The sequence below is a fragment of the Dokdonia sp. Hel_I_63 genome, from assembly GCF_007827285.1.
Taxonomy (GTDB): domain Bacteria; phylum Bacteroidota; class Bacteroidia; order Flavobacteriales; family Flavobacteriaceae; genus Dokdonia.
The window spans coordinates 2,897,501-2,955,171 of record NZ_VISD01000001.1; the positions used below are offsets into that span (position 1 = coordinate 2,897,501).

Sequence of the window (57,671 nt, forward strand, 5' to 3'; positions counted from 1 at the left end):
AAATGTAATACAATGAACATCGCGATTTATTAAGCTTTCGCGAAAGCACAACTAACAATCAAACACATCTTTTAAAATATGCCTAGTTATTAACCAGTAGTCTCAGGCAGACTCGAACTGCCGACCTCTACATTATCAGTGTAGCGCTCTAACCAGCTGAGCTATGAGACTGTAATTAAACAATCTATAGTTGTTAAGTAATAGTCTTAAGTAAAAAACTCAATACTAAAGTCTAACTACTATTTACTTGTTTATTAAAATTAAATCGACAGCTATTGAAAACTAAAACCTATTTTAACCTTTCGGTCGTAAGTCGTTTGCTGTGTATTATTGGTATTGTTACATATAAATACATAACGCACAATAACAGGGACAAGCTCTAGAAAGGAGGTGTTCCAGCCGCACCTTCCGGTACGGCTACCTTGTTACGACTTAGCCCTAGTTACCAGTTTTACCCTAGGCCGCTCCTTACGGTGACGGACTTCAGGTACCCCCAGCTTCCATGGCTTGACGGGCGGTGTGTACAAGGCCCGGGAACGTATTCACCGGATCATGGCTGATATCCGATTACTAGCGATTCCAGCTTCATGGAGTCGAGTTGCAGACTCCAATCCGAACTGAGATAGGGTTTATAGATTCGCTCCTGGTCGCCCAGTGGCTGCTCTCTGTCCCTACCATTGTAGCACGTGTGTGGCCCAGGACGTAAGGGCCGTGATGATTTGACGTCATCCCCACCTTCCTCACGGTTTGCACCGGCAGTCTGGCTAGAGTTCCCGACATTACTCGCTGGCAACTAACCACAGGGGTTGCGCTCGTTATAGGACTTAACCTGACACCTCACGGCACGAGCTGACGACAACCATGCAGCACCTTGTAAATTGTCCGAAGAAAAAACTATCTCTAGTCCTGTCAATCTACATTTAAGCCCTGGTAAGGTTCCTCGCGTATCATCGAATTAAACCACATGCTCCACCGCTTGTGCGGGCCCCCGTCAATTCCTTTGAGTTTCATTCTTGCGAACGTACTCCCCAGGTGGGATACTTATCACTTTCGCTTAGTCACTCAGCCCGAAGGCCAAACAACTAGTATCCATCGTTTACGGCGTAGACTACCAGGGTATCTAATCCTGTTCGCTACCTACGCTTTCGTCCATCAGCGTCAATATATTGTTAGTGATCTGCCTTCGCAATCGGTATTCTATGTAATCTCTAAGCATTTCACCGCTACACTACATATTCTAACCACTTCACAATAATTCAAGACATACAGTATCAATGGCAATTCTATGGTTGAGCCACAGACTTTCACCACTGACTTATATGCCCGCCTACGGACCCTTTAAACCCAATGATTCCGGATAACGCTTGCACCCTCCGTATTACCGCGGCTGCTGGCACGGAGTTAGCCGGTGCTTATTCTTATGGTACCGTCATCAGTCTACACGTAGACCTTATTCTTCCCATATAAAAGTAGTTTACAACCCATAGGGCAGTCTTCCTACACGCGGCATGGCTGGATCAGAGTTGCCTCCATTGTCCAATATTCCTCACTGCTGCCTCCCGTAGGAGTCTGGTCCGTGTCTCAGTACCAGTGTGGGGGATCTCCCTCTCAGGACCCCTATCTATCGTAGTCTTGGTAAGCCGTTACCTTACCAACAAACTAATAGAACGCATAGTCATCTTATACCGCCGAAACTTTAATGTCCAAATGATGCCATTCAAACATACTATGGGGTATTAATCTTCGTTTCCAAAGGCTATCCCCCAGTATAAGGTAGATTCTATACGCGTTACGCACCCGTGCGCCGGTCGTCAGCAAGTAGCAAGCTACCTCTGTTACCCCTCGACTTGCATGTGTTAAGCCTGCCGCTAGCGTTCATCCTGAGCCAGGATCAAACTCTTCATCGTGTATTGTAAATAAATTTAACTCCTCACGACTCGAAATATCTGGTCAATAATAAACTTCTAGTTTTCAAATTCTTTGTAATAATACCCGAAGGTATTAATACGCGCTGTCAATTCAATAAATCAATGAACTTTCTCTACCACTATTAATAATAGAAAACTCTTGTAAATGCTAAGGATTCGAACCTCAAATTAGAATAACTAATCTTCCAAAACATCTCAATAAAAAATTTTGAACTTCGCTAGATATGTTACTGTTTCTCTAAGCGGGTGCAAATATACAACTGTTTTTTAAACTCACAACTTAATCTTAAAAATAATTGAAAATTTAATTTTCAACCTCTAAAACTAAGTAACAATTGCAATGAACATAACTCCCAAATAACCTTCATTTGTTAGCGGCTGCAAAACTACAACCTTTTTCCTAATCACAAACTATCTTTTTAAAAATAATTTGAAGAAATAAAAATAAACTTTTTGAGACATTTAAAAGAACAACCGCTTGCTGTTAAGCGGGTGGCAAAGATACACCGAAGTTCTAATCTGACAAGAATAAATATCAAAATATTTAAAATTATCTCAAAATAGACCTCCTAAAACCACCCAAAAACCCCTAATCAAATGAAAACAAAGCAGTTATTGTATTTCAAATTTTCGCGAAAGCGAAACAATCTTTCTCCTTATTATATAGTCAAACAGAATGTAATATATATTGTAAACCTTCATTGAAGATACTATCTTTGCGCCTTTAAACAATCGAACTATGATCAATATCACTTTGCCAGATGGCAATGTAAAACAGATGGACAAGGGAGCTACTCCTATGGACGTCGCAAAGAGCATCAGTGAAGGACTGGCGCGTAATGTAATTTCGGCAAAATTTAACGGGCAAACGGTTGAGACCTCTACCCCACTTACCGAAGATGGTTCGATCACACTTTTTACCTGGAATGATGATGAAGGAAAGACAGCTTTTCGTCACTCTTCTTCACACGTACTGGCTCAAGCAATTTTAAAATTATATCCTGGAGCAAAACTTACTATAGGACCAGCCATCGAAAATGGCTTCTATTATGATGTTGATCTAGGTGACCAAACTATATCTGACAAGGATTTTAAGTCTATAGAAGACAAAATGCTTGAAATCGCTAGAGGTAAACACGATTTTAGCTTGCGCTCTGTCACTAAGCAAGAGGCTCTAGATAAATACAAAGCAGAAGGCAACGAGTTTAAGGTAGAACTTATCGAGAACCTAGAAGATGGAACAATCACCTTCTGTGATCATGATGATTTTACAGACTTATGCCGTGGTGGTCACATTCCGAATACAGGAATCATCAAGGCTGTAAAGATAATGAGTGTTGCCGGAGCTTACTGGAGAGGTGATGAGAACAAACCACAACTTACTCGTGTTTATGGAACATCGTTCCCAAAACAAAAAGATCTCAAGGAGTACTTAGAATTAATAGAAGAAGCAAAAAAACGCGATCACAGAAAACTAGGTAAAGAGCTTGAACTTTTTACTTTTTCTCAACGCGTGGGTCAAGGTCTACCATTATGGTTACCTAAAGGAGCTGCGCTACGTGAGCGTCTTGAAAACTTTCTTAAGGCTGCACAGAAAAAGCAAGGCTATGAGATGGTAGTATCTCCACATATAGGACAAAAGGAACTTTATGAAACATCTGGTCACTATGAAAAATACGGTGCAGATAGCTTCCAACCTATACTTACACCTAACGAAGGGGAAGAGTTTTTACTTAAACCTATGAACTGCCCTCATCACTGTGAGATATATAATAGCCGCCCTTGGAGTTACAAGGAACTACCTAAACGTTTTGCAGAATTTGGGACTGTATACCGCTATGAGCAATCTGGCGAACTTCACGGACTAACTCGTGTACGTGGTTTTACTCAAGATGATGCACATATATTCTGTACACCAGATCAACTGGATGAAGAGTTTATGAAAGTTATAGACTTAGTGCTTTATGTATTTGGATCTCTAGGTTTTGAAAACTTTACAGCGCAAGTTTCTTTACGTGACCCAGAAAAACCAGAAAAATATATAGGAGCAGATGAGAACTGGGTGAAAGCAGAAAACGCTATCCTTAATGCTGCCAAAGCTAAAGGACTTAACTATGTTGTTGAAACTGGTGAAGCAGCTTTTTACGGACCAAAGCTTGACTTTATGGTTAAGGATGCTCTTGGTCGTAGCTGGCAACTAGGCACCATACAAGTAGATTACAACTTGCCAGAACGTTTTGAATTGCAATACAAAGGTAGTGATAATGAAATGCATCGCCCTGTGATGATTCACCGTGCACCCTTTGGAAGTATGGAGCGTTTTATCGCAATTTTACTAGAGCACACGGGAGGAAACTTCCCACTTTGGTTAATGCCACAGCAGGCCACTATTTTGACATTGAGTGAGAAATACGAGAAATATGCTCAGAATGTTTTAACTTTGCTTGAAAATCACGAAATTCGCGCTATTATAGATAACCGCGGTGAGACTATGGGTAAGAAAATACGGGAAGCAGAAATGCAAAAACTTCCGTTTATGATTATCATAGGAGAGCAAGAAGAAAATGATGGCACAATATCTGTAAGAAGACATGGTGGTGAGGATTTAGGTAGTATGACTATAGACGCTTTCGCGAAAATGGTAAACGCCGAGATAGCATCCACAATAAAAACATTTGAAGTTTAATTTAAAATAGAAACGCCATAGCAATACGTAGAAAAAGATCGAGAGGTCCTGCTAGGATCATTAAGGAAGACCAACACAAAATCAACCAAAAGATTCGTGCCAAAGAAGTACGACTCGTGGGAGAGAACGTGGAAGTAGGGATTTACCCTATCCAAAAAGCACAAGCATTAGCTGCAGAATTAGAGCTAGATCTTGTAGAGATATCACCTAATGCCGCACCGCCGGTTTGTAAAATTATAGACTATAAAAAGTTTGTATATGAGCAAAAGAAGCGCGAGAAGGTAATTAAGGCAAAAGCCTCAAAAGTGATTATCAAAGAAATACGTTTTGGTCCGCAGACAGACGATCACGATTACGAATTTAAAAAGAAGCATGCTGAAAAGTTCCTTAAAGAAGGAGCAAAACTTAAAGCTTATGTATTCTTTAAAGGTCGTTCTATCATCTATAAGGATCAAGGAGAAATACTACTTCTAAGGCTAGCACAAGAGCTAGAAGAATTAGGAAAAGTAGAACAACTCCCGAGACTAGAAGGAAAGCGTATGACAATGTTCATCGCTCCTAAGAAAAAATAAGCTTGCCTACAAGCATAAGTTGTTAGTATATAGCAGCTAGACATAAAACCCTCCTACTCTTTTGAGTCAGGAGGGTTTAGTAAGAAAATAAGTGAGATAATTTAAAAAATAGGAACAGATGCCTAAAATGAAAACAAAATCCAGTGCTAAGAAGCGTTTCAAGCTTACCGGAACTGGTAAAATCAAAAGAAAGCACGCTTTTAAGAGTCACATTTTGACTAAAAAATCTAAAAAGCGTAAGCTTGCGTTAACGCATGATGGCCTTGTGCACGATGCAGATACGAGTAATGTTAAATTGATGCTTAATCTTAAGTAATCCGTTTAACCGGTTAAAACAAATATTTTTAAACCCTGGAGTATGGCCTTCTCTCCGCTTAAGAGAGAGAACAAAAGAGTATACAGCGTGTACCGCCTGCTACAAAAACACATTAAATTATGCCTAGATCAGTAAATTCAGTTGCTAAAAGAGCCCGTAGAAAAAAGGTGATGAAGCAAGCCAAAGGTTACTTTGGAAGACGTAAAAACGTTTGGACAGTAGCAAAAAATGCAGTAGACAAAGCAATGTCTTATGCATATAGAGACCGTCGTCAGAATAAAAGAAATTTCCGTTCATTATGGATTACTCGTATTAATGCGGGTGCTCGTATGCACGGTATGTCTTATTCTCAGTTTATGGGGAAAGTAAAAGCAAATGGAATCGAGCTTAACCGTAAGGTGCTTGCAGATCTTGCTATGAACCACCCAGAAGCGTTTGAAGCAGTAATCAATAAAGTAAAGTAAGGCGCGAGCCTCATTTAATAATACATCTCACTTATTAAAAAGTCCTGCTCAAAGAGCAGGACTTTTTGTTTTAAAAAACATCTATAACATTCACTAATAATACTGAGTAATCACATTTTCGCTAAAGCTTACAGTAAAGCTATGTATCAATAATCATAATTTTAAGTCTTGCAAAGAGTCAGTTAGCCAATTATATTGTTATTTTTAAAGGCTTCACAGCATCCAACTGAAGGCTATGCAGATTAAAAATTACTCTTTACTTGTATTATTTCTATTTTCCTTTATATCACTTAGTGCTCAACTAGGCAACACTCATTACATACCACCTCTACATTCTCGAGTGGGTGTTTCTAATGCAACCATCTATTTGTCTACCCCAAATGGTGATGCAACTACTCCAATTAACGTAACTATATCTAGTGGTAATGGAACCCTTCTATCAACCCATCAGATATGGAGTGGCGCTACAGATTTTTACGAAATAGATGTGTTTAACAATTCTCCAATACTTGTTGATAATACCGAGCTCAACTCCGCTCTACAAGGAAAGGGGATCATTATAGAAGCAGATGATTTGATATATGTAAGTCTTAGAACTTTTGTAACAAATCACGCTGGGTATTTAACTGCCAAAGGAGAAGATGCGCTGGGGCAACGTTTTAGATTAGGAAGTGCACGCCTACTAGAAACAAATGGTTCTCATAGTTTTTTTGCTAGTGTAATGGCTACTGAAGATAATACTACCATCTCCTTCTCAGATTATGATACTGCCAATATGATTTTTGAAAACGGTTTAAACCCCTCTACTATTCTTAATGCAGGAGAAACTTTTGTAGTATCTGGATATAGTGGAACTATAGCAAATAGTGAAGGTTTTATAGGTGCGCTGTTAGAATCTGATAAGCCTATTGTAGTAAACTCTGGAAACTTAAACGGAAACTTCTATCAAGGTCAATATGCAAATCTGTTTTCTGATATGTTGATTGATCAAATTGTGGATGAAAGTTCTACAGGTTTTGAATATATGCTTATACGAGGAGGTGGTAATGATAGTTCTGAAGTTCCATTAATAATAGCAAATCACGACAATACTGATATTTACGTGAATGGGAATCTTGTGGGGACTATAGCTAATGCAGGAGACTTTATTTATTTAGAAAGCCCTAGTTATTACCTCCCTGATGCAAATGTGCAACATAGAAATATGTATGTTACAACCAACGATCCCTCTAAGACAATTTATGTTTACCAGATGCTAGCGGGCAGATCAGGTACTAATGACGATCCCTTTGCTGGAAATGGCAATAATTTTCCTAGTGCGACGCCAGGAATGAATTTTATACCACCTTTGAGTTGTTTTTTTCAAAACACTGTTGATTTAATTCCAGCTGTGCGAGAAATATACCCTGGTAATTTTGAAAATTTTACAGGAGACATTTTAATTACTTCTAGAGTAGGAAATACAGTCACTGTAAATGGTAATACACTAGACATCTCTACCGCGCTAGCTAATCCCGGAACGCCAGACTGGGAAACATATTACGTAAGTGGTCTCAATGGAGATGCACAGATTATTGCAGATGGTCCTATTGCAGCAGGTTTGTTTGGCGGATTTCAATCTGCAGGATTTGCTGGATATTATTCAGGATTCTCAGTAACCCCAGAAGATACTACTACTGATATTTGTTCTCAAGCAGGACCTATTGATTTACTTGAGCGTTTCAATGGAAACCCACCATCTGGAGGAGTATGGACACCTCCATTAGATAGTGGTACAAATATTTTTGATCCAATAACAGATCCTGTTTCAAATCCTTCACTTATTTATAATTACAGTGCTATTGGAGATTGCGACCCAATAGATATCGATATTGCAATTACTCTTATTAATAATCCATCATTAGACCCTATAAATGATATTGATGCTTGCGAGTCATACATTCTTACTGCCCCTTCTACCCTTTCGGGAAATTTTCTCAACGCCCCTCAATACTTTAGCGGACTACAATCAGATATGACAACAACAGTTATAGACTGGACTGTACCTATAACAGCTACTACGACAATATTTGTTTATGATGAGAATTTTGGAGGTCCAGATTTATGCCCAGAAGAATTAAGCTTTACAGTCACCATAAGTGACGAAGCTGTTGCAAATCTTGTACCTACAATAAGAATTTGTGATGATATTACAAATGATGGAATTGCAATATTTGATTTAGAGACTCTTACTGAAACAACTATTCTAGGGACACAAAGCGAAACAAGCTTTAGCATAACTTGGCACACAACTGAACAGCAAGCTATAGATAACGTATTATCCTTTTCTAATCCTTCGGCTTTTGAGACTTCTAGTACAACAGTGTATGCAAGAATTGAAAATAATTTTAATAACTCGTGTTTTGACACAATCGCAATACCTCTATTTGTAGATGCACAACCTACGGCTAATGCTGTTACCACTCAAAATATTTGTGATGATCTATCAGGTGATGGAGTTGAAATAATTGATTTAACAGATTTATCTTCTATAGTACTTGGTAGTCAAGATGCTTCAACATTCAATATTGACTACTACCCTACTAATGGTGATGCGATCAGTGGCACTAATATTATTGCTGACCCAACTACTTTTAATGTCAATGGAACTGATACTATAACGGCTAGAATCTATAATTCAGATAATAACTTATGCGCTCAGTTTACAGATATTACTGTGAATATCATCCCTCAAGCTACTGCTGTACATCCAGGAGATTATATTGTCTGTGATAATTCGATTGATGGAAGTGACACCAACGGCTTTGCAAATTTTGATTTTCTTACTTTAAATTCAGTAATTCTGGATGGCCAAAACCCCTCCGTATTTAATGTAAGCTACCACGCTAACCTAAATGACGCAACATCAAATTCAAATCCCTTGCCGTCTACATTTTACAATACAGATGCTGGTGGACAAAGTATAACTGCACGGGTTTCAAATAATCAGAATGATTCTTGTTTTGCTATGACCACTTTTGATATTGTAGTAGCGCCACTTCCGGTAATCGCGACACCAGTCTTACTTAGTCAATGTGATACTGACACAGACGGATTTGCTCTATTTAACTTGACCGAAGCTGAATCACTTTTAAGCCTTAATCGGCAAAATGAAACCTTTACTTACTTTGACTCTGGTAATAATCCAATATCATTCCCTACCAGCTATACAAATCAAACCGTAAATAATGAGTCTATATTTGTAACCGTTACTACTTCAAATGGCTGTATTCTTCAGGGACAAATTAATCTTGAGGTTGACACCTCTGAGATACCTGATACGTTTCTATTAGAATATTTTGAATGCGACACGGACAATGATGGTGAAGCAATTTTTAATTTTTCGGACGCGACGGCACAAATCCTAGCGCTTTTTCCTGTAGGGCAAATGCTTACAGTCAGTTATTATGAAACACAGCAAGAAGCAGAGACTGAAATTAGTTCACTTAATAGTATCATAGATTCTTATACTAATAACCTAAATCTCACTGATAATAGTGGTAACCAAAATATTTGGGTACGCGTAGATGGTGACACTGCAAATGACTGTCGTGGTTTAGGTATGCATATACAACTCACCGTCACCCCCAACCCAACATTCTTACCTACCATCAGTAGTATTGAAACCTGTTCTGCTGTAGCCAATGCTGCTACTTTTGATTTAACGCAGCATGTAGCAGAAATTACTGGTGGAGATGCAGATCTAGAAGTTACTTTTTATGAGAGCATTGCAGCTTATACGGCTACGCCTCCTGTGGCGATTGCAAGTCCTGCCTCTTTTTCAAATAGTAGTAACCCGCAGACTATTTTCTATAGTCTAAGAAGTACAAGCAGCACGTGTACGACGTTTGATACAGCAATGAACTTTGAGATTATTGTGAATCAAAATCCTGTGGCAATTACGCCATCAGAGCTTCAAGTGTGTGATGATGATGGTGTAGTAGATGGATTTACCACGGTTGATCTTTCTCAAAAAGATGCCGAAATCACTAGTGGTTTTAATGCAAATCTCACGGTAACCTATCACTTGGACGCTGCTGGCGCTACTACTGGCGATGCAAGTATTCCAGATAGCACGATGTTTACCACCACGAGCAATCCTCAGATTGTAGGGGTACGTGTGACTAATAATATAACAGCTTGTTTTTCAACGACGAGTATGAGCATCCGTAGCTTCCCAGTGCCTGTGGCTGTCACTCCAGCCGATTATGAGGCTTGTGATGATGATAATGATGGTGTATTTGACTTTTTTGTACTTTCTTCTAGAGATGCCGAAATCACTGGTGGTGACCCTAGTTTAAATGTTGCCTACTACCTCACCCAAGCAGATGCAGATAATGCACCTGTAGGTCAAGAGCTGGACGCAGCAATGTATATCAACAACGACCCTTTTGAGCAAATCATTTTTGCTCGTGTGTTTAATGCGATAGGTTGTTATGACACGACACCACTTACGCTGAGAGTACTTAACAGACCGATGCCTAATGAAAACCCAACTCCTTTTACGCTTTGTGACGATAATAGCGACGGACTACAGATTTTTGATTTAAGCACGCAGGTAGTAAATATTTTAGGAAGTTTAGATCCTGCAACTCATAGTGTGGAATGGTTTTCTTCTCTCGCTTCCGCGGAAGCTGGAACTCCTGCCATCGCAGCTCCTAGCGCTTACACCAGCAATACGGCAACTGTTTTTGCAGTGGTGACAGATACGGCGCAACCAACGACCACAGCTACTTTTTGTAGTAACATAGCGACCCTTTCTCTTGTTGTAAATCCGCTGCCTACTCCGGTACAACCCGCCGAATATGAGCTTTGTGATGATCTAGAGAGCGGTAGTGATACCGATGAGTTTGCAAGTTTTGATCTTCGTAGCCGTGATGATGAGATTACTGGAGGTAATGATGACTGGGCAGTGAGCTATCACCTTACCCAAGGTGATGCCGATGCAGGTGCGCCAGCGCTTCCAGATGTATATCAAAATACCGTGATGGCTAACCAAACTATTTTTGCTAGAGTAGAAAATATAGTAACTAGCTGTTTTGAAACCACCACCCTTACGTTAGTGGTAAACCCATTACCATCACCTACCACTATTGCAGCGGTAGAAGAATGTGATACCATGGCAAACGATGGAGATGTAGATAATGATGGAGACGCAGTATTTGATCTTACAGGTCAAGTAACTGCAGATATTATCAATGGAGAGACGTTTATGTCACTCACTTTTCATGAGACACTCGCTTCCGCGGAATTGGGTAGTCCATCGATAGCAACTCCTGCAGCTTATGAGACTGTATCTAGAACAATATACGTACGAGCAACCGATACGGACCCAGCAACAGCAACCCAGTGTTACCGTGTTATCGAACTAGTACTTACCGTACAACCAGCACCTGTACTTCCTACAGTAATCCCAGATTTAACCTCTTGCGATGATAATGAAGATGGACAAGCGCTTTTTGATCTTACTCAAAACGATGCAATTGTTCTAGGAACACAAACCACTGCTGATGTTACCCTTACCTATCATGAAACCCTTGCCAGCGCAGAAGCGATGGTAGGAAGTGCAAGTGATATGCCAGTTGCCGATCCGCTGAACTATTTAGCAAGTGCGCCAACCACGCCAATCTGGGTGCGTCTAGAAAATACAACTACAGGATGTACGGTCGTTGGCACTTTCAATCTAAACATAGCGATGATTCCAGTAATCACACCTCCTGGAGTTTTTGAGCAGTGCGATAGCGCAGGAGCACTGGTAGGCAACGATACTGATGGGATTACAAGTTTTGATTTAACGAGCCTTGATACTTTAATTACTGGAGGAGACACCACTTTAAGTGTTAGCTATTATGAGTCGCAAGCCGACTTAGATGCTGGGGCAACCAATGCTATCATGACCCCAACAGCCTATATAAATACAGGCATGAGTCCGCAGACCATTTTCATTTTAGTTACAAGTGATCAGGCAGGAATGTGTGGTGCTCAAACTACGGTAGACCTTCAGGTGAATCCACTGCCAGTCATTGGAGAGCCATTACCAGCGGCAGTAGCTTGTGATGAAGATAATGATGGCTTTGGAGCATTTGACCTGCAGCAATATAATGACGACTTACTAGCAACAGTAACGAATGTAGCCTTACGTTTTTATGAGACCTTAGATAATGCATCGGCAGATACAGGAGCAGGTCAGATAGATATTACGGTTCCTTATAATAACATTTCAGGAATGACTTCGCTGTATGTCGTTGCACAAGACACGGATGCTACCACAGCCACAAGTTGTACGAAGATCTATGAGTTTGAACTTATTGTATTCCCTATTCCAGAGCTTCCAGCAACACTAGCAACCCTTGCAGCATGTGATGATAACAATGATTTAATGGAGGTTATTGACCTTACTCAAAATGAGGCTGCGATTATAGGAACGCAAGATCCAGCAACCCTTGTCATTACCTACCATAATACACAAGCAGATGCTGATTTGGGAATCAATCCAATTGTAAACCCTACCGCTTATACAGCAACACAGATAACACCACTAGAAACTATCTGGGTAAGATTACAAGTAAGTGACGGCTCTCCAAATATATGTGCTGCCATTGGTTCTTTTGAGATATCAGTTGAGACACCACCTACGGCAAACCCGAATGGTGATGAGCTAGACCTGATGATTTGTGATGATGATACAGATACTTTTACCGTATTTGACTTAAGCGTAAACCAAGCCAGTCTCACTGGTGGTGATCCGCTGCTTACGGTGACGTATTATGAGAGTCTTGCAGCTTTGAATGCAGGAACTCCTATTGCAGATCCTTCGGCGTATACAAATGTTTTAAATCCTCAGACCATCCAGGCAGTAGTATCAAGCCCAGCAGGATGTAGTGATGGAACGACCTTTAATATTGAAGTGTTACCACTGCCAACGCCAAATACCAACCCAGATGCGCTTGAAGTGTGTGATACGACTACAGATATTGACACTGATGGTGATGGAGTGATTGATGCAGGTTCAGGTTCGGCAACAGATGGTTTTGAAGTCTTTGACTTAACACCTGCTATCGCGCAGATTGCTGGAGCTGAACCTGTGAATGTAACGGTGTATACAGAGCTCGCTTTCGCGGAAGCGAACCCAGAAGACACCACGCTAGCCATTGCAGATGTGACTGCGTTTATCAATACCGTGACTGGCAACCAAACATTATACGCACGAGTGGAACGTGATGTGCCAGGCGATAGTGACTTGGATAGCGACGGAAATCTATGTTTTGTAGTTGTTCCTTTTGAAGTAGTGGTAAACCCGCTACCGATCTTGGCAGAAGCTGGACCTGTAGATTATACCTTCTGTGAAGAATTTGATGGTGATGACTCGATGGGAAGTGTCGATTTAACAACCCTCGCAGATTTGGCTGGATTACTTGCTGCGCCGCAGGTAACCAGTGATTTTATGATCACTTACCATGAACTAGAGGTGCAAGCGGCAGCAAATGCAGCAGCGCTTAGCTCGCCATATACGGTGGCAGATAATCAGGAATTATTTGTACGTATAGAAAATGCGACGACAGGATGTGTGAATTTTACCAGCATCATCTTTACGGTAGAATCACGTCCAGAAGTATTCCCAGCAGATAATATCGTGCAATGTGCAGACGATTTTGGAGTAAATATCGCGCCAGAGCAGAGTACGGCAACTTTTGATCTTACTCAGCAAAACGCTGTCATCACTGGAAACGTAGCCGCAACTTCCGTAAGTTATTATACTAGCCTTGCAGATGCGCAGGCGATGACAAATGCGATTGCTACTCCTAGTGCTTTTGAAAACACCATAAATCCGCAGGTGATTTATGCTAGAGCGGTAAACACTGCAAGTAGCTGTGAGAGTAGCACGATAGAGAGTTTTGAGATATTTGTACAACCGTTGCCATACACCAACTTAACTAATGAAGGCGGACAGATTTGTGTAGATGAAATTACAGGCGAAGCGCTTAATCCGTTTATCATTGATGGTACGGTGGAGAGTCCGCAGATTGGGGTTACTTATAGTTATGCTTGGACACGTGACGGCGCATTGGTATCACTAAACCCTGAGGTGACTATTGATGCTGCAGGGACGTATCAAGTAATGATTACCGCTACTTATGGAGATGGTACAAGCTGTGATTATGTGGCAGAAGCGGTATATAGCGCAGAGAGCGCACCCGTTTTTGAAGCGGTCGTAGTAGAATCTTCCTTTAACAATAGCGGATTATACACGGTAGAAGTAATTAATGTTACAGGAGCAGATGTCGCTTCAGCATATGAGTTTGCGATAGATGATGGGCCGTTCCAGAGTAGTACTACTTTTACAGGAGTAACACCGGGGACACACACTGTTTTTGGAAGACTGGCGAGTGGTAACTGTAGCGTATCAGAAGTAGAGATAGGGATAATTGATTACCCAAGATTCTTCACACCAAATGCAGATGGTTTCCATGATACATGGAATATCATAGGACTGGGAGTAGCACCAAACTTAAACGCAAAGATTTTCATCTTTGATAGATATGGAAAACTCCTAAAGCAAATCAGCCCAGTAGGTGCAGGATGGGACGGTACTTTTAATGGACAACCTATGCCATCAAACGATTACTGGTTCCGCGTAGAGTTTACAGAAGTAGACGAGCTAGGAACACAAAGAACCGTAAACGGACACTTTACATTGAAGCGATAAACAATCATCATCTAGATTTAAAAAGCCCTCAGTATATGATACTGGGGGCTTTTTTATGTATTGATGTTTAGAATAGAAATATATCAGTTATCTGCTAAGTAATCTTAGCGTTTAAGCAAGTTTTAGTACTTTATAATACATGGATAACCTTTAATTACGTGCGTGAGGGATAGCAGTGGTTACCCTGCAGTGTTGTGGAGCGATAGCGCAGCATCACGAAGCGTATGAACGTATAGCCCGGTCACTAAACTTCAAGAATGAAATGAATGAAGGATAGGGGCACGCCCTGAGGGAAAGGAAAAAGCTATCTAAAAAGCTCCCAATCTAACTTTACAGAAAACACGTTAGAATAAATAGCGGCGCTCTGGTCACCTATATCTGTAAGAGCATAATCTACATGAATTCCCTTGTACTTGAATCCTACACCTATGTTAGGCTGAAAACCTATAGACGTAGAGTTATCAAGAGCAGTAAGTTCTTGGAAATTACCAAAGCCAGCTCTCACATAAACAAGTTCTGCATAGCCAAACTCTAGGCCCAAGGCAGGTGTTGCACTTACGGCAGACGATGATATAATGTCATTAGTTTGCGCAAATCTAAAATTCATATCTAGTTCTGCACGTAAGGAGTAATCATAATGAAAAATCCACTGGCGACCGAATCCTACTTGAAGTTTAGGGATGGTGATTTCTGTACTTTCTGGTAAGTCTTGATTTTGACCTTCGACGGCATCGCTTATGGTAGCAAACTCATCTTCATCAATACTCCACGCGTTTACTGTAGTGGTGATGTCTCGAGCCATAACTCCAAAATCCCAATCTCCTTTTTTCCATTGTAACCCTACATCAAGGCCAAAACCCCAGCTGTTTGCAAAATCACCTATCACACGACGTACCACTTTTGCATTCACACCTAGATTAAAACCATCTAGCGGTAATGCTCTTGCATAAGACACAGTAAAAGCATAATCTGCAGTAGAAAATAGACTGATACGATTGTAATCTATGTTTCCTTGATCGTCTATAAGTTGGGTAGTATTTAAAATATCATCAACTCCAAAACGTATTACAGAAATACCTATGGCGCTTCTATCATCAAGAGGTTTTGCAAAAGCGATGTAATCATAATTTGCAATATTTGCAAAATAGGAGGCGTGCATTAATGAGATCTGATTATCTTCTAGATTGACTAAACCTGCAGGATTCCAATAGCCTGCATTTACATCACTCGTACCAGCAACAACGGCATTACTCATACCAAGAGCGGCAGCATCAACACCAATATTTAAAAATTCATTCGAATATTTACGTACCGTTTGTGACACAGCAGTAACTGAAATGAGTAGAAATAGTATAGAAAGTGATTTTTTCAATAGCAGGATTTATGGGACAAATATCCCACTTTTAGTACACATTGTAAACAATAAAACGAGCTAGATATTGCACAAGCCTATATTAGTCGAAAATTCTTCCATACTTTTACTAAAAATTAAACAATGTCTATAAAGAGTTACGTTCCTAATGCAATTACAATGGGTAATCTGTTAAGCGGTTGTGTTGCGGTAGTTTTTGCTGTAAATGATCGTCTAGAGCTTGCTGCGATATTTGTAGCTCTTGGGATTTTCTTTGATTTTTTTGACGGCTTTTTTGCACGAATTCTTAATGCTTCAAGTGAGGTAGGATTACAATTAGATTCTCTTGCAGATATGGTTACTAGCGGTGTTGTGCCAGGAGTGGTTATGTATCAACTGCTAGAAGATGCTAGCGGTATTCCTTGGGGTGCGGCACTAGAAGAGCAGCACTTTCACTTGGGTTATATAGGTTTTGCAATAACGATGGCTTCGGCATATAGACTTGCAAAGTTCAATGTAGATGATCGTCAGACTAACTCGTTTATAGGACTTCCAACTCCTGCAAATACCTTGTTTATACTAAGCTTACCTCTTATATTGATGTTTGAAGAGTACGCTTTCGCGAAAGCGTTATTAGAAAATCCATACTCCCTTATAGTACTTACCGCATTAAGTTGTTTTATGCTCAATGCAGAGCTTCCATTATTTGCTTTAAAGTTTAAAAACTGGTCTTTTGGGGAAAACAAAGTGCGTTACCTCTTTTTACTTGCAAGTGTGTTACTGCTTGTGTTCTTCCAGTTTTTAGGGATACCTATCATCATCATTCTGTACATCCTTCTTTCTATTGTTTTTAAAGAGCAAGCGTAGTCTTTCATCTATGTAGCCATTATCTTTGTGTAAAACTTAGAAAATGGATAATCAAGAAATAAGAAATCTAGCCCCAAAGGCACTCTGGAATAAATTTGCAGATCTAAATGCTGTGCCTCGTCCTTCAAAAAAGGAGGAGCGCGTCATTGCGTTTATGAAAGACTTTGGTAAAAAATTAGGTTTAGAAACAATAGAAGACGAAGTAGGTAATGTGATCATAAGAAAACCTGCTACTGCTGGTCATGAGAACAAGAAAATGATTGTGATGCAGTCGCATCTTGACATGGTACATCAGAAAAATAATGACACCGATTTTGATTTTGATAATCAGGGTATCGAGATGTATGTAGATGGTGACTGGGTACGTGCAAAAGGAACTACACTAGGAGCAGATAACGGTCTTGGAGTGGCGACAATAATGGCTGTACTTGAAAGTACCACCATAGAACATCCAGCTATAGAAGCATTATTTACTATAGATGAGGAAACAGGTATGACTGGGGCGATGGGTCTTAAAGGAGGAATTCTTAAAGGTGACATCTTACTTAATCTAGATACAGAAGAAGATGACGAGATAGGTGTAGGTTGTGCAGGTGGTGTAGATATCACAGCTACTCGCAATTACCCAGAAGAAGGAATAGATGATGGTCTTGTAGCTTATAAAGTTACTGTAAATGGTCTTAATGGAGGTCACTCTGGAATGGATATCATCAAGGGACTTGGTAATGCAAATAAAATGATGAACCGCTTATTGCGCAGTGCATCAGAAAATTTTGATATACGTATTTCAAGCATTGATGGTGGAAGTTTGAGAAATGCAATCCCAAGAGAAAGTGTAGCTATCATTGCAGTAGATGAGAATCAGCTGGCAGCTTTTGAAGCAGATTTTCAGGATGTGGCAAGTGGTATTCAAGTAGAGTACAATTCGCTAGAAGAAAACCTTAGTATTACCGCAGAGAAAACAGATCACCCTGATAATGTAATGAACATGGAAGCTCAACAAGAGCTTATTAAAGCAATAAGTGCAGTTCATAATGGGGTCTATAGAATGAGCCCAGAGATAGAAAATCTAGTGGAAACTTCTAATAATATAGCTAGAGTGATTGTAAAAGATGGATCTATAAAAATAGGTTGTCTTACACGCTCATCAGTAGATAGCACAAAGGATGATCTCGCAAATGCTATTACAGCTACGTTTGAACTTGCAAACTTTGACGTAGCACTTTCTGGTGATTATCCAGGATGGGCTCCTAATATGGCGAGTCCTATCTTAAAGGTGCTAGAAGCAAAATATAAAGAGATCAATAATGAGAATCCACATGTAGCGGCTTGTCACGCAGGACTTGAATGTGGTATCTTAGGTCAGAATTATCCTGAGATGGATATGATTTCCTTTGGGCCTACTATTAAGGGAGCGCATTCTCCCGATGAAAGAGCAAGCATCTCTAGTGCTCAAAAGTACTGGGATTTTGTAATAGAAATATTGAAAGATATACCAGTTGCTTAACAGCTGATTATTTCTTCAAATCATTAGATAAAAAAAAGCTAGCCATCGTAGATGGATAGCTTTTTTAATAGGTTGTAATGTTTGTATTACTTTACAATCTCTACAAGTTCAATTTCAAATACAAGATCTGCCTTAGGAGGTATTGCACCAGGGTAACCTTGTGCTCCGTATCCTAAGTGGTAAGGGATGAATAGTGTTGCTTTATCACCTATAGACATTAATTGTAATCCTTCTTTAAATCCAGCAATAAGTCTAGCTTCTGGGCTATATACTGTTTCAAGAAGTTTGTATTGTCCAGCAGCTTTCTTACGGTCGTCTAGTTTATTATTTGCAGCAGCTACTTCTTCGCTACTTGTATCAAATAACTCTCCCGTTGTAAAGAAACCAGCATATTCTACTTTTACTTTTTGACCAGTATTAGGCTTTATTCCTTTTCCTTTTTGATCAAAGTAAATTCCTAATCCGCTAGGAAGTTCTTCAATTCCTTCTCTCTTAGCATCAAGTTCTGCTTTTTTACCAGCAAATTGCTTTGCTTTTTCGGCAGCTTCTTTTGCTTTGTTTTCTTCAAAGGCAGCTAGTTCATTTGTAAAGGTCTCACCAGCGTTGTAATTCTTTACATCACTTCCTTTTCTGATGATATTTACTTGCTGGATAATTACTGGAGTTTTTGGTTTTCCAGCACGTGGATCTTCAAGCTCTACCTCTGTAATAGCATCTACAACTTCTAGTCCAGTAACTACTTTACCCCATACTGTATGACAACTTACTCTAGGGTTATCGCAGTTTTTAAGATTTCCGTTTGAGTCATAACCATCAAGATGTGGTGTCGCTTTATGTGTAATAAAGAACTGACTTCCGTTAGTCGCATATCCAGAGTTTGCCATAGAAAGAACTCCTGCAGAATCATGTCTACGCTCAGGAGTAAGTTCGTCAAAGAACTTGTATCCAGGATCACCAGAACCTGTACCTGTAGGATCACCACCTTGAATCATAAAGTCCTTTATGATTCTATGGAAGGTTAATCCATTGTAAAATGGCTTACCAGCATATGTGCTATCTGCTAGAGGGTGTGTACCTTCTGCTAGCGCAACAAAATTTGCAACCGTTGCAGGGGCGTCATTATAAAAAAGCTCTGCAACCATGGTTCCCTTATCTGTGATGATTTCTGCATATAATCCATCTCCTAGATCTGGATATTTATCATTACATGAAAAGAGTGATAAAATTACTGCAACTAATAACATACTTGTTTTCTTCATTGTTTGTGATTTATTTATTCGTTTGATTGGTCTTTTATTTCAAGTAAAGTAACGGTACTACGCACTGGGGTATTGCTAGGTATTCTATCTTCAAAACCGTAATAGCCGTAAGCTTTATAACTAGGAAATAGAAATGTCATTGTTTCTCCTTCCTTCATTAATTTAAGTCCTTCCCTTATTCCGGTAATTATATCTGGATTACTTTGATCTATTTGAGTAACCGTATTTCCTAGTTCTTCTTGCGTAACAAGTTCCTTACCGTTGATTGTTGCGAGGTTGTAATTAAACAAAACAAGATCACCTACTTGAGGAGCTTGCTTACCTAGTGTATCTTTTGCAATATAAGAATACCAAAAACCATTAGGTGAAGGGTTATAGATGTTTAAAGTATCACTAGCTATAAATTTCTTAATAGCTGCTTCATCTTGAGCAATAAGCTCTTTGTTGCGAGAGATAGTTTCTGTCTTCACGTAAGATCCTGTTTTTTGAGAAACTGGTCTGCGAGCAACTGTCTCAGAGCATGAAACAATAAGGAATATAGAAAACAGAAATATTAAATTTCTCATGATGATAATTGGTCTTTATATGAAGGCAATAACTCTTTAAAGTTAGCAATAGTTTCTGCAAGTGCTACCTCGCTTCTTCCACCTGCGGCATTAGTATGTCCTCCACCATTATAATGAGCTCTAGCAAATTCATTTACAGAGAACTCACCTTTAGATCTAAGCGACATTTTTATAATACTATCTGCTTTATGTTCTATAAATATCACAGCAAATATAATGCCCTCTAGCGAAAGACAATAATTTACAAAACCTTCTGTATCCCCTTTTTGAAAATTATGGTCATCTAGCTCTTTCTGCGTCATAGTAATAAAAGCAGTTCTATACTCCCTTAAGACTACAAGATTATTAAGAGCAACACCTAGGAGTTGAAGTCTAGACTCGCTATTAGTATCGTAAATATTTTGGTGTATCTGGTCGTTATTTGCTCCTTTTTTAATAAGAGCAGCAATAACCTCGTGAGTAGTAGCGGTGGTAGATGAGAATCTAAAAGATCCAGTGTCTGTCATGATGCCTGTATACAAACAGCTAGCCATGTCTGCAGTAATTAGCTGCTCATCACCTAAAGCTTTTATGAAATGATATACCATCTCACAAGTACTGCTCATGGCAGTATCACTATAAGTAACCGCAGCATAATCTGCTGGTTGCTGGTGGTGGTCTATCATGATAAATGGAGCCTTGACATTATCAAGCACCTCTTCTAAGTCTCCTACTCTAGAAAAATGATTAAAGTCTAACGTAAATACGAGGTCCGCTGTTTTTATTGCATCCCTTGCATTAGTTGTATTAGATGTGTAAAAAAGTACATCGTCATGACCTGGCAGCCACTTTAAAAAATGTGGATACTCATTAGGCGCCACTACAACTGCCTTATGACCTTTTTTATTTAAATATGCTACAAGTGCAAGTGTACTTCCCATAGCATCTCCATCAGGATTTTTATGAGGAATTACAGCTATGCTTTTTGAGTCTTTAAGTAACTCTTTTGTTGTTGAGATTTGAGAGATATTCATAGTTTGCGAATATACAATTTCTGCTGTGCTCTATTTCTGCTTGTGATTAAATATTTAGCTTTTCAAGGAGATGAAAACTTAATATGGTGGTAACATTAAAAAGCAGTATTTTTGCACGCGATTTCAAGAAAGAGTTTTTACGCTTTCGCGAAAATTTTAAAAGCCCAACACGTGGGCATCTAAAAACTAAGTGAAGGTAGGGAGATAATACCGCCATTGCAGAAATTAAAGAATTATGACAAACAGAACTTTTACAATGATTAAGCCTGATGGCGTTGAAAACGGACACATCGGAGCAATCTTAGAAAAAATTACTGCTAGCGGTTTCCGTATTGTAGCAATGAAACTTACTCAAATGACGAAGGCAGACGCTGAGACATTTTATGCAGTACACAACGAGCGTCCATTTTTTGGAGAGCTTGTAGAGTTTATGACACGCGGACCTATCGTTGCAGCAGTTCTTGAAAAAGAAAATGCAGTAGCAGATTTCCGTACGCTTATTGGAGCAACAAACCCAGCAGATGCTGCAGAAGGTACTATCCGTGCTTTATATGCAACTTCTATGGGAGAAAATGCAGTACACGGTTCTGATAGTGATGAGAATGCAGCTATTGAAGGTGCTTTCCATTTTTCTGGACGTGAGATGTTTTAATTGCTAGCGCAATAAACATATACATATCTTACATGTGTTTTTACACACTAGGATTTATTTTAAATGCTTCTTCTATATAACATAGAAGAAGCATTTTTATTTACAGCTATTGTTGCGTTAAGGATAGTAGTGGTTACCCCACACGAATTGAGAACATCGAGCCATCTCACTTTTATGTGAGCTGATAGCGAGGTTTTCTTAATGAGGAGGAGTAAAAACGGATAGCCTGACCCGTAGGGTAACGCCCATATAATATGACGCCGTAATCGCTCTGAATAGTAGACTGATATATTAACTAAGCTGTTTTATTTCAATAATTTGAGTGCTTTTTGATTCATTTTAAAAGGAGAAAGCACATATAATATAGTAATAGTAAATATTTTAATTAAAAATACTTACTTTTGCACCGCCAAAAACACGGCATTAATACAACCCATTATGGACGTAAGGAATATCGCGATTATCGCCCACGTAGACCACGGTAAGACAACCCTGGTAGACAAAATTATGTATCACTGTGAGCTTTTTAGAGAAAACGAATCTAAAGGAGAACTTATTTTAGATAATAACGATCTTGAGCGTGAGCGCGGGATTACAATTACTTCTAAGAATGTTTCTGTAATGTACAAGGGAACGAAAATTAACATTATCGATACTCCTGGTCACGCCGATTTTGGTGGTGAAGTAGAGCGTGTATTGAATATGGCAGACGGTGTATGTCTTCTTGTAGATGCATTTGAAGGGCCTATGCCGCAAACACGTTTTGTACTACAAAAAGCTATTGACCTTGGTCTTAAGCCTTGTGTGGTGATTAATAAAGTAGATAAAGAAAACTGTACTCCAGATATTGTACATGAAAAGGTTTTTGACCTTATGTTCGAATTAGGTGCAGAAGAGTGGCAGCTAGACTTCCCTACTGTATATGGTAGTGCAAAGAATAACTGGATGAGTGACGACTGGGAGAAAGAAACAGATTCTATCGAGCCATTGTTAGAAATGGTTATGGAGCACATTCCAGTACCAGAAGTAAAGGAAGGTAACACACAGATGTTAATTACATCTTTAGACTTTTCTTCATTTACAGGACGTATCGCAATAGGACGTCTTAACCGTGGTGAACTTACAGAAGGTATGCAAGTATCTCTTGTAAAGCGTGATGGAACTATTAAGAAAACACGTATTAAAGAATTACACACTTTTGACGGTTTAGGTCGTTTAAAAGTACCAAGCGTTCAAGCTGGTGATATTTGTGCAATTGTAGGATTAGAAGGATTTGAAATAGGTGATACTGTTGCAGATTTTGAAAACCCAGAAGGTCTTGCAACTATCGATATTGATGAGCCTACAATGAGTATGCTTTTCTCAATTAACGATTCACCTTTCTTTGGAAAAGATGGAAAGTTTGTAACATCACGTCACATTAAAGATCGCTTAACAAAAGAGCTTGAAAAGAACCTTGCACTTCGTGTTAATGATACAGACAGTGCAGATAAATTCTTAGTGTATGGTCGTGGAGTAATGCACCTCTCTGTACTAATTGAAACAATGCGCCGTGAAGGATATGAATTACAAATCGGGCAGCCGCAAGTAATTATAAAAGAAATAGACGGAGTAAAATGTGAGCCTATAGAAGAGCTTACTATTGACCTTCCGGAAAATGTATCTGGTCGCGCTGTTGAGTTTGTGACAATGCGTAAAGGTGAAATGCTTTCTATGGAGGCAAAAGGAGAGCGTATGATTATTGAATTCTTAATTCCATCACGTGGTATTATAGGATTACGTAATCAACTACTTACTGCAACTGCAGGAGAAGCAATTATGGCTCACCGTTTTAAAGAATACCAGCCTTTTAAAGGAGATATTCCTGGACGTATATCTGGATCTTTAGTATCTATGGAAAATGGAAATGCAATTCCTTATTCTATCGATAAATTACAGGATAGAGGTAAATTCTTCGTATCTCCAGGTGAAGATATTTATGAAGGTCAAGTAATTGGTGAGAACTCTCGTCAAGATGACATGAACATCAACATCACAAAAGCTAAGAAGCAATCTAACGTACGTTCATCTGGTGCAGATGATAAGGCAAAGATTGTTCCTGCTATCAAGTTTTCATTAGAAGAGGCGCTAGAATATATTCAGAAAGATGAGTATGTAGAGGTTACTCCTAATCACTTGAGATTACGTAAAGTTTACCTTAAAGAGGTAGATCGTAAGCGTTTTAAAATAGCTTAAGAATCTTAGAAATAAAAATACTATAGAAAAAACCTACTCGTACTGAGTAGGTTTTTTTATGGGCAATAGTGATTGATACTATTTGTAGTGGCTTTTAAGTCTAGTATTTGAGGTAGCTCGTTTAAATTTCGAAAATCTATATACGCTGGCTAACATCTATCAAAACAACGATTATATATAATTATGTTTGTATTTTACAGTACTAATAGAGCAACTCCCAGTATTTGAAATCATCTTATACCATCCATAAGTTTCAACAAAAGGACACCATCCAGTGGAACGATTTTGTCGCGCTATCGTGCAACGCAACATTTCTTCATAATAGGGCATTTATGGAGTATCATTCTGATCGTTTTATAGATAACTCACTGATGATTTATAAGAACAAAAAAGTAGTCGCACTGCTACCGGCAAATCTTAAAGGAGAAACAATCTATAGTCATCAAGGACTTACTTATGGAGGATTATTAATGCTAGCCTCCCTCAAGATTGCGGACGTACTAGAGTTATTTAAAGAGCTACTCACTTATTTAGAGTCCATAAATATCCAGACGCTTTACTTAAAGCAGATTCCTAGTTTTTACAATCGTTTGCCTAGCGAAGGACTAGACTATCTTTTACAACTCGTTCAAGGGGCTTGCTATAGAGTGGATAGCGCCTCAGTCATTGATTATAGAAATGACATACAGATTCAATCTAATAGGCTTGAAGGTGTAAAGAAAGCTCAAAAACACGATTTACTTATTAAAGAAGAAGATAATCTTGAAGATTTCTGGGATGTTATATTAATTCCTAACCTTAAAGAGCAACATAATGCGGAACCTACACACTCTATAGAAGAGATAACCTTATTAAAGAAAGCGTTCCCTAATAATATTAGACAGTTTAATGTTTACCATAATGGGCAAATTGTTGGTGGTGCTACAATATTTGAGACAAGTACTACAGCACATGTACAGTATATCTCGGCAAATAGTAAAAAGCAAACTTTAGGTACATTAGACTTTCTCTTTAATCATCTTATAAAAATTACCTTTAAAGACAAGCGGTATTTTGATTTTGGAACATCAAATGAGAATGCAGGAAAACAACTCAATAAAGGACTTACTTATTGGAAGGAATGTTTTGGCGCACGTACTTTTGTGCATCGAAACTTTAAAATAAACACTGCAAATCATATCTATTTAAATAACGTACTGGTATGATTCCATTTTTAGATCTTAAGAAAATAAATGCTCCCTTTGAACAGGAGTTTAAAAACAAGTTCGATTCCTTTTTAGCGGAAGGTTGGTTTGTACTAGGAGAAGAGGTGCAACTCTTTGAAGCAGAATATGCTCAGTATTGTGGAACAACACATTGTGTAGGTACAGCAAATGGTCTCGATGCTTTACGACTCATTTTTGAAGGCTATAAAATCTTAGAACAGCTTCAGGAAGGAGACGAGGTTTTAGTTGCAAGTAATACGTATATCGCTACGATTATCGCTATTAAGCAAGCTGGTTTGATTCCAGTATTAGTAGAAGCTTCGTTACTTACATATAATTTCGATTTTGAAGATCTAGAACATAAAATTACTCTTAAAACGAAAGTAGTGTTACCTACACACTTGTATGGGAAACTTACGGATATGGAAAGGATTAACGCTTTCGCGAAAGCGTATAACCTATTTGTAATTACAGATTGCGCACAATCACACGGAGCGAAGGATGTTAAAGGAAATCGCAGCGGATCACTAGCAGATGCGAGTGCACACAGTTTTTACCCTACTAAAAATCTAGGAGCCTTAGGAGATGCCGGAGCAATTACCACAGATAATGAATCGCTGGCTCAGGTGGTAAAAAAATATAGAAATTACGGCTTTAAAGAACGCTATGTAGCCGAATATGCAGGAGTTAATTCTAGACTTGACGAGTTACAAGCGGCCTTCTTGAGAATAAAATTAAGAGAATTAGACATACAAAATCAAAAACGTCGTGAGATTGCGATCCAATATCTCAGTAAGATTGATAATAAACATATTTTACTACCTCAATTAGATAAAGAGGAAAATCATGTGTGGCACTTGTTTGTGATACGAAGTGTTTATCGAGATCAATTACAGACACACTTACAAAATCAAGGGATAGGGACTAATATTCATTATCCAGTTCCTCCTCATAAACAAGAGGCACTTAGCGAGTACAATATGCAATCATTTCCCGTTTGTCAGCAATTGCATAATGAGGTACTTAGTATTCCTCTATCACCAGCATTATCAGAGGAAAATGTTGAGGAAATTATAACAGCGCTAAACAACTTTAGATGCTAAGTAAAATACGCGCTAGTATAGGTAATAATACTCTTTTAAAGATAGGCTCGATAAATGCTGTGAGTGTAATTCTTCAAATTTTAGGAGGTCTTATAACTTCAAAACTTATTGCTATTTATCTAGGAGAGCGTGGCATGGCATTGCTAGGTTATCTGCGCAATTTTATTACTTCGGCTCAAGCTGCAGGAAATCTAGGTTTGTCTAACGGTATTGTCAAGTATGTAGCTACCGGTGATGAGAAGAGTCATTTATTGTCAAAATTATTATCTACAGTTGTTATTGTGAGTCTCGTTGCGACTTTAATTGTATCGTCGGTGTTATATGTAGGCGCAACATATTTTAATACACAGGTTTTTGGAGAAAGGACACAGTACATATACGTATTTAAATTGCTAGCTATAGCCTTGCCGTTTATAACACTTAACGGTATTCTGCTAGCCGTTATTAATGGGCAGTCGGCTTATAAGAAGGTGGTTAACATTCAAATATTTTCTAATCTTTTAGGTCTTGCTATAGCGGTGTTAAGTATTGTATACTACGGTGTGCAAGGTGCACTATTTGCACTAGTTATAAGTCCAGCAGTGATACTTGTGATTACCTTAATTGCATTAGGAAAGCAAGGTGATGTATTGAGAAGTATTTTATGGTCAAACTTTGATACAGCAGCGCTACTAAAGCTAGGATCGTACACACTTATGGCTTTGTTCTCTATGATTGTGCTGCCGCTCGTATACATTGCCATACGTAAAGAGATAGGTGATGGTGCTGGTTACTGGGATGCAATGACCAGAATATCTAGTTATTATGTGAAGTTTGTCGCCACACTAATGACGTTGTATATACTTCCTCAACTCGCAAAGGCAAGTACAGACGCATCCTTCAGAAAGGAGATATTTGGGTTTTATAAAACTGTTCTTCCACTCTTTGGAGTTGGACTTGTGGTAATATTTCTACTACGTCATTTTATTATAGGACTTGTTTTTACCGAAGATTTTATCCCCATGACGCATCTTTTTAAATGGCAGCTCTTAGGTGATTTTTTTAAGGTAGCTTCCATCGTGATAGGATATCAAATTATTGCAACAAACAATCTAAAGTTATTTTTAATAACAGAGATAATATCTCTAGGAGTAATCTATTGTTCTGGAATTTACTTGGTGCGTAAATTTGGATATGAGGGAGCGTCTATGGGACATTGCTTTAGTTATTTTATACATTTATTGGTATTACTGTTTATCTTTCGGAAACCATTATTTGGTAAAATAATTGCAGCAAGTGAGTAGACTTAGTAACATATTACAATCCTTTAGAATATGGAAGTATAAAATACTTTCATCACATAAAAGTATAGATGGCCATGCGGTACTTCATCAACCTGCGCAAATTAATGGTAAAGGAAAAGTATGCTTTCGCGAAAGCGTACATATAGGTGTTATCAATTCGCCATTATTTTATAATACCTATGCGTATATAGAAGCAAGGAAAGTGGGCAGTGAGATTATCTTTGGGAAAGACGTTGCTATTAATAATAACTTTTGTGCGATTGCAAATGAGTCTTCTATAACTATAGGAGACAGAACAACCATAGGTTTAAATTGTAGTATTTATAATTGTAATTTTCATAGTCTTAATCCCGAATACCGAAGATCAGATACAGGGTCTAGCGCAGCTGTGACTATAGGTGAGAATGTTTTTATAGGAAATAATGTGAGTATCTGGAAAGGTGTAACTATAGGAGATAATGCCGTGATAGCGTCAGGAAGTAAGGTTACAGTAAATGTAGCTGCGGGAACAACGTTTTCTAGCTTTTCTTAAAGAATTAATTATTCCAAGTGTCAATGTAAGTTTGTGCGACTTTCTTATAATTATGATGAGTTTCAATAAATAATCGAGCATTCCTTCTTATCTCCTCAATGGTTTCTGGATTTTCAATGAGTTTTTCTAGACTGCGCACTATTTGATCTACATCTGGCGTAGCATCTATGGCCACAGTTTCTAAAAGATTGTAATGCTCCTTAAAGTGACTGCCGGCGCCAGTAAATACTATTTTACCCTTTGCCATTGCTTCAAGTGCATTATAGCCTTGATCATGTGAGTAAATTTGATCTAGAATAATATGTGCGCTATTATACTTTTTAATGTAGGTTTTATAGGGTAAGCTTTCGGTGGTAATTATAGTAACTTTTGAAGCATATTTCTCTTTAATTATTGCAAGCGCATTTTCAAAAATATCATTTCCTTTCTTAAAATAGTTTGCGCGATTTATGCCATGAAAGATGATAATAGGATTTGTATTCTCCTGAGGTAAGCTCTTAATGGTATCTGTGTTTATGGGATTAGGAATCAAACCTATATATGCATCATAATCTTTGAGCGGTATGTGATAATCAAGATCTGTAGCAATCACGCCATCTATAAGCTCATATAATTCTTTATGCAGTTCCTTGTAATCAAGCTCGAGATACTTAAGAGCAGGGGCAAAAGATTTCTTATCTATCTTTTCTTCTTGAAACGGTGTTACTATAGTGTATGGAAGCTCCTCAGTAAATGCATGTGTGATACTTGGATAATCTGCACCGCAAGAGAGGAGGAATATTTTCTTATTGTGATTTTTTAAATACTGAGCTATTTCTAGTTCTAATGATGGTGTGGTGTCAAAACTAGATTCATTGATAAGTTGTACCACATCATAACCAGAAAGTTTTGGTTTTAAAAGATTGAATGACTTTCGTAGAGCGATCTCAGAAATATCAATGCTAGTTATTTTGAGAATAATGAGCTTAAGTTTTTTTCTCCATCCGCTAGTATAGCCTCTTTCAAGTCTAATATCTACAGGATAGTTTTTAAATCCATCGCCACTACCCACAATCGTTACTTCGTGTCCTAACTGTAAAAGTCCTTCTTTGAGCGAATTGTGAAGTCGGCTGTATTCGCCTACAAGTAAGATGCGCATTGACTATATTTGGTATTCAAAATTTCTTCTGTTGCCTAAAGATACTCATAAAAAAATTGCGCTAGTTACCATCTCATTGGCAGGTGGTGGAGCAGAGCGATCGCTGGGGATTTTATCTACTATGTTATCCAGACTAGGGCACTCGGTACATATCGTGACGTTAAGAGATGACATTAAAGTCCCATATGCTGGAACACTTTTTAATCTAGGTAGTTATAAATCAAATGATGATAATGTGCTAGATCAATGGAATCACTTAAGGCAACTTAGATCATATCTAATATCTCAAGGCTTTCATTTAATTATAGATAATAGATCGCGACCTTCCTTATTTAAAGAAATTTGGTATACACAATATGTGTATCGTAATTTAAATGTTTTATGCATGGTCAGAAGTGGTCACTTAGAAATGTACTTCCCTAAACCAGCTGCAATAACGAAATATATCTATAAAGATGCCTACTTTGTTGGAGTGTCAAAACGTATATGTAAGAAAATAAAAGAGCGCTATGGTTTTAAACACATTAGCAATATCTATAATGCAATACCGCGATTTTCAGAAATAAATGATACTCTAGCGCTTCCTTATGATTATGTATTAGGCTATGGCCGACTGGTGGATGATGTTAAGAATTTTAGTTTGATGATTTCAGCTTTCGCGAAAGCGAACTTAAAACTTCCCTTAGTAATTATGGGTGAAGGCATTGATAAGGAAAAATTATACAATCTTGCCAAAAAACTTAAAGTGACCGACAAGGTCTACTTTATAGGTTATCAAGAAAATCCATCATCTATTGTAGAAAAAGCTTTGTGTACACTCCTTACCAGTCATTATGAAGGTTTCCCAATGGTGCTTGTAGAGTCATTGTCACTAGGAACTCCAGTGATAAGCGTAGACTGCGAGTCTGGGCCTAGTGAAATAGTACAACACGGTCATAATGGATTATTAGTTCCTAATTATGAGATAGAGGCACTATCTGTAGCTATGCGTACGCTAGTTCTTGATGGACAATTTTTAGCACATTGTAAATCAAATGCCAAAGACAGTGTAGCACACTTGTCACAAGAACGGATTAGTAATGACTGGAATGCACTGATAAATTCCTTATGAAGAAAATTATAGAAATCCCAAGAATAACAGACCCACGAGGTAATCTTGCCGTTATAGAAAATGGTGTGTTTCCACATGATATTAAGCGAGTTTATTATTTACACGATGTGCCTAGTGGAGCCTATCGCGGCGGTCATGCACATAAAGAATGTGTAGAATTGCTCATTGCAGTAAGCGGTAGCTTTGAAGTGATACTCGATAATGGTACAACTAAAGAACGCGTAATGCTTAATAATCCTAGTGAAGGCTTATTGATTGATGTGAATATTTGGCGAGAACTTGAAAATTTTTCTTCAGGATCCGTCTGTCTGGTGCTTGCATCGCATGTTTATGATGAGGAAGATTATATACGCTCACACGATACTTTTCGACTACATATATGCACTTAAGTAAATACCATGTCGAATAAGAAATTGTTGAAGTTCTTTTAAAGTTATAACAATTGCTTTTGGCATTTTAAGAAGAAATTGCTGTCTAGTTGTTAGATTAATGGGGTTTATTTTTTTACTATTCTTCTTGAAGTTAAGTTGGTCTCCTGCTATTTTATAATGTATGGAAAGTGCGTATCGATTTATATCTAGATATTTTTTTAGGTTAGGCTTTTCATTTACTTGAGGCTCGTATTTATCTAAATCAAGAAAACTACGTTTTTTAGTCGTTGTATTTGAGATTCTGTTTTCACTATGTAAAATGTGAGTAGCAGTAACTTTATTACTGTATGCTATTCTGTATGCCAGCGCAAGTCGTATCCATAGATCTGTATCTTCACCTGCCCCAAAAGTAATGGATGTATCGAATCCATTAAGCTCATGAAAAATTTTCTTAGTAACAGCAACAGCAGAGGTCCAAGCTACTGCACCTTTAAGGCTCGCATGAAAATAATCATCTACATAACCTTGCCACCCTTGGGGTTTATCTCCCAACGGAGTTTTTATAGTACGTGTAAACGATAGAGAATACTGCTTTTGATAAGCAGCGCAATACAATGCAGCATCTGGAAATTTGGATGTAAGATTATCTAGCTCTTTAAGGTGATCAGGTTCCCACAGATCATCTGCATCCAGAAATGCGATATACGTGCCTTGTGCTTTACTTACTGCGTAATTACGAGCTGTGGAAACACCTTCGTTTTTTTTACTAAATATAGCGAATTTATGTTCACTATATCTATCGACAACATCCATACTACTATCGGTAGATCCATCATTTACAATAATTACTTCATAATCTGTAAACGTCTGGTTAATGATACTTTCGATGGTTTGAGCAATCGCTTTTTCTTTATTATATAGTGGTACGACTACCGAAAATTTAGGCATTTTCTTTAAGATTTAAATAGTGATGCAATCTGTACAGGTCAAAAAGCAATAAAGATGGATTCTCGCTCATTATTAATTTTTTTTCAACGTACTTCAAACTCTTACCTATAATAGCCCTAAAAAAAAGTATTCCTTTATACTTTTTAAGAGTAAGATAGCTTTTTTGTAAACGTGTGAAGTCATGGGCCATCATACCTTTATCTTCATAATATATGAGAGTCTCTATCGCTTGTAAAGACTTTTTTAAAAACACATCGTTCTTTTCTAAACCATGATGTATTACTGGATTATCTATGTGTTGGACATCATAACCTTGTTTAAGGATTTGATAAGAGAATATGTTATCCAGACCATATTTGTTTGAAGAAATAATATTGAGCTTTAAGAACGCTTCCTTTTTTACAAGTATATTTTGAGAAATAATAAAATAAGGAGTTTTACATCTTTTTTTGGCTAGTTGTGTTTCTCTTTGTGTTCCATATGTACTCCTAAGAGTGAAATCATCGTTATTATCTATAGCATATGATATACCACCATGAATAATATCATGGGATGAATTTAAATGCGAAACATAATTTTCAATAAAATTTATTGAAGGTAGTGCAACATCTGCATCTAGAAATAGTAGCCAACTATATGTTGCGTTATCAGCAAGTTTAGAACGGGTGGCAGTTCTACCTAAATTGGTAGCGTTTATTAGCCGTTTTACGTTAGTGTTTCCTAGAAGTTGTACGTTTTTTTCTATGTATAGATAAGATGCATCTTCACAGAAAATCACTTCAAAAGTAATTTTCACACGATGTGCTTGCTCACAGATAGACTGGGCAAGATCTGTGATGTCAGTATTATATGTAGGGATAAGTATAGAAAGCATTAAAGTAATGTCAATATACGCTAAATAGAAGTTTTAGTCATTTTACTAGCCAAAATCTATATGAAGTCTCACTCATTAATTTATATGAGGGAGACTTCATTATCCATCAAACACCAATTTATTGATGAATTGGATAATATATATGCTCAGAAAAGATTTTAAACTGTTTTCTGTACAACCTCAAAAACCTTATTGCCATCACACTTCAGTGTTTTAGATGGATATTTTAATAAGAGCGCATAGTCGTGAGTTGCCATTAGTATAGTGTTCCCATTCTTATTAATCTCTTGTAACACCTCCATGACTTCAACACTGGTTTGCGGGTCAAGATTTCCAGTAGGTTCATCTGCAAGGATAAGCTCGGGATCATTGAGTAAAGCGCGTGCAATAGCAATACGCTGTTGTTCTCCACCAGAAAGCTGATAAGGAAATTTAAATCCCTTGTTTTTCATGCCTACTTTATCAAGAACCGAATCTATTTTACTTGTCATAGCAGCCTTATCCTTCCATCCAGTTGCTTTTAAAACAAATTTTAAATTCTCGATAACGGTTCGGTCATTTAATAATTTAAAATCTTGAAAAACAACACCAAGTTTACGACGTAAAAAAGGGATATTCTTTTCCTTAAGTCCATTGAGATCAAACCCTACAATATTCCCTTTTCCCTCTGTGAGCGGTAAATCACCATAAAGCGTTTTCATGAAACTACTTTTTCCAGAGCCCGTTTTACCTATGAGATACACAAAGTCACCTGGTTCAATGGTAACATTAACTTCAGATAAAATTAAATTTTCTCGCTGATATATAGCAGCGTGTGAGAGTTCAAGAACAGGTGTAGACATAAATTTTATTATTACACTCAAAGTAACGGAATTTCGATGAAAGTGTTTTAAAGCTACTTCAAAAGTTTTATAATAAGTTGTGTAATCTCGCTTTCGCGAAAGCAACAAAAAAAAGCCTTCAGTAACACATACTGAAGGCTTTTTTGTGATCAATGTATGCTTTCCTTATCGCTTCAATGTAAAGTGACCATTAACCGTTCTCTGTGTGCCCTCCTCATCTACTTCTGTAAATTCTACTCGGAACCAATAATCACTTGAAGGCATAGGCTGTCCATTAAAGGTACCATCCCATCCAGCGCCCACTGGACTGATTTGCTTTAGGAGTTTTCCGTATCTATCAAAGATGAAGATCTTTGCGTTTAAGTTTGGTGCTACTCCCAGTCCTATGATATTCCATGTGTCGTGGAAACCATCTGCATTTGGCGTGAAGAATCTTGGGTAATCAATTATCCCTATCTCTACTTCTGATACGCTACAGTTACCACTCGCCAGTCTTCCAAAAACAGTGTGTGTCCCCGGTGTTACTCCTGTAAAAGTAGTACTACTCTGGAACGGCCCATCATCTATCGCAAACTCATATGCTGAAGCGACATCTGCTCCTGTAACATTAATTACTTCTACCGTGTATAATCCGCTATTGTTAAAGGAAGATTCTACTACGACCGCTTCAAAAACGGGTGCGCTCTCTGCGCTATATACCGCTTCTGCTACATAATCACAGCTCGTGCCATCTCCATAAGTAGCGGTAATCATCACTTGATACGTCCCTGCAGCATCAATAGTCACCTCAGGGTTTAGCGATACTAATGCGCCATCGCGTGTCCAAGCATAACTATAAGTAACCCCAATCTGCGGACTCTCCACCGTACCATCAATGATAAACGGATTAAGCGCTTCGCCTGTAATCTCATCTACACAAATCTGTCCGCCTTCTTGAGTTAAGTTGGTGTATGGTAACGGTTGTACAAATATCTCAAAACTCTCTATCGTGCTACTCTCACAGCTACTTGCAGTGTTTACCGCTCTAGCATAAATCACTTGCGGGTTCGTTGTGTTTTCAAAAGCACTAGGAGTAGCAATCGCATTTGTCATCGCCTGCGCATCTGCAAGGCTAGTATAATAACTTACGGAAGTTGCGGCTACGTTTCCAGTGATGAAAGCGTTTTGCTGAGTAAGATCAAAAGTTGCCGTACTCTGCTCTGGCGCGATATTTACTCCAAAATCGTCTGCACATTGCACGATATTATCTGCTGGGAATACTTCTGGACGTGATTCTACCGTAAAGATGATGCTGGTAAAATTCACACATCCTGTCGTCGCATTTTCTATACGTACAAATAATTCCTGATTATCTGCCACCGTATATGGCGAGCTAAGCGCTGCTGCATTTGCTGCCGCTTGCACCTCTAGTTCATGGTAAGTGATCATAAAATCACTGGTTACCTGCGGCGCAGCAAGTAATCCAGCCAAATCTGCGAGGGTTGTTAAATCGACACTTCCCATCGCGTCATCACCATCAAATTCTTCACAGAAGGTATAATCTACAGGTCCAGCTGCTGCCAAGATTGGTAGCGGGTTTACCACCACTTCAAAAGGAACTACTACAAAACATAGATTTCCGTCGCTATCTAAGTCGCTGTTTCCTGGCACATCACGTTCCACTCTTGCGTATAATGTTTGGTTGCCAGTCACGGTATTGATAAACGCAGTCACATCTGCAATGGCTAGCGTGGTGTCTTCTGGGTTCGCTTCCGCGAAAGCGAGCTCTGTATACACCGTTACATTCACAGGTTCAGCTCCAGCAATCTGCGCGATAGCAGGTGTTAAGTCAAAGACTTCAAAACCATCTGTTGCCGAACCTGAACCTGCATCAATCACTCCATCACCATCAGTGTCAATATCTGTAGTCGTATCACACACTTCAAGCGCATCTGGGTTGGTATTTGGCGTTGGCAGTGGTAACACTTCAATATTAAAGGTCGTTCCATCACTACATCCTGCTGGGCTTGATACTACTGCCTGGATGGTCTGAGGATTTAAAACATTTGTATACGCCGAAGGATCTGCAATAGGAGTTCCTGCATTCAAAGCTGCAAGACTCTCATAATACGTCACCGTAAGCAGCGGATCACCACCAGTGAGACTGGCTTGGTTTACGCTTAAGTCAAATACGGTAAAAGTATCTGTATCATCATCACAAATCATCAGGTCTAGCTCATCACCATTCGGGTTTGCCGTAGGTGGTGTCTCAACTGATATCTCAAAAGAACCAATGGCAGCACATATATTTGGAGAGCCGTCACTTACTTGTAATCTTACCCAGATAGTTTCTAGTGGTGTTATCTGTGTTGCTGTATAAGCGGTAGGGTTTACAATTGGATTGATTCCTAAATCGGCATCTGCTTGTGTATTATGGTAGGTAATGACAAGGGTTGCTGGATCTTGCGTTCCTATAATCGCAGCCTCATTTTGAGTAAGGTCAATAACCTCCATTAAATCATTGTTATCATCACATGCTGCAAGGGTTGCTAGTGTTGCTGGAAGCTCAGGAATAGGAAATACAATAAGTTCAAACTCATAGATCTTCGTACAACTTGTGGCTGTGGTAGCATCCGTATCTTGTGCAACGACATACAGCGAAGTCATTCCTGAAATGTTATTATAAGGAACCGTAATATCTATCTGACCTGCTCCTGTATCTGCCGATGCATTATCTAAGGTCTCATAAAAACGTAAGGCTACATTCGTTACTGTTGCTAGTAAGTCGTCATTATATTGCTGCAGGTCAAATGCTCCAAAGCCATCATTATCTTCATCACAAGCTACTGCCGCTGGTAATGGCTCTCCAATGACTGGCAGTGGATTCACCTGAAGGTCTACCGTAGTTTGAGCACCACACATTCCTGCCTGATCACTTGTAACTAAAATGAAAATGGTCTGCGGACTCATGCCTGTATTTATATAGGCTGTTGGGGTCATGATAGCATTGGTTGCCCCAGCATCTAAGTCGGCTTGCGACTCATAATAGCTAACACTTAAAGTGGTGTCTCCTCCAGTAATTAAAGTATCAAGGCTCGTTAAATCAAAACTTGTAATCCCATCAGTATCGTTGCCTACCAGTGCTCCTGCGCTATCGCACTGCTCAAAAACTCCAGGAGGTGTGATTACTGGAATCATCGCTATGTTTAGATTGAAAGTGCCAACGACCGTACATCCTGTAGTTGTATTTTCTAGACGCACCCAGATTGGCGTGGTTGGCGCACTTGCTAAATAGTTCAGCGGATCGGCAACTGGCATATCACTTGCACTTCCTACCATCGCTTCTGCGCTGGCAAGGGTTTCATGATAGGTAAGGGTAACATCAGCAGTGGTTTGTGTTCCTAGAACAATTGCATCGTTTTGAGTAAGATCAAAAAGCGCTTGTCCATCTTCATTATCATCGCAAGAGGTTAAATCTGGGATTACTGTAGGAAGTACAGGTGCTGGTTGTACGGTAAGTACTAGTTCGATAACACGGTAACACTGGGTTGCTGTTGCTGGGTCCGTATCGGTTGCTCGTACGTATATTGTTCTAGATACAGTCTCATAAGCTGCAGGAGTTGCTATCGATGGACTACCCAATTCCGCGGAAGCGAGTGTCTCATGAAAAGTGAGTGACATAAACGTCTCTCCATTGATAATATCTGCAGTTACTTGACCTGTAAGATCAAATACTGCGTCTCCATCATTATCTACATCTCCATCGTTTGCCATGGTATCACATTCTTCTACCGCTGCAATAGTGGTAGGTGATGGTAATGGGTTTACCACTAACGTAAGGGTGGTGGTTTCAAAACAGCTAGTTACGATATTCTCTACTCTAGCAAAAATAGTTTGGTTGGCCATCACGGTATTTTGATATACATCCGGAAGTGCTGGCGCACCTGCATCGGCATCACCTTGGGTAAGGTGATAGCTCACTGCCCAGTCATCATTACCTCCAGTAATCTCATCATCACGGCTACGAAGATCAAAACTTGCAAACTCATCGGTATCACTACCGCTCTCTAGATCATCACAAAGCTCATATTCGGCAGCTTGCACCGGAGTAGGAAGCGGATTTACAACAAGAGAAAGGGTCGCTATGTTACTACAAAAAGTAGCTGTGGTCGTTGGTTGCGCCGTATCTGTCACCACTGCAAAAACAGTTGCCGTATTGCTGGTGTAAGCGCTAGGAGTTGCGATGGCAGGAGTTCCAGCTTCCGCGGAAGCGAGAGAAGAAAACCATTCCACACTATGAGTTGCAGGATCTAAACTTCCTAAAATATTTACTACCTGCGTGCTTAAATCAAAAATCTGTAGTCCGTCGCTATTATCGTCACAAAGCGTAAAAGGAGTTGGGTTTTCATTAGGCATCGGTCTGTTAAGTACTCTCAGCGTAAGTGGTGTCGTGTCATAACAACCTATCGCATTAAACACACGAGCAAAAATGATTTGCTCAAAAGGGTCGTTGTTGATATACATTGCTGCGTCCAGCTCTTGACCTACAGGCGCATTATCTGCATCTGCCTGGGTAAGGTAGTAGGCAACATTTAAACTAGGGTCACCACCAGTGATTTCGGCATCTCTAGAAGAAAGTACAAAAAAGTCAAATACACCATCATTATCATCATCACAAGCCTCATAATCGGCTGGAGTGACAGCCACAGGCACTGGGAAGCTACGGATGCTCATACTCGTCGTTGAAAAACAACCTGTTATATTATTAGTCACACGTACCCCTACAATCTGAGGATTGCTCGTGGTGGTAAACATCGTGCTATCTGGAATACTTGCATCGCCAGTAGTAGCGCCAGCAGCGTCCAAGTGATAGGTTACCGTGAGATTTGCATTAAAACCACTAGTGATTTCGGCATCTTTTTGAGAAAGATCAACCGTGGTAAATCCATCTACTACACCATCATCATCACACACTTGAAGCTCTGATGGCGTAATTGCCACAGGATTCTGATTCACAATAATCTCAAAGTTCATTGCTGTATCAAACGTCGTACACGTGCTGCTTGTACTTCTTAGACTATAGAAAATAGTCTGCGGGTTACTACTATTTGAAAAAGAGGCAGGACTTGCAATCGCTACTGGAGGTGTAGCCGTATAAGCTGCAATGCTCTCATAAAAAGTAACTTCTAGATCTGCATCTCCACCAGTAATTTCTGCTATACGCTGCGTTAAATCAAAAGTAGCAGCATTGGCTACAGCAGAACAGGTTTCAATACTACTGATGCTTGGTAGGAATGTTGGGTTGGGGGTGACGGTGAGTCTCACATGCTCTCCAAGACCTATACATCCACTATCTGTAGCTGCCTCTACACGAACCCAAATGTCTTGAACACCGCCAGCACTTGTAAATAGTGGGTTGTTGCTATAAGCAGCAATATCCGTAATAGGATTAATCTCAGATAAAGCCTCTTGTTCTGTTTCATAATAAGCAACAGATACTACCTGTGGTGAGAACGATGTCATTATCGCGGTGGTAGCAGCAGAGAAATCAAATACAACGATACCATCACCATCAGTATCACACTCAATCTCATCTGCAAAGAGCGTTCCATCTGAAATTTGAGAAGCACTCACAATCACATTAATAACGCCTTCTCGTGAACATCCATCTAGATTTGTAACTGTTACAGCAATAGCCTCTGTAAAAGGAGAAGCACTATTTACATAAGCCGTTGGATCAGTTATAGGTGCGCCAGAAGCGTCTACGTATGTAAAAGTCTCATTAGCTGAGTTTGTACTTAATTCACTCTGTGACTGTGTTAAGTTTAAAGTCGTAACACCATTTGTATCATCATCACACTGACGTAAGGTTACTGGTGTGGTAAGCACCGGAAGGGCGTTTACTCTTAGATTGACAGGTGTTATTGAGAAACAACCAGTAAATGCAGTGTTTTCAACTCTAGCAAAAATAGTGTCGTTATTAGGGCTGGATGTATTTGTATAAGCTGCAGGAAGTGAGTTTGTATTACTGGATGCCTCTGTCCCATTAACATGATAACTCACTTCAAATTGTACAGGGTCAAGTCCATTTAGAACTTGGCTGTCTAATGTTGAGAGATTGAACGTTGCCACCCCATTAGTATCATCTCCATCTATATTATCATCACAAATCTCATAGGTAGCTGGCATTGTTGCAACAGGTAATGCAACAACCTCAATGTTAAATGAAGTCGTACTTGCACAAGCAGGCAAGCCATTGTTTTCTACACGAACAAAAATCTCATCACTTACAGAATTATATGATGAAGTGCCTGTTAAAGCTCCTGTACCTGTATCTGCGTCTGATTGACTTAAGTGAAAGGTTATTGAAAAATCTGTGGCATTCTGTCCATTTAAAATATCAGAATTCTGAGTATCTAAATTAAAATTTGCAAAACCATCTGCATCTGTATCACACTCAAAAATATCATTTGGTGCTGTTGCTACTGGAACTGTAAAAAATGTAACGACAACCTCGTCTGTTCCTGTATCACCAGCAGTATCTGTAATAGTAACTTGATATTCACCACTAGCAGTTACATCAAGCATCGCTGTGGTAACTTGAGCTCCACCACCATCTAAAACAGGCATAAAACCTGCTCCAGTATCGACAGCCCATGCATAACTCGCTGCTTCGGTACTTGTGGCATCTAGTGTAACAGTCGTTCCCTCACAAGCATCTTGATCTGCTCCTAATGACGCGTTGACAATAGAACAATCTGTACTCCCAGCCCCCGTCGTAGCTGGATCATTGGTTTGCTCTATAAAAATTTCAGCTTGCTGACCAGAAAAATTAGTCACCATAAAAACATAGATGTCCCCCTCTTGTGCATTAGAGATACTTGGAGTCTCTACAGCTGCTCCTGAAAAACTACAATCCTCGATATTTGCACCAGTTAATTGATCAAAAACATCTGTATCAGGAAAGGGTCCCCAAATAATAAAGTCTACATCAAGACCAGTTCCTATGGGTGTTCCGTCATCATCTATTGATGTATTCTGAGTTATTTGAAAATCTAAATCGCCGTCTTGACCTATCTGCAAAAAATACCAAGTAGGAAAAGGCTGACTACCTAAACAACCATAATTAGGTCCAGGTTGAGCATCTGTTGTACAAGACGAATCTGTGCTACCTGTAAAACAAGCATCAAAAGGCGTTGAAAAAACTGGATCATTCGTACAAAAAGGAACTGCTTCCTGAAATGTCGAACCTCCTGCCGATGTCTGGGCAAAAAGCGACGTATTTATAAAAGAAAAAGCTATTAGAATTAAAGCTACACGTAGGATTCTCATTATGGGATTATTTAAGAAGCGAAAAATAGCGTTTTTTTGCTAAAATCTCGTTAAAGAAGCCTCGATTTGTTAAGAACTATTAACAATAAAATCCCCCACTAGCAATGCCTGCAGTAGCTAAATAATCAGATTAAATTATGACAAACATGCACCACAGAGGGTAACCACTTGCATAGCTTCTTTTACATCATGAACTCTCAATATATGAGCGCCTTTATTAATGGCGATTGTATTTAATATTGTGGTCCCATTAAGTGCCTTATCTGGTGATGTCTCAAGAGTCTTATAGATCATAGATTTGCGGGAAACTCCTGCAAGAATAGGGAGGCCTAACTGTTTGAAGATTGCCAACTTATTAAGTAACTCAAAACTCTGACTTGATGTTTTTGCAAAACCAAATCCTGGATCTACAATAACATCATTTATTTTATGTGCTCTTGCGAGAGCAACTCGCTTACTAAAATAATGCAATACTTCCTTGGAAACATCATCATACACCGCAAGTTCCTTCATAGTCTGAGGAGTACCTCGCATATGCATCATTATATAAGGAACACCCAGCTCCCCTACTGTAGGCATCATTTCATCATCTAACTGCCCAGCACTGATATCATTAATTAATGCTGCTCCCGCTGCTATGGCTTTTTTTGCTACGCTTGCCCGAAAGGTGTCTACAGAGATTATAATCTCAGGAAATGATGTAACCAGTTGTTCTATCACTGGAATCAATCTTAACTCCTCCTCCTCTACCGAAATATTAATAGCTCCTGGTCGAGAACTGTAAGCTCCTACGTCAATAAATGTGGCGCCATCATCAAGCATTGTTCTTACTTGGTCAATAGCAGCTTCCATATCTTTATACCTACCACCATCATAAAAACTATCTGGAGTAAGGTTTAGTATTCCCATCACCTTAGGCTTTGAGAGATCTATTAGCTTTCCTTTACAGTTTATTTTCATGGATGATTATTTATAAATACTTGGTTTTTATTCATTGATAGTTTTACTTCTTTAGCAGCTACTTTTAATCACACACCATCCCTACTCCATAGACCCGATTGTAGTGAAAATCCCACAGCTGGCTGGTGCAACCGCCGCGAGGAATTGCAACAGAAAGCGGGATACTGCTTCAAAAATACATCATAAACGCTGTGCTTCAAAAGGATAATAGTGAGCATTATTTTCTAAGGCGCAACTCATTTCTTATATTGAAGATTTTAACCGAAATTTACCAAAAATCAAACAACACAGTATGCCCGACACTTCTGCCCAATATGATGCGGTAATCACACAATGTAGAGACCTTTTTATTAAAAAAATGAATGACTATGGGAGTGCATGGCGCATATTGAGGCTTCCTTCTCTCACCGATCAAATTTTTATAAAAGCACAGCGCATACGCGGTTTACAGCAAAACGATGTGCAAAAAGTTGATGAAGGGCAGCAATCTGAATTTATAGGGATCATAAATTACTGTGCAATGGCGCTGGTGAATCTTGAGCGCGGCGTGGTAGAACAACCAGACATGCAACTTGAGGAGGCCACTCGTGCCTACGATGAGAAAATAAAACTCACAAAACAGTTAATGATGGATAAAAATCACGACTATGGTGAAGCATGGCGTGATATGCGAGTGAGCAGCCTTACAGATTTGATTCTCCAGAAATTATTACGTGTGAAGCAAATAGAAGATAACAAGGGAAAAACGCTAGTTTCTGAAGGTATTGATGCAAACTATCAAGACATGATTAATTATGCTGTCTTTGCAATGATTCACTTAGGTGAAGCATAAGAATTAGTATTTATGAATAAAAGTTACGCTTTCGCGAAAACGTGACTATCACACCTCCAGTGCTGCTGGTTTATATATGAAACTACTTACACACATAGCTCGCTTTATTGTAGGAGCACTTTTCATCTTTAGCGGATTTATAAAGCTTAACGATCCTCTCGGGTTTTCTTATAAGCTACAAGAATATTTTAGCGCAGAGGTTTTAGGTCTTGAATTCTTATCACCTTACGCCCTACTTATTGCCATCATACTTGTGGTGGTTGAAGTACTTTTAGGAATTGCCTTGCTAGTAGGGTATCGTAAAAAAATCACGCTGTGGTTATTGTTTGCAATGATTGCGTTTTTTACATTTCTTACCTTCTACTCGGCTTATTTTAATAAGGTGACAGATTGTGGATGTTTTGGTGATGCTATTCCGCTAGTGCCTTGGGAGTCTTTTGCAAAGGATGTGATTTTGCTAGTGCTTATCCTTTTCTTGATGTTTAATCAGAAATATATCCTGCCTCTTTTTGGCAAACTCATCAACACCTCTATTGTCTTTGTATCATTTTTAGCATGTATGTTCTTTGGTATGCACGTACTCGAGCACCTGCCATGGTTAGATTTTAGAGCTTACAAAGTAGGCTCTAACATAGCTGAAGGGATGAAAATCCCAGAGGGCGCAACAGAAGCTACGTTTGAGTACCAATGGAAATTTAATATTGACGGTAAAGAAGAAGTAATTACCACAGAGGGTGGCTACCCACAGGTGGACGGAGAGTTTATCTCGTACGAGGTCGTACAGACAGCCGAAGGCTATGAGCCACCTGTACATGATTTTACAATAGAACGCGGAGAAGAAAACTATACTACAGAATTTCTAGAGAAAGAAAATCTAGTTGTAATTGTTGCTTATAATCTGACTAATACGGAGCGAGAAGGTTACTATAATATAAGAACCATTGCAGAAGATGCTATTAGAAAAGGATATAACGTCATAGGTCTAAGTTCCTCGTCGCAAGATGTAACGGATGAGTTTGTACAAGATTTCAAACTTCCTTTTAAATTCTACTTTACAGATGAAACGGTTTTAAAAACTATTGTGCGCGCAAATCCTGGGATTGTGAGTCTTCACACAGGAACTATCTTACAAAAGCTTCATTATAATGACGCGCAAGACTTGCGCTTACAAGCTTTAGAAAACAGTAAGCCAAACCTTGATTTTACTCTTAAATATGAGCTGGACAGTATCGCCATTCTAGATCAAAAGTACAGAAGGATGATGTACTTGCAAGATGGAGAAGAAAAGAATGCCGAAGCTAAAAAGCTAGGCGTTGCTCCAGAGGAATTTCAAAATTTTATCTGGAAGCAACAAGAATTGCTAGATAGTATTAATCTTGAGCGTATTGAATATACCATAAAAACGAAAGGATATCCTGGGAAGAGTATCGTGGGCGAACCTACAAATACTGCTGCTTGGTATGTGATCCAGCATAATCCCGATAAAATCCCAACCTACATAGATACCATCAAAAAAGCTGGAAAAGATGGAGAATTACCATACAGACTTGTTGCTATGATGGAAGACCGCTTACTTATGAGTAATTGTAAACCTCAAATTTACGGTACCCAAGGAGCAACATATCCAAACATGGCTGATTTTATATGGCCTATAGCAAATCCACAAGATGTAAATAAAAGACGTGCTGCAGCTGGATTTCCTCAAACTATTGAGCAATATGGAAAAGACCTTTTTGGTCAAGACTTTGAATACAAAGAAATAACTCTTGATGAAGCGCTTGCTGCAAAACAGCAAATGCTCGAAGGTAAGGCGGCATCAAATTGATTAAATACCTATTATATAAATTAGGTTATGCGCTTCTCACATTATGGGGAGTAGTAACCGTCATTTTCTTCTTGTTTACGGTACTTCCTGGAGATCCCGCACGTATGATGCTAGATCAAAATGAAGATCCAGAACAACTAGCTAAAGTGCGTGCAAAATATGGATTTGATAAGCCTATAAGTACGCAATACGCATACTACATTAACGATCTTTCTTTGCTCTCTCTACATGCTAATGATGAGAAAAACTACACATCTCTATCCTCTGGCAAGTACAGCGCCACTCCATTATTTGAGATTGGCAATAGCACGCTAGCTGTAAAATATCCATACCTAAGAGAAAGTTTTCAAAAGACAGGCAAACCCGTCACACAAGTAATTGCCGAAACGTTACCTAACACTATTGTTCTTGCCGTAAGCGCTATTGTGATTGCCATATGTATTGGTGTTTTTTTAGGGATTATTTCTGCTCAAATGCGGGACACATGGGTTGACAAAACCATACAGATTGTAAGTACATTAGGGATGAGTGTTCCTAGTTTTTTTAGCGCTATTCTTTTTGCTTGGCTCTTTGGTTATGCCCTTCATAAATATACCAATCTCAATATGACAGGTAGCTTGTATGAGATGGATGATTTTGGGGAACATGTGCACATCCAGTGGAAGAACTTGATTTTACCAGCACTGGTTTTAGGTATACGACCGCTTGCCGTTGTGATTCAATTAATGCGTAACTCGCTCCTAGAGGTTTATAATCAAGAATATATAAGAACTGCAAAAGCTAAGGGGCTCACCACCTACCAGATTATAAAAAATCACGCACTTAAAAATGCATTAAATCCTGTAGTCACCGCAGTGTCTGGATGGTTTGCTTCTATGCTCGCAGGCGCCGTGTTTGTAGAATATATTTTCGGGTGGAATGGTTTAGGTAAAGAAATAGTAGATGCGCTCAACACACTCGATTTACCTATTATCATGGGTGCCGTGCTTATTATCGCTACGCTATTTGTAATCATTAATATTCTTGTAGATTTTATCTACGGCTGGCTAGATCCAAAAATTAGGCTACGATAAATTGCATAGTTCTTACGAAAACGTAATCGTGAAAACTGGGTTAAATCAAGAGTAAACCTCTCTTACTCTTAGTATATTTGATTTTTAAGGAATTCGCTTTCGCGAAAGCGAAACACAACAAAGTAAAACACATACGCCTTTTCAAAACCACATGTAATGCTACACTGGTTTATATAACTGTGGCTTCTGAAATTAACTACTAACGAAATCTCTTTGTATTAAGAGATAAAAACGAACTATAATGAGAAAAAACATCGTCGCTGGGAACTGGAAAATGAATAATGACCTAGGTGCTACAGCAACCTTAATCACTGCACTCAAACAAATGAAGAATGAAGGAAATGCAGAGGTAATTATCGCTCCTACTTTTGTAAATCTTTACAGTGCTTTTGATAGTCTTTCTGACTCTAATATCACTGTTGCTGCGCAAAACATGCATCAAGCAGAAAGTGGAGCTTTTACGGGAGAGATTTCGGCGGGTATGCTCAAAGGGATTGGTGTAGATACTGTGATTTTAGGACATAGTGAACGCCGTGCTTATTTTCACGAAAGTGATGAGCTACTTGCTCAAAAAGTAGATAGCGCTCTTAATAATGACATGAGAATTATATTCTGCTTTGGCGAAGAACTAGAAGATCGTAAAGCAGGAAAAGAAGAAAATGTGGTGGGTAGCCAACTCAAAAATGCATTATTTCACTTAGATGCTAGCGCGTGGTCAAATATTGTTCTTGCATACGAGCCAGTATGGGCAATAGGGACTGGAGAAACAGCATCACCCGAGCAAGCACAAGATATGCATGCCTTTATAAGAAAAACTGTTGCCGAAAAATATAACAATGAAGTAGCAGAGAATGTATCAATCCTTTATGGAGGATCTGTAAAGCCTGCTAATGCTAAAGAAATTTTTGGGAAACCAGATGTAGATGGTGGACTCATAGGTGGAGCTGCACTTAAAGCAGATGACTTTTTTGATATTGTAAATGCGTTTGCATAGTCTCAAATAATTTAAGAATTGACAATGCGCTTCCAGAGATGGAAGCGCATTTTTATTTTATATCAATTGGTATTAGTACATTAGAGCTTAATCTTTTATCACATGAAATTCTTTTTTACATCGCTAGTCCTACTCCTCACCATCTGTAGTTGCACCTCACAACAAGTAGTTACCACAAGCACTCAAGAAGATGACACACTCGTACTTCTCAAAAATGCTCAAGAAGCCAAGTCCATTTATATTACAACAGATGGCAATATGGGAATAGGTAAAAAAGAGCCAAAAGTTAGACTTGAGGTAAATGGCCAGGTACATGCAAGATCAGTAAAGGTGGATATAAAAGAATGGGCAGATACGGTATTTGAAGATGGATATGATTTATCACGCTTACGCGAAATTGAAACCTACATTCAGAAAAATGGGCACTTACCCGAAATTCCGTCTGCCGCAGAAGTTGAACAAAATGGTATTGAACTAGGTGCCATGAATGCACTACTTCTAAAAAAAATTGAAGAGCTCACCTTACACCTCATTGAGAAAGAAAAACAAATTGACCAACTAACTAAAGACGTACAGGCTCTCAAAGAAACTATCGCTCCATCTGACACTAAGAATAATGAATAAACTCATTATTTTATCTCTTCTATTCTACTCTTTCCTGCTACAAGCGCAAGAAGATCGCTTTTATATACGTACAACCTCGATAAATGTAGATATACCTGTAAGTACAAAGGACTCCATTGTAACCTATTTAGGGAATGATACAAGACTCAAAAAATTGTTTACTGAGCATCAAGTTAAAACATTTAGAAAGGAATTTAAGTACGCGCAGCGAGATAAACTCAAACGCACATACTTTGTTATTGCAGAGAATAAAACGTTTCAAGAAGAATTGATGAATCTAGTGCCAGATCTTTTTGAGTTTGCAGAGAGTATCTCCAATGAATCGCTACAAATTTATGAACCCAATGATTACGGCGTTACAAGCACTACTGGCAAGAATACCGGAGCCCAAGCGGTTCTTGATTATTATGATTTCCTCGGTATACCACAAGCTTGGTATTACACCACAGGTTCTCCGGAAGTAATTATTGGAATATCTGACGGTTACATAGACCCTGAAGATCCTGAGTTTGCAGGCAAAACTACCATACTCAAAAAAAGTAGCCTATCCAAAGGTCATGGATTTACAATCGCTGCCATAGCTGCAGCTCATGGTGATAATGGATATGGCGCGGCGGGAGTTTGCTATGACTGCAACATATACACAACCACCTATGGTAACTTTAAAGAGTTGGGCCAACTACTAGAACTATCAAGAGCAGGCGCAAAAGTGATTAATTGCAGCTGGGGATCACGCACCTATTATGAAACTGCACAAGAAGCGATTAATGAAATGCGCGACCTTGGCACCGTCATTGTTTCTGTACCACATAATGCGGCATATAGTGTTACAAATGGAGAACAACTAAGATATCCAGGCGCTTATGAGCATGTGATATCTGTAGGGAGTGTGCAGCATAAAAATGATGAAATCTCAGATGGACTTCTCATTGAAGAGAAAAACGGGAAATATTATGCAGAGAAGCAGCAATACCATTTATCACGTACAGGTGGTTTTAAAAATAATGATCCCAAAAATGAATATACGCTATACCTAAGTTCTACAAATAATCTGGATAGCTCTGTAGATATTGTCGCACCGGGAAATAATATTTTTCAATACTATAATTATAAAGAGAATGGTGAAATATTTCATAATCCGTTCCAGGCGACATCTCCTGCCGCACCACTTGTCACTGGAACTATAGGACTTATGTTTTCACTTAACCCATCACTCTCAGTAGATGAAGTGAACAGCATTATAAAATTAAGCGCCACTAATATTGATCACATAAAAGCAAACGCTCGACTCAAAGGATTATGGGGTGCAGGAGCATTACACACAGGCAGAGCTGTAAAGATGACCCATGAAATGCTACAACCTGATACGTATATGATGATTGAAAATCAGCGATTTGCTCGGTGGGATTTTAAAATTAATGCCGCGTATAAAATCATGATTAAGAATCAGCAATTTATAGAGGACACTACAGCAGATTTTACTGCAAAAGATGAGATTCTCATCAACTCAGAAACCGTACTTTTGCCTGGAGAAAACGGATCTATAATACTTACTATTGATCCCGATGCATCTTATAACTTAGAAACTATAAAAGAATGACACCCATTTATTTAGGATATACCTTTACTATTGAGCCACGTGACCCTGCTACAGAAATTATCATTGCAGAGCTAGGTTACGCTGGTTTTGAAAGCTTTACAGAAACTACAAGTGGTGTGATTGCATATATCCAGAAAGAAGAAGCATTTCCTAGTGGTGAAGTTGATTTTGAAGCACTTCTTACTGATATTCAGATTCTCAAATCTGATGAGTTTAACATCACCTACACTGCCGAAGAAATTGAGCAAGTAAACTGGAATGAGGAATGGGAGAAAAACTTTGAACCTATTGAGGTAGACGGAAAATGTGCCGTACGCGCACCTTTTCACGAGAAAACTGATGTTGAGTTTGATATTGTGATTGAGCCAAAAATGTCATTTGGCACGGGTCACCATGAGACTACACACATGATGATCAAGCACTTACTCAAACTTGATGTTGCTGGCAAAAAAACACTTGACATGGGCTGTGGTACTGGCGTACTCGCCATCCTAGCCGAAATGAGAGGTGCACAACCTATAGACGCGATAGACATTGATAACTGGTGCTACCTTAATACTATTGAAAATGTAGAACGCAACAACTGTAAGCACATTACTACTTATGAAGGTGAGGCTTCATTGCTATCTGATAAAAATTACGAATTCATTATCGCAAACATAAACCGCAACATTCTTTTACAAGATATCGGCGTGTATGCTAGTTGTCTCTCTGAGGATGGGGTACTGCTATTAAGCGGCTTCTATACAGAAGACATTCCGCTGATTTCAGAAAAGTGTAATGAGCACGGACTCTACTTTGTAAGTAATTATGAGCGCAATAACTGGGTGGCTTGCAAGTTTGAAAAAAGAGGATAATTTCAAATTGTTGATGATAAATAATTGTTAGAATTATGCTTTCGCGAAAGCGTAATCTCTAAAATTTGTAAATTTGCATCATTAATCTCAACGCTATGAGTAATCAAGAAAAATATCAAGAAGACGTAGATGTACTAACAGAAGAAACTCCATCACACGAGATTATTCTGTATAATGATGAAGTAAATACTTTTGACCATGTGATAAATACGCTTATTTATGCATGTGATCATGAGGAGAATCAAGCACATCAATGTGCGTTACTAGTGCATTACAAAGGAAAATGCTCTGTAAAGTCTGGTGAGTATAAAGATCTAGAGCCTCGATGCTCAAAACTTTTACAAGCAGGACTAAGTGCAGAAATTGTATAAAATCCAATACTTATAATTAATCACAATAACTATTGCGCTCTCGTGGCGCATTTGTTATTTTTGCGAGGCAAATTAAGCATCTTAAACGAAGATTATGAATCTACACGAATATCAAGGAAAAGAGATATTAAATAGTTTTGGCGTACGTATCCAGCGCGGTTATGTAGCACAGACTCCGGATGAGGCTGTTGCAGCTGCCGAAAGACTTACTGAGGAAACTGGTACTGGATGGCACGTTATTAAAGCGCAAGTTCACGCAGGTGGTCGTGGTAAAGGTGGTGGTGTAAAGCTAGCAAAGAGCCTAGATGAAGTAAGATCTATTGCAGATCAGATCATCGGGATGGATCTTGTTACTCCACAAACAAGTGCAGAAGGTAAAAGAGTTCACCAAGTGCTAGTTGCAGAAGATGTATACTACCCAGGTGACAGCGAGCCAGAAGAATATTATATGTCTGTACTACTTAACCGTGGTACTGGTCGCAATATGATTATGTATTCTACAGAAGGTGGAATGGATATTGAAACAGTAGCAGAGGAAACTCCGCACCTTATTTTTCATGAAGAAATTGATCCTGCAACAGGATTACTTCCTTTCCAAGCACGTAAAATTGCATTTAACTTAGGATTAAGTGGTGCTGCTTTTAAAGACATGACAAAATTTGTTGCTGCTCTTTATAAAGCATATACAGATTCTGATAGTTCACTTTTTGAAATCAACCCTGTTCTTAAAACAAGTGATGATAAAATTATGGCAGTAGATGCAAAGGTATCACTAGATGATAACGCATTATACCGTCGTAAGGAATATGCAGCAATGCGTGACAAGCGTGAAGAAAACCAAGTAGAGGTTGAAGCTGGTGAGAAAGGACTTAACTATGTAGATCTAGACGGAAACGTAGGATGTATGGTAAACGGTGCTGGACTTGCAATGGCAACTATGGACCTTATCAAGCAATCTGGTGGTGAGCCTGCAAACTTCCTTGATGTAGGAGGTACTGCAGATGCTGAGCGTGTAGAAGCTGCTTTCCAATTAATACTTAAGGATCCAGCTGTAAAGGCAATCTTAGTAAACATTTTTGGAGGTATTGTACGTTGTGACCGTGTGGCACAAGGTATTATTGATGCATACAAAAACATGGGAACTATCAACGTGCCTATCATTGTACGTTTACAAGGAACTAACGCAGATATCGCAAAGAAATTAATAGATGATTCTGGACTTGATGTTCAATCTGCTATTGAATTCCAAGAAGCTGCAGACAAAGTACAGGCTGTACTAGCTTAATACTTTTTAATACATAGATGCTACTTGTAGCATCCTTTAAATCCCACTTTCTTTAAAGTGGGATTTTTTTGTTTTACAAATGTCATTAGGTATTATAATCTATAGCTAGACATCTACCAAATAGGTCATTTTCTTAACATTGACTACTCCATACTTTCTTTAAGGATTCCAAAGCTATTATAATAAAATATCACTCCATATTTCACGTAATGCTTACTGTTGTTATCAATACATTATGAAATTGATAATCACGCTTTCGCGAAAGCGTTACCAGAACAAACCCCCTACGTTAACAACTCATAACCAGCATTAAACAACAGTTAAGCTTGACTAACTCCCATAGAAAAACGAGAAATAAGTCGTCTATTTGTACTGTAATAATTCATCAAAAACCTCGAATACATCGAGACAAAAAAGAAAATTATGAAAGCATTAAACGTATTATTGGTAGCCGCTTTACTTGCAGTAAACACTGCCTTTGCAACAGGAACAGAACCAACATCAGACAACAAAGAAAAAACAGTTACAGAGCAAGTAGCTGTACTTTTAAACAAGCCAGAATTTGAAGTTACTAAGGAGCTTGTTGCTCAAGTAACATTAATGGTAAACAACAAACATGAAGTTGTTGTATTAAGCGTAGATACTGACGAAGAGTATGTAGCAGATTTTATTAAGGCTCGTCTTAACTATGAAAAGCTAAGCACAAGAACCATAGGAGAGCAATTTACATTACCAGTACGCATCGTCCCAGGAGCTTAAGAAGCTTCACCTAATTTTGTAAAGCTGAGCGTTGCTCGGCTTTTTTTATGCCCTGTATTGATTGTGAGATTTTTATACCTCCACTATCTTTACAAGGTATGAAAAATCTTATCCTTTTAATTTTTCTGTGTTTCTCTACCCTAGGGTTTGGACAGAATAAATTCATTAGCCTATCTGATGACGCAACTATTAATCTAATCACCATAGGTCCTGGAGCTGTACTCAATGACGCTTTTGGGCACAATGCCATTCACGTACGTGATTATAAAAAAGGGTTAGATATCGTATTTAACTACGGCAAGTTCAACTTTAAAACTCCTAACTTCTATCTCAAGTTTGCAAGAGGAAAATTACTATATGAGGTCGGTGTAGATAAGTATGACGACTTTGAATATAGCTATAAGCTCCAGCAACGATGGATTGAGTCTCAAGAACTAGAGCTCACTCAAGGTCAAAAACAAGATGTCTTTGAATTTTTGGTGAATAATGCCAAAGAAGAAAACAAATATTACAAATATGATTTCTTCTACGATAATTGCTCTACGAGACCATTTGAGATCATTAAGAATGAAGCTAATGTGACAATGAGCTATGATCACCAGGAAGCTGGCATGACACACCGCGATCTCATACATGAATACGTGTCGTGGAATACTTGGGGAAGTATGGGGATTGATATCGCACTGGGGTCTGTAATTGATAGAATTGCCACTCCAGAAGAGTACTTGTTTTTACCACATGAGCTTATGTATGCTTTTCAAGAAGCTACGATAAATACACCTTTAGGAACACTACCACTCGTAAAAGAAGCCAAAACCGTATTCTCACCGCAAATCAAACATCGCTATAGTACTAATTTCTTACTAAGTCCATTGTTTATACTTGGAATTCTAGCAGGGCTTATCATCTACAAAACCTACAAAGATCATAAGAATGAAAATCCTCTAGGCTGGCTAGACACGAGTATTTTACTAATCACAGGGCTTATAGGAGTTGTAGTCTTTTTATTATGGTTTGGCACAGATCATAATGCTACGGCGTGGAATTATAATTTACTATGGGCCTTCCCATTTCATATACTGGCATCATTTGCAGTAAAAAAAGTACAACCGCCACAATGGGTATATCCTTATATGAAGTTGGCTGTAATTATGATGTCGCTTCTATTCTTTCACTGGATTATAGGAGTCCAGCGATTTGCATTATCTCTTTTACCGCTCCTTATGGCAATTACGATACGCTATGTATTTATACTTAGAAGAATTAAAGCCACAAGAACAAATGGTAATGAGGAGTAGTATTACTGTCCTCTGAAGTTGATGACCGTACTTATCGTTTTAAGTACTATACTCAAATCCATAAAGAGGTTGCGATGTTTGATATAATATAAGTCATACTGTAGCTTTTCTAGCGATCCTTCTTCGGAGCTGGCATAGCCACCCATAACTTGCGCCCACCCTGTAAGTCCTGGCTTTATGATATGTCGTGTCTCATAAAAAGGTATCTCTTTAGAGAGTTCCTTTACAAATATTGGGCGTTCCGGTCGTGGACCTATCACACTCATTTCCCCTAGAAAGACATTAATAAACTGCGGGATTTCATCTAGTCTACTCTTCCTTAAAAATTTACCAAATGAAGTAATACGCGTGTCATTTTTAGTAGACCATGCAGCACCATCTTTCTCTGCATTAACAATCATGGTGCGCAGCTTTATAATCTTGAATGTATTACCACCTTGGCCTATGCGTATTTGTGTATAAAATAGCGGACCTCGATTACCAATAAGATTACCCATAAAGACTATAGGTAGTAATACAATAAATGATAAAATCCCCAAGACAGACATGACCACATCAAAAATGCGATGAATGAGTTTATAGAATTTGTTTTGATTACTACGACTAAATGGAAAGTAACGGTAAAAATCTTTATCTACGTATTCCACAGGAACACGCTGCGTGATATCCTCATAAACCTGCATATACTCTCGTATGGGAAATCCTAATTTCAAGAGTGTTATAAGCTGATTATAGAGCTCAAGTGAAACGCCATCCTCATATGTACTTGCAACAATAATCTCTGAAATACCATTTTCTGAAATGGTTTCTTGGAGATCTTTAATAGGAAATCGTTTTGCCTCTGTTGAGATTACATCTGCAATAGACATAGGCTCTGTATTGATATAACCAGCTATTTTGTAATTAGGATCTGCTCCTTCTAGATTCTTAATAATCTTATGAATATTAAAGGAATCTCCTACTACGATTGCTTTTCTATAAAATCTTGGTGCGGAAATTATAGACACGTACAACCACCTCCACAAAGAAATACCTATAATCATTGCCAAGAAAAAGTACACTATCTGTAGTCTATTTTCTGGAAGAATGGGAGTATAAAAAGGAGTTAGCAAGTAGAATAACACAGTAACTGCTACGGTAAGAATCACATTCTTAAGCATGGTTTGAAACTTCACCGTCTTAGGTAAGAAATAAAGTTCAAACACCGTCCCAAAGATGGACAGATACCCCACAAGCACTATGATTGCCGTTGCGTTTTCCTTTCTGATTTTTACATAATCAAATTCTAAGAATAATTCTGTGAGATAGAGTGCTCCCAGAACAGATAAGATATCAAATATGCGCAGTAATACTTTACGCTCTGAGACATCAAAATGGATACTAGGTAAGAGGGACATTCGAGGTTGGTTGAGTACCGTAAATATATCACAAATTTAGCAGAGCACTTTATGCCATTGCTCTTTTACTACGCTCCAATCAAAGGATTCTACTTTTTGACGAGCATTCAACACTATTTCCTTTGTGCTAGCTGTGTTTTCAAGCAACTTACTTATCTTTTCTGAGAAAGCAGAAACATTCTCTGGAGCTGATAATAGACCATCTACGGTGTCATGAATAAGATATGGCATTCCACCTACATTTGTAGATACTACCGGTAATCCTAATGCCATTGCCTCTATCACACTCACAGGAGTATTATCAAAATTTGTGGTACTTATAAAAACATCATGGTCTTGCGCTAGAGACGTCCAATCCTCCTTGGATAATCTACCCGTAAAATGTACAGGGAGATTATGCTTCCTTACATAGGCCTCGCAAAGGGCTAAACTCCCATCCTTATCTGGCCCAACCATCGTTAGTGTAGCTTCAGGATACTGTTGATGTAATTTTTCAAGCACTTGAATCGCCATCAACGGATTATAAATTTCGGCAAATGATCTTACCCATAATAAGTTGAGTTTAAATACTGTTCGCTCTTTAAATGGGTACTTCTCTAATTCAATGGTGTTAGGAATGTAAGTGATATTTGAGAATTCCGCTTTCGCGAAAGCGTTATATAAATAGCCACTAGGAGCAACATTAATCTGTGCACTCCCAAAAAGCTGTTTGCAAATTTTTGCGTTGTTCTTGAGCCTATGTGGCAAATTACCACCGTGTAAAATTGGAATATATGGAATACTGAACGTTCTACATAAACTACCAATGATTACAGCATACCAAAAGTTGGATGTGCTATATGTATCTATGAGAACAAAGCTAATATTATTGCGAGAACGTAATAATGCACGCATCATACCGAACATGCGAAGTAACTTATCTGATATTGTTGACGTTACCTCAACATCATACCCTTCCTGCTTCAGCAATAAACTAAGCGTCTCAATAGTAGTAACCGTCTTCCCTTTACTGGATAACGCGTTGCCTACGTATAGGAGTCTTTTTCTTTTCATGAACAACGTTTAAAAGGGCAAGAGCATATATAAAAGCTGGCGCTGCAATACGCATTGATGAGTGGTTTATGGTCATAAACCAAAATCCTAGGGCCGAATAAAATAAGTAATTGCGTCTATTTTTAGAGCGATACACTAAAGGGTAAATAATAAGAATCCCTAGAATAATTAATCCTAAAATACCATGTTCAGATAATAATCTACTGACTTCGTTATGAGAAGCGGCAGATACACCTGTAGCAGCCTCTCTCAATTCTTTGGTCTTTCCTACACCGACTCCAGTAAGTGGATTCTCATAAAATGCAGAAAGTTCGGTTTCAAGTAATTCTCCACGCCCGGTGGTAATATCACTTTTCAATCTACCCGCTGCATCCCTATTACTATAACGCTTATCTATTAATCCTCTAGTTTGAAATGAACTATATGCAGCTGTAACTGCAAAAACACCTCCTAAAAGTATTAAATAAGTCATCATTCTCCTACGAGCAACACCTTTAGAACCACTAAAATATATTACTAAAAAAATAGCACTTACTGTGATTGCTGTAATCACTCCACCCCTTGAAAAGGTAATAATTCCTTTATATAATAAATATCCCGTAATTCCCAAATGAATAAAAAGAAGTAATTTATTTTTACTATGTACCACTAACTGTACCAATGCTGCAAACATTCCAAGGCCTAAAACTGTGGACACTTGGTTGGGTCCAAAGCCACCTGATGCTGCAAAGTTTGCTCCAGTACTGCTAAGGGTCTCACGTAAATCAGGTGTTCCCATTGTAATATAAACTGCCATACTAATTATTGGAAATAAAATCCACTTTATTAAATCTGAAAGTTGTCTATAAGTCAACTTACGATCAATACAATATAAGGATGAAAGACCTAAGCATATAGGTCCACTAAGATTAAAGAAAATAGAATTTCTAATATTTGACCCTAAGCTATAGTTCATAGTGGCAACTAAGATACTAGGAAATAACAGAAAAATATATAACCAATAAATTCCAGATTTACGACTAGTACCACTTAAGAAAAGCCCTATTAACATAAAAGCTATTACCGAATATTTACCTGCTTCGTACACAGGAACAGCCTGGTTCATTCTAAAGAAAACCTCAGCACCCGCCATATAGGCTGCTCCCATAAGAGCCTCATTATTCTTATTTCCAGTTCTAAATATTTGCACTAAAAAATAGAGAATGCTACCTGCAAAATAAACGAGTGCAAGCGACCTTACGAGATACACTAAAACTCCTATGATGATGTGAATCACCATAAAAGTTAAGTATCTAGATTGTTTGGATATATTCACAGCTCTAAGATATCAATCCTTTATAGATAGGCAACACCTTGTCCATAAAAGCCTTCTTACTATAATTTTTTAGTACGCTTTCGCGAAAGCGTAATCCAATCTGATCTCTTTCTTTTTGATCACAATGAAACAATTTTACTAGCTCCTTGCTTAGTTCTTCTCTTACATTATTAATCACTATACCGTTATTCCCTACAACCGCAGCACATTGTCCAACATTTGTAACTATAACAGGTAAACTACTGTTTCCATACTCTAACAACGAAACAGGTAAGCCTTCTGAAATAGATGCAAGTACACCTACGGTGCTTTGTTCTAAAATGTGCGCTATATCATTACAACTACCATAGAGATATACCTTACTTGTATGTTCATGCTCTCTAATAGCAGTGGTTATTTGCTCATAATAATCATCTTCAAAAGACTTTCCTACGAGATGTAACGTCCACTCTGGAAAATTGTCTTGTGTTTTTGAAAAAGCTTTAATGAGCTCTATATGATTTTTTTGTGGTCGTAAGTTTGCTAAGCAAATTACACGTTTACCTTCG

At 38.6% G+C, this 57,671-nt stretch carries 40 protein-coding genes, 1 tRNA gene and 1 rRNA gene (1 of these 42 cut by a window edge); 26 read left to right on the forward strand and 16 right to left on the reverse strand.

Features of this window, described 5'->3' with window-relative positions; all coding sequences use genetic code 11:
- Positions 1-97 precede the first annotated feature (97 nt).
- Positions 98-171: transfer RNA gene (locus tag JM84_RS12690), tRNA-Ile, on the reverse strand.
- Between the two features lie 212 nt (positions 172-383).
- A 16S ribosomal RNA gene (locus JM84_RS12695) occupies positions 384-1,907 on the reverse strand.
- A gap of 760 nt (positions 1,908-2,667) precedes the next feature.
- Here JM84_RS12695 and thrS point away from each other — a divergent pair.
- From thrS to JM84_RS12720, 5 genes are all read left to right on the forward strand, one after another.
- Positions 2,668-4,614, forward strand: coding sequence for a threonine--tRNA ligase (gene thrS, locus JM84_RS12700; RefSeq protein WP_013751602.1), 1,947 nt, complete (start codon positions 2,668-2,670; stop codon positions 4,612-4,614).
- A 59-nt stretch (positions 4,615-4,673) separates the two neighbouring features.
- Positions 4,674-5,186, forward strand: coding sequence for a translation initiation factor IF-3 (gene infC / locus JM84_RS12705; RefSeq protein WP_261375784.1), 513 nt, complete (start codon positions 4,674-4,676; stop codon positions 5,184-5,186).
- A gap of 118 nt (positions 5,187-5,304) precedes the next feature.
- Positions 5,305-5,502: a 50S ribosomal protein L35 gene (rpmI, locus tag JM84_RS12710; RefSeq protein WP_013751600.1), complete on the forward strand. Its 198-nt coding sequence runs from the start codon at positions 5,305-5,307 to the stop codon at positions 5,500-5,502.
- Positions 5,503-5,621: 119 nt separating this feature from the next.
- Positions 5,622-5,966 (forward strand): 50S ribosomal protein L20, encoded by a 345-nt coding sequence (gene rplT / locus JM84_RS12715; RefSeq protein ID WP_013751599.1) that lies wholly within the window; start codon positions 5,622-5,624, stop codon positions 5,964-5,966.
- 235 nt (positions 5,967-6,201) lie between these two features.
- Positions 6,202-14,712: a T9SS type B sorting domain-containing protein gene (locus tag JM84_RS12720; RefSeq protein WP_144784649.1), complete on the forward strand. Its 8,511-nt coding sequence runs from the start codon at positions 6,202-6,204 to the stop codon at positions 14,710-14,712.
- Positions 14,713-15,016: 304 nt separating this feature from the next.
- Here the strand turns inward: JM84_RS12720 and JM84_RS12725 are convergent, their stop codons facing one another.
- The gene (locus JM84_RS12725; RefSeq protein ID WP_144784651.1) at positions 15,017-16,084 is read right to left on the reverse strand and encodes a PorV/PorQ family protein; all 1,068 of its coding nucleotides are present in this window, start codon (positions 16,082-16,084) and stop codon (positions 15,017-15,019) included.
- Positions 16,085-16,207: 123 nt separating this feature from the next.
- On the opposite strand from JM84_RS12725, the gene JM84_RS12730 reads away from it, so the two are divergent.
- Positions 16,208-16,930 (forward strand): CDP-alcohol phosphatidyltransferase family protein, encoded by a 723-nt coding sequence (locus JM84_RS12730; RefSeq protein ID WP_013751596.1) that lies wholly within the window; start codon positions 16,208-16,210, stop codon positions 16,928-16,930.
- 43 nt (positions 16,931-16,973) lie between these two features.
- Complete coding sequence (locus tag JM84_RS12735) at positions 16,974-18,437, forward strand: aminoacyl-histidine dipeptidase (RefSeq protein WP_013751595.1); 1,464 nt, start codon at positions 16,974-16,976, stop codon at positions 18,435-18,437.
- Between the two features lie 86 nt (positions 18,438-18,523).
- Here the strand turns inward: JM84_RS12735 and JM84_RS12740 are convergent, their stop codons facing one another.
- Genes JM84_RS12740 through JM84_RS12750 form a run of 3 tightly spaced genes read right to left on the reverse strand, consistent with a single transcriptional unit; the run spans position 18,524 to position 21,275 of the window.
- Positions 18,524-19,696: a peptidylprolyl isomerase gene (locus JM84_RS12740; RefSeq protein WP_013751594.1), complete on the reverse strand. Its 1,173-nt coding sequence runs from the start codon at positions 19,694-19,696 to the stop codon at positions 18,524-18,526.
- 14 nt (positions 19,697-19,710) lie between these two features.
- Positions 19,711-20,262, reverse strand: coding sequence for a gliding motility-associated peptidyl-prolyl isomerase GldI (gldI, locus tag JM84_RS12745; protein WP_013751593.1), 552 nt, complete (start codon positions 20,260-20,262; stop codon positions 19,711-19,713).
- A complete protein-coding gene (locus tag JM84_RS12750; protein ID WP_013751592.1) occupies positions 20,259-21,275 on the reverse strand; it encodes a DHH family phosphoesterase in 1,017 nt (338 codons plus the stop codon). The genes gldI and JM84_RS12750 overlap by 4 nt, the downstream gene beginning before the upstream one ends.
- Before the next feature lie 232 nt (positions 21,276-21,507).
- Here JM84_RS12750 and JM84_RS12755 point away from each other — a divergent pair, with 232 nt between their 5' ends.
- The 6 genes from JM84_RS12755 (at position 21,508) to JM84_RS12780 (ending at position 28,285) form a co-directional block, all read left to right on the forward strand.
- Positions 21,508-21,927 carry a nucleoside-diphosphate kinase gene (locus JM84_RS12755; RefSeq protein ID WP_041295684.1) on the forward strand — a complete coding sequence of 140 codons (420 nt, stop codon included), beginning with the start codon at positions 21,508-21,510 and terminating at the stop codon, positions 21,925-21,927.
- Positions 21,928-22,365: 438 nt separating this feature from the next.
- Entirely contained in the window at positions 22,366-24,162 is a 1,797-nt protein-coding gene (gene typA / locus JM84_RS12760) for a translational GTPase TypA (RefSeq protein WP_013751590.1), read from the forward strand.
- Between the two features lie 224 nt (positions 24,163-24,386).
- The gene (locus tag JM84_RS12765) at positions 24,387-25,367 is read left to right on the forward strand and encodes a GNAT family N-acetyltransferase (RefSeq protein WP_013751589.1); all 981 of its coding nucleotides are present in this window, start codon (positions 24,387-24,389) and stop codon (positions 25,365-25,367) included.
- Positions 25,364-26,470 (forward strand): DegT/DnrJ/EryC1/StrS family aminotransferase, encoded by a 1,107-nt coding sequence (locus tag JM84_RS12770; protein ID WP_013751588.1) that lies wholly within the window; start codon positions 25,364-25,366, stop codon positions 26,468-26,470. The genes JM84_RS12765 and JM84_RS12770 overlap by 4 nt, the downstream gene beginning before the upstream one ends.
- Complete coding sequence (locus JM84_RS12775) at positions 26,464-27,753, forward strand: O-antigen translocase (RefSeq protein ID WP_013751587.1); 1,290 nt, start codon at positions 26,464-26,466, stop codon at positions 27,751-27,753. Before JM84_RS12770 ends, JM84_RS12775 begins: the two co-directional genes overlap by 7 nt.
- Complete coding sequence (locus JM84_RS12780; RefSeq protein ID WP_013751586.1) at positions 27,746-28,285, forward strand: DapH/DapD/GlmU-related protein; 540 nt, start codon at positions 27,746-27,748, stop codon at positions 28,283-28,285. Before JM84_RS12775 ends, JM84_RS12780 begins: the two co-directional genes overlap by 8 nt.
- A gap of 4 nt (positions 28,286-28,289) precedes the next feature.
- Here the strand turns inward: JM84_RS12780 and JM84_RS12785 are convergent, their stop codons facing one another.
- Positions 28,290-29,423 carry a glycosyltransferase gene (locus tag JM84_RS12785; RefSeq protein ID WP_013751585.1) on the reverse strand — a complete coding sequence of 378 codons (1,134 nt, stop codon included), beginning with the start codon at positions 29,421-29,423 and terminating at the stop codon, positions 28,290-28,292.
- A gap of 31 nt (positions 29,424-29,454) precedes the next feature.
- Here JM84_RS12785 and JM84_RS12790 point away from each other — a divergent pair, with 31 nt between their 5' ends.
- Both JM84_RS12790 and JM84_RS12795 read left to right on the forward strand, forming a co-directional pair.
- Positions 29,455-30,534, forward strand: a complete 1,080-nt coding sequence (locus tag JM84_RS12790; RefSeq protein WP_013751584.1) for a glycosyltransferase — start codon at positions 29,455-29,457, stop codon at positions 30,532-30,534.
- Positions 30,531-30,923: a sugar 3,4-ketoisomerase gene (locus JM84_RS12795; RefSeq protein WP_013751583.1), complete on the forward strand. Its 393-nt coding sequence runs from the start codon at positions 30,531-30,533 to the stop codon at positions 30,921-30,923. Before JM84_RS12790 ends, JM84_RS12795 begins: the two co-directional genes overlap by 4 nt.
- On the opposite strand, the gene JM84_RS12800 is transcribed toward JM84_RS12795, so the two are convergent.
- The 5 genes from JM84_RS12800 to folP form a co-directional block, all read right to left on the reverse strand.
- Positions 30,906-31,853 carry a glycosyltransferase family 2 protein gene (locus JM84_RS12800; protein ID WP_013751582.1) on the reverse strand — a complete coding sequence of 316 codons (948 nt, stop codon included), beginning with the start codon at positions 31,851-31,853 and terminating at the stop codon, positions 30,906-30,908. The two genes, JM84_RS12795 and JM84_RS12800, sit on opposite strands and share 18 nt — an antisense overlap.
- Complete coding sequence (locus JM84_RS12805) at positions 31,846-32,727, reverse strand: glycosyltransferase family 2 protein (RefSeq protein ID WP_013751581.1); 882 nt, start codon at positions 32,725-32,727, stop codon at positions 31,846-31,848. Before JM84_RS12805 ends, JM84_RS12800 begins: the two co-directional genes overlap by 8 nt.
- Before the next feature lie 158 nt (positions 32,728-32,885).
- Positions 32,886-33,569, reverse strand: a complete 684-nt coding sequence (locus tag JM84_RS12810) for a cell division ATP-binding protein FtsE (protein WP_013751580.1) — start codon at positions 33,567-33,569, stop codon at positions 32,886-32,888.
- A gap of 165 nt (positions 33,570-33,734) precedes the next feature.
- Complete coding sequence (locus tag JM84_RS12815; RefSeq protein ID WP_144784653.1) at positions 33,735-40,880, reverse strand: T9SS type B sorting domain-containing protein; 7,146 nt, start codon at positions 40,878-40,880, stop codon at positions 33,735-33,737.
- A gap of 135 nt (positions 40,881-41,015) precedes the next feature.
- Positions 41,016-41,840, reverse strand: a complete 825-nt coding sequence (gene folP, locus JM84_RS12820) for a dihydropteroate synthase (protein WP_013751578.1) — start codon at positions 41,838-41,840, stop codon at positions 41,016-41,018.
- 292 nt (positions 41,841-42,132) lie between these two features.
- Between folP and JM84_RS12825 the strand changes: the two genes are divergently transcribed.
- The 11 genes from JM84_RS12825 to JM84_RS12875 all read left to right on the forward strand — a co-directional run bounded on the left by JM84_RS12825 (position 42,133) and on the right by JM84_RS12875 (position 53,358).
- A complete protein-coding gene (locus JM84_RS12825; RefSeq protein WP_144784656.1) occupies positions 42,133-42,672 on the forward strand; it encodes a DUF1599 domain-containing protein in 540 nt (179 codons plus the stop codon).
- Positions 42,673-42,748: 76 nt separating this feature from the next.
- Positions 42,749-44,497: a BT_3928 family protein gene (locus JM84_RS12830; protein ID WP_144784658.1), complete on the forward strand. Its 1,749-nt coding sequence runs from the start codon at positions 42,749-42,751 to the stop codon at positions 44,495-44,497.
- On the forward strand, positions 44,494-45,570 hold the full coding sequence (locus JM84_RS12835) for an ABC transporter permease (protein ID WP_144784660.1): 1,077 nt from the start codon (positions 44,494-44,496) through the stop codon (positions 45,568-45,570). Before JM84_RS12830 ends, JM84_RS12835 begins: the two co-directional genes overlap by 4 nt.
- A 241-nt stretch (positions 45,571-45,811) precedes the next feature.
- A complete protein-coding gene (tpiA, locus tag JM84_RS12840) occupies positions 45,812-46,564 on the forward strand; it encodes a triose-phosphate isomerase (RefSeq protein ID WP_144784662.1) in 753 nt (250 codons plus the stop codon).
- Between the two features lie 102 nt (positions 46,565-46,666).
- A complete protein-coding gene (locus JM84_RS12845; RefSeq protein WP_144784664.1) occupies positions 46,667-47,188 on the forward strand; it encodes a hypothetical protein in 522 nt (173 codons plus the stop codon).
- Positions 47,181-48,788 carry a S8 family peptidase gene (locus tag JM84_RS12850; protein WP_144784666.1) on the forward strand — a complete coding sequence of 536 codons (1,608 nt, stop codon included), beginning with the start codon at positions 47,181-47,183 and terminating at the stop codon, positions 48,786-48,788. Before JM84_RS12845 ends, JM84_RS12850 begins: the two co-directional genes overlap by 8 nt.
- Complete coding sequence (gene prmA, locus JM84_RS12855; protein ID WP_144784668.1) at positions 48,785-49,645, forward strand: 50S ribosomal protein L11 methyltransferase; 861 nt, start codon at positions 48,785-48,787, stop codon at positions 49,643-49,645. Before JM84_RS12850 ends, prmA begins: the two co-directional genes overlap by 4 nt.
- A gap of 95 nt (positions 49,646-49,740) precedes the next feature.
- A complete protein-coding gene (locus JM84_RS12860; protein ID WP_013751571.1) occupies positions 49,741-50,016 on the forward strand; it encodes an ATP-dependent Clp protease adaptor ClpS in 276 nt (91 codons plus the stop codon).
- Positions 50,017-50,110: 94 nt separating this feature from the next.
- Complete coding sequence (gene sucC, locus JM84_RS12865) at positions 50,111-51,301, forward strand: ADP-forming succinate--CoA ligase subunit beta (RefSeq protein WP_013751570.1); 1,191 nt, start codon at positions 50,111-50,113, stop codon at positions 51,299-51,301.
- Between the two features lie 423 nt (positions 51,302-51,724).
- The gene (locus JM84_RS12870) at positions 51,725-52,060 is read left to right on the forward strand and encodes a hypothetical protein (protein ID WP_013751569.1); all 336 of its coding nucleotides are present in this window, start codon (positions 51,725-51,727) and stop codon (positions 52,058-52,060) included.
- A gap of 98 nt (positions 52,061-52,158) precedes the next feature.
- Positions 52,159-53,358 (forward strand): DUF4105 domain-containing protein, encoded by a 1,200-nt coding sequence (locus JM84_RS12875; RefSeq protein ID WP_041295894.1) that lies wholly within the window; start codon positions 52,159-52,161, stop codon positions 53,356-53,358.
- A 2-nt stretch (positions 53,359-53,360) separates the two neighbouring features.
- Here the strand turns inward: JM84_RS12875 and JM84_RS12880 are convergent, their stop codons facing one another.
- The 4 genes in view from JM84_RS12880 to JM84_RS12895 are tightly spaced (at most 36 nt apart) and all read right to left on the reverse strand, a layout consistent with a single transcriptional unit that may run on beyond the window.
- Positions 53,361-54,755 (reverse strand): sugar transferase, encoded by a 1,395-nt coding sequence (locus JM84_RS12880; RefSeq protein WP_013751567.1) that lies wholly within the window; start codon positions 54,753-54,755, stop codon positions 53,361-53,363.
- 36 nt (positions 54,756-54,791) lie between these two features.
- Positions 54,792-55,808 (reverse strand): glycosyltransferase family 4 protein, encoded by a 1,017-nt coding sequence (locus JM84_RS12885; protein ID WP_013751566.1) that lies wholly within the window; start codon positions 55,806-55,808, stop codon positions 54,792-54,794.
- Positions 55,762-57,123, reverse strand: a complete 1,362-nt coding sequence (locus JM84_RS12890) for an O-antigen ligase family protein (RefSeq protein ID WP_237699364.1) — start codon at positions 57,121-57,123, stop codon at positions 55,762-55,764. The genes JM84_RS12885 and JM84_RS12890 overlap by 47 nt, the downstream gene beginning before the upstream one ends.
- Before the next feature lie 4 nt (positions 57,124-57,127).
- On the reverse strand, positions 57,128-57,671 hold the 3' portion of the coding sequence (locus JM84_RS12895) for a glycosyltransferase (RefSeq protein WP_013751564.1). The gene runs 530 nt beyond the window's last position; the window shows 544 of its 1,074 coding nt (coding positions 531-1,074); its start codon lies beyond the right edge, outside the window; the stop codon is at positions 57,128-57,130.

Excerpts from the sequence above, each read along its gene's own strand:
- thrS (WP_013751602.1), top strand. The coding sequence starts at position 2,668 with ATGATCAATATCACTTTGCCAGATGGCAATGTAAAACAGATGGACAAG.
- JM84_RS12785 (WP_013751585.1), bottom strand. The coding sequence starts at position 29,423 with ATGCGCATCTTACTTGTAGGCGAATACAGCCGACTTCACAATTCGCTC.
- JM84_RS12815 (WP_144784653.1), bottom strand. The coding sequence starts at position 40,880 with ATGAGAATCCTACGTGTAGCTTTAATTCTAATAGCTTTTTCTTTTATA.
- gldI (WP_013751593.1), bottom strand. The coding sequence starts at position 20,262 with ATGAGAAATTTAATATTTCTGTTTTCTATATTCCTTATTGTTTCATGC.
- JM84_RS12810 (WP_013751580.1), bottom strand. The coding sequence starts at position 33,569 with ATGTCTACACCTGTTCTTGAACTCTCACACGCTGCTATATATCAGCGA.
- JM84_RS12885 (WP_013751566.1), bottom strand. The coding sequence starts at position 55,808 with ATGAAAAGAAAAAGACTCCTATACGTAGGCAACGCGTTATCCAGTAAA.
- JM84_RS12750 (WP_013751592.1), bottom strand. The coding sequence starts at position 21,275 with ATGAATATCTCTCAAATCTCAACAACAAAAGAGTTACTTAAAGACTCA.
- JM84_RS12770 (WP_013751588.1), top strand. The coding sequence starts at position 25,364 with ATGATTCCATTTTTAGATCTTAAGAAAATAAATGCTCCCTTTGAACAG.
- rplT (WP_013751599.1), top strand. The coding sequence starts at position 5,622 with ATGCCTAGATCAGTAAATTCAGTTGCTAAAAGAGCCCGTAGAAAAAAG.
- JM84_RS12735 (WP_013751595.1), top strand. The coding sequence starts at position 16,974 with ATGGATAATCAAGAAATAAGAAATCTAGCCCCAAAGGCACTCTGGAAT.
- JM84_RS12720 (WP_144784649.1), top strand. The coding sequence starts at position 6,202 with ATGCAGATTAAAAATTACTCTTTACTTGTATTATTTCTATTTTCCTTT.
- rpmI (WP_013751600.1), top strand. The coding sequence starts at position 5,305 with ATGCCTAAAATGAAAACAAAATCCAGTGCTAAGAAGCGTTTCAAGCTT.
- JM84_RS12800 (WP_013751582.1), bottom strand. The coding sequence starts at position 31,853 with ATGCCTAAATTTTCGGTAGTCGTACCACTATATAATAAAGAAAAAGCG.
- JM84_RS12875 (WP_041295894.1), top strand. The coding sequence starts at position 52,159 with ATGAAAAATCTTATCCTTTTAATTTTTCTGTGTTTCTCTACCCTAGGG.
- JM84_RS12860 (WP_013751571.1), top strand. The coding sequence starts at position 49,741 with ATGAGTAATCAAGAAAAATATCAAGAAGACGTAGATGTACTAACAGAA.
- JM84_RS12740 (WP_013751594.1), bottom strand. The coding sequence starts at position 19,696 with ATGAAGAAAACAAGTATGTTATTAGTTGCAGTAATTTTATCACTCTTT.
- sucC (WP_013751570.1), top strand. The coding sequence starts at position 50,111 with ATGAATCTACACGAATATCAAGGAAAAGAGATATTAAATAGTTTTGGC.
- folP (WP_013751578.1), bottom strand. The coding sequence starts at position 41,840 with ATGAAAATAAACTGTAAAGGAAAGCTAATAGATCTCTCAAAGCCTAAG.
- JM84_RS12880 (WP_013751567.1), bottom strand. The coding sequence starts at position 54,755 with ATGTCCCTCTTACCTAGTATCCATTTTGATGTCTCAGAGCGTAAAGTA.
- JM84_RS12805 (WP_013751581.1), bottom strand. The coding sequence starts at position 32,727 with ATGCTTTCTATACTTATCCCTACATATAATACTGACATCACAGATCTT.
- JM84_RS12870 (WP_013751569.1), top strand. The coding sequence starts at position 51,725 with ATGAAAGCATTAAACGTATTATTGGTAGCCGCTTTACTTGCAGTAAAC.
- typA (WP_013751590.1), top strand. The coding sequence starts at position 22,366 with ATGGACGTAAGGAATATCGCGATTATCGCCCACGTAGACCACGGTAAG.
- JM84_RS12825 (WP_144784656.1), top strand. The coding sequence starts at position 42,133 with ATGCCCGACACTTCTGCCCAATATGATGCGGTAATCACACAATGTAGA.
- tpiA (WP_144784662.1), top strand. The coding sequence starts at position 45,812 with ATGAGAAAAAACATCGTCGCTGGGAACTGGAAAATGAATAATGACCTA.
- JM84_RS12850 (WP_144784666.1), top strand. The coding sequence starts at position 47,181 with ATGAATAAACTCATTATTTTATCTCTTCTATTCTACTCTTTCCTGCTA.
- JM84_RS12795 (WP_013751583.1), top strand. The coding sequence starts at position 30,531 with ATGAAGAAAATTATAGAAATCCCAAGAATAACAGACCCACGAGGTAAT.
- JM84_RS12845 (WP_144784664.1), top strand. The coding sequence starts at position 46,667 with ATGAAATTCTTTTTTACATCGCTAGTCCTACTCCTCACCATCTGTAGT.
- prmA (WP_144784668.1), top strand. The coding sequence starts at position 48,785 with ATGACACCCATTTATTTAGGATATACCTTTACTATTGAGCCACGTGAC.
- JM84_RS12730 (WP_013751596.1), top strand. The coding sequence starts at position 16,208 with ATGTCTATAAAGAGTTACGTTCCTAATGCAATTACAATGGGTAATCTG.
- JM84_RS12775 (WP_013751587.1), top strand. The coding sequence starts at position 26,464 with ATGCTAAGTAAAATACGCGCTAGTATAGGTAATAATACTCTTTTAAAG.
- JM84_RS12830 (WP_144784658.1), top strand. The coding sequence starts at position 42,749 with ATGAAACTACTTACACACATAGCTCGCTTTATTGTAGGAGCACTTTTC.